Raw genomic sequence first — 46959 nt, forward strand, 5'->3', positions numbered from 1 at the left:
GATAAATTTAGTCACGGATTAAGGTATTATGATTTAAAACATCCTTGATCGTCGAAATGATGAAGTCGACATCTTCGTCTGTGCATGAAAGAGGAGGAGATAAAGTTAAAATATTGTTATAACCGGCGACGGTGTCCCCGTTTTTACCGATGATCAATCCTTTTGCACGGCACTCCGCAATGATCTTTCCGACACGCTCGTTCGTTGCAGGCTCTTTTGTTTCCTTGTCTTCCACCATTTCAATCCCCATTAAAAATCCTTTGATCCGAATATCTCCGACATGAGGATGGTCATTCAAGTCAGCCAGTTCGTTTTGCAGGCGTTTTCCGAGTTCCGCAGAACGGGCCACAAGATTTTCTCTTTCCATAATTTCCAGGTTTTTCAATGCCAAGGCACAAGCTGCGGGATTTCCGCCAAATGTGTTCACATGCCGGAAGTGGCTGTTTTCTTCGCTCTTTTTAAACGTCTCATAAATATCTTTTCTGACAGCCGTCACGGATAGCGGCAAATAGGCACTTGTCAAGCCTTTGGCCATTGAAATGATATCCGGCTTCACCTTATAGTGCATGTGTCCGAACATCTTGCCGGTTCTTCCAAAACCGCAGATGACTTCATCGATGATCAACAGTACACCATACTTATTGCAGATTTCCTGAACTTTCTCCATATACACCGGATGCGGGATGATTACGCCACCGCCAGTGATCAGCGGTTCCATAATGATCCCGGCAATCGTTTCTTTTTGCTCCCAGATGATCTTTTCTTCAAACTCCTGCGCTTTTTGGATGTTGAACTCCTCTACGGACATCCCTTCCGGCCTCCTGTAGCTGTCAGGCGGTGCAACATGTAAAAATCCGGGTACCAACGGCTCGTATTTATATTTCCTTAACGCCTGGCCTGTTGCGGATAATGCACCCATGGAGCTGCCGTGATAGGCGCGGTAACGCGAGATGAATTTAAATCTGGACGGTTCGCCATTTTGCTGGTGATACTGCCTTGCAATCTTAAACGCAACTTCATTGGCATCAGATCCGCTGTTTGAATAGAAAATCATATAATCGTCATCTAAATATTCATTCAACTTTTCCGCCAGATCGATGGCCGGCTGGTGGCTTTGCGTCATCGGGGTATAAGTCATTTTAATCATTTGATCATAAGCGGCTTTGGCCAGTTCTTCCCTTCCGTAGCCGACATTCACACACCATAGCCCGGACATGCCGTCCAGCACCTTATTTCCTTTGTGGTCCGTCATCCAAGCCCCTTTCGCTTCTGTAAAAACAGTCGGAGGGCTCGCTTCATTATAAGGAGAGATGTGATGCCATACATTTTGGCGGTCTCTTTCTACCAATGTATCAGTTTGGATTGTTGACATAATATAACCCCTTTCCTTTTTGGGCCTGGCCTGCCCGCAGTTGTGCGGGCAGGCCAGGCTGTCTATGTCCATACTTTTATAGATGTTCTGAATTATGGGCGGCAGATCCTCTTTCATTAGATAAAGGCTGTCCCCCTTGTATTAATAAGCGTGTCTCTGCGTAACCATTTTCTTGCGAGTGTAAAATTCGATTCCGTCGCGTCCGTTTGCATGCAGATCTCCGTAGAAAGATTTCTTGTAGCCGGAAAATGGGAAGAATGCCATCGGAGCAGGGACTCCCAGGTTAATCCCAAGCATGCCGGCATCAATTTCTTCCCTGAATTTGCGGATGGCTTTTGCACTGTCCGTGAACAGGCAGGCACCGTTCGCAAAATCGGATTTGTTTGTCAATTCGATTGCTTCATCCAAATCTTTTACGCGGATGACTGAAAGAACCGGAGCAAAGATTTCTTCTTTCCAGATTTTCATATCAGTCGTTACGTTTTCAAAGATTGTCGGACCTACGAAGTAGCCGCCCTCTGACAAAGATTTATCCTTACGGCCGTCGCGGACAAGTGTTGCCCCTTCTTCAATGCCCGATTCGATATATCCGAGTGTTTTTTCTTTATGGGCATCGCGGATGACCGGTCCCAAGAAGATACCGTCTTGCAGTCCGTCTCCCATTTTGATGCTGTCGGATTTTTCAACAAGCTTTTTCACAAGCTCGTCTGCGATGGAGTCAACGGCAACAACGACTGAGCATGCCATGCAGCGCTCGCCTGCTGAACCGAAGGCTGCGTTGAAGATGTTGTTTGCAGCAGAATCCAAATCAGCATCCTCAAGGACGATCGTATGGTTTTTGGCCCCTGCCAATGCCTGAACCCGTTTGCCGTTTGCAGTACCGGTCTTGTATACATACTCGGCAACCGGCTGTGATCCAACAAATGAGACGGCTGGAATGTCAGGATGCTCCAAAATTCCGTTTACGATGTCGTGTGCACCGTGTACGATATTGAATACACCTTCAGGAAGGCCTGCCTCAACCAGGAGCTCGGCCAATCGATTCGCCAAAAGCGGTGTTCTTTCGGACGGCTTCAGGATAAATGTGTTTCCGGCTGCAATCGCAAGCGGGAACATCCAGCAAGGAACCATCATCGGAAAGTTGAACGGAGTGATCCCTCCAACTACACCAAGCGGATAACGGTACATACCGGATTCAATATTTGTTGCAATATCAGGAAGCTGATTTCCCATCATCAATGTTGGTGCGCCTGCGGCAAACTCCACACACTCGATCCCTCTTTGGACTTCACCATACGCTTCAGCAAAGTTCTTTCCGTTTTCGATGGTGATCAATTTTGCCAGTTCGTCCCACTCATTAATCAACAATTGATGATACTTAAAGAGGATTCTCGCCCTTTGCGGAACTGCTGTCTTGCTCCATGTCTTATATGCTTTTTTGGCAGCTTTTACCGCATCTTCCAAATCTTCTTTCGTGGAAACCGGAACACGGGCAAGAGTTTCACCAGTGGCCGGATTTGGAACGTCTTCATATTTGTCCGTCTTTGATTTAACCCATTGTCCATTTATAAAATTTGCAAGCGTTTGCGTCTTTTCGGAAACAGTACTCATCTTTTCATCCTCCTAAGCTTAATATATTAATAGTTGACTCATTCTTCCTTTCACTTCATAATCAATTTTACAGACAATTCCCCCTTAAATCATTAGACATTGTGTAAAATCATCATTCTATTTCATTTAACATATTGGAGGCCGTCGCCATGATGAATGAATTCACATTAAAGGTAAAGGATGTTTTTACAAGGGAACATTTCAGGCATGCTAAAGTGCTTGCCGGATCCGGCGGCCTTGACAGGGTAATCCGGTGGGTCCACGTTTTGGAAGTGGAAGACTTCGGCTCCCTTATTCATGGAGGAGAATTGATTTTAACAACCGGCGTCGGACTCCATCTCGATTTCTCGGCGCAGCTAAAATTTGTCCGGCAGCTGATCGCTTCGAATGCAGCCGGCATCTGCATCGAAAAAGGCCCTTATTTCCAAGAGATTCACGAGGATATTTTAGAGCTTGCCGAAAACAATGATTTTCCTATTATCATGTTCGAAGAGACTGTCAAATTCGTAGACATTACGCAGGAGCTTCATAGTCTGATTATCAACAGGCATCATGACCTGCTGCGCTATCTGGACACCTCTTCGAGAAAGTTTATCGAGTTGTCCATGTCTTCAAACGGCATTTTAAAAATCCTCCATGAATTGTATGATTATTTTCACCGGACAGTCATTTTTGTACCTGTACAGGGAAAATCCTTTCACTACCCATCTGACCAAAAACATTATCACGATCTGATACTGGATTACCTTCGAACTGCCGAAAGTGAGGCCATCTCCCAAAGAATGCTGACGATTGGTGATGAATCATTTGTTTTAATGCCGGTTGAGGGACTTGGCCAAATTTGGGGCTACTTATGCCTTCATGCCGCTGATGAAGCACCGGAGGAATTTCATTTTTTAATTTTGGACAGGGCTGCACTCGCCATTGCCCAAATTCTTTTACGGAACAGGACGATCGAAGAAAGAAAGCAGCATTCCGAGGACAAATTCGTAAGGGCCGTTTTGCAAGGCAGGGATTACGAAAACGAGGAACTGATCAGCCATTTGCCGTTTGCGGGCCCCGACATGAGTTACCGGGTATTCGTCATGGAAATTCAGCCGCCTGACCGGATGATCAGCGAAGAGGAATGGGAGGACATAAAGCTGCAAAGATCATTGATGATGCGGGCGACTTTTAAAAGATTCGATTTCTTTCCCGCTGTGTCGGCAACTAAAGAGGAAATCGCCGTTATCGCGGCATTCCCGGCAAACGCTCCGGAAAAGGCGAAAGATATGCTGGCGCGTTTGATCCAGTACCTTCTGAAAACGAAGGACCAAAAGGCATTGCTGGGAAACAGCAGAATTTATGGGGTTGGGCGGGAATATGATCAGATTGGCCAATTATCGAAAAGCTATTTGGAAGCAAAAGAAGTGGCCGCTCTGAACCACTCAACAATCAAAGAGAAGATGGTCACATTTGACGATATCGGAGTATACAGATTGCTTCTCCCACTGAAAAAAAGCGGTGAACTGTCAACGTATGTAAAAGATTATCTTGGGCCCATTCTGGATTACGATTCCAAGACTGACAGCGACCTTTACGAGACATTGAAAGTCTATCTTGCCTGTGGCGGCTCGAAAAAAGAAGCAGCGGAACAGCTCTATATCGTAAGGCAGACACTTTATCACCGGCTTGAAAAGATCGAGCAGCTGCTTGGCAAGGACTATATGGACTCAAACAGAAGAATCGCCATCGAAACGGCGATTAGGGGTTATGAATTAATCAAGAGATCTTGAATAAAGAGGAAAAACCTTGCTTTAGATTGGCAGATGTTTTTCCTCTTTTTATAATCGGAATGATTAAGTAAAAACGGCCATGATAATAAGTACAATACAAAATCCGATAGAGCGTCACACTTTTTTCATCACATATCCAATTTAAAAGGATCCGCCGCTCCAGATTTTTTCACGGAATTCATTCTAAACAACAACACGATGATTCCAATAAACATCCAGGAAAAGCCCACCGTAATTCCGATGGCATCCATTCCGAATAAAATATTCAAGCAGACAAATACTCCCAATGCCGGGAATAACAAGTGCAGCAAAATATATTTCCCTGAACGTTCCTTTCTTTTAATATAGAATTCCAAAAATACGGAGATATTAACGCAAGTAAATCCAATCAATGCTCCAAAAACCATAATCGAAAAAATGAGTGACAATGGAAGTAACAGAGCTCCTAAATACCCGGTTACAGCCAAAATGATGATGCTGGCATAAGGGCTTTTGTGTTTCGGATGAAGTTTAGCAAAGATCGCCGGAAGCACCCTGTCGCGCCCCATGCCAAACAGAATTCGTGATCCAGAGGATTGCCCAGCTAATCCTGTAGCAATACCAGTTAAAGCGATGATGACAGTACAAATAGTAGCTAATCCGCTGCCGCCGACAGCCGTGGCAATCTCAAAAAAGGCTGTATCGGGAGATTGGAAGGAATTAAAATTCGGAGCAACCAAGGTTGCAAAATAAACTTGCATAATATAGAAAAGTGAAGCAAACAACAAAGCAATCACCGCTGCTCTGCCAACTATATTCCCGGATTCCCTTGAATCTTCCGCCATTGTCGTAACCGCATCAAATCCTAGGTACGATAAAACAGCAATGGAGGCACCCGCTATTAAAGCGTCCATTGAAAATGTGCCTGGGTTAAAGATTCCTGCGATTGAAAAGAGACTTCCAAACCCGTCAGTACGCACAAGGCTTGACATCGCAAAGATAATAAAAATAACTAGACTAAATAACATGGCAGCAGTCATGGCCATATTTACACGAGCTGTAATTTTAGTTCCGTAATAATTAAAAAGAGTGATCGGAACAAAAAAAACAAGCAGCATAATCCAATATGGAACATTTGGGAAAAGTTCCAAAGAAAATAATGCACTCAGCTTGGTCAATAAAATAGGCATCATTAAGTAGTCTAGTAAAATGGTCCAGCCTGCAATAAATCCAACAGCTGGGTGGATAGCGCGTGCCGTATAACTATACGTTGAACCTGCGGCCGGAAAAGCGCTTGCCATTTTTCCGTAACTAGCGGCCGTGAAAATCATGGCAACAAGGGCAACAAGATAAGATAACACGGCATGACCTTGTGAGATCAACGATAATTCTCCAAATAATGTCTGCGCTGATACCGGAGCCATAAAGACAAGTCCAAAGACGACCAAATCTCTTGTTTTAAATACTTTCTTCAATTCGTCGGTGCCGGTATTCGTATCAGCGGGTTGTAAAACCGCTTCAGAGGTCCTGCTAGCTTCCATAATAACACTCCTCTCTTAATCTATTTTCTATAAACTTAATTGAAATCGTTTACACTAAATGAATCGGAAAGAAGCAGCATAACTTAGAAAAAGAGCTGCCCCAAAGGTCTTCTCTGAATTTTTCAATTTTGGGACAGCCCTTTAATCAGTAATTAAAGAACTTTTTGCTCGAATTCCTTAATAGCATCTGACAATATTTCAATAATCGTATCAATATCCTGTTCGGTTGCGATTAGCGGAGGAGCGATAGCAACCGCCTCCATACCAAAGGCAAGTGGCCTTAAAATTAAGTTTCTTTCTCTGCACAGTTCCACAACAGCGGTGGCTGCATGCAAATCAAAATCAAAGCCTTCTCTATTGTCCCGATCTTTAAAGAGACTAATTGCTCCCAACAGACCCAGCGCTCTTGCATCTGCTGTAATTTGGTGATTTTCTTCCAGGTACTTTAATCCTTGGAACAGCTTTTCTCCCAATTTTCGAGAGTTTTCGACCAAACCTTCCGTCTCAAGAATTTCAATATTCTTCAATGCTACTGCGCATGCTGTTGGATGCCCGCTATAAGTAAATCCGTGGAACATCGGGCCGTCCGAAAGCTCTGTCATTTCATCTCTCATTTCACTTGAGAGCATAACAGCACCTAACTGTACATAGCCGCTCGTAATCCCTTTCGCCACACACATAAGATCCGGTACCACATTCCAGTTGTCAACTCCGAACATTTTTCCAGTTCTTCCGAATCCCGTAATGATTTCATCAGTGATCATCAAGATATTTTGCTCATCACATAAGTCACGAACAGCTTGTAAATAGCCTTCCGGTGGTATATTAACCCCGCCTACACCTTGAACAGGTTCCATAATAACAGCCGCTATCGTTTCCGAACCTTCCCTCTCAATAATCCCCCTTAAGCTGCGTTCATAATCCGGATGTGATTTATCTCCTTTTTCACACTCAGTCAGATATGGAATTGCATGCAAAAAGCCAGGCGCAACTTCTGTAATCATATCTTTAAATACCGGAACACCAGTAGCACTTGTAGTTCCCATGGCTACTCCGTGATAGCCGTTTTCTAAGGCGATGATTTTACTTTTTTCCGCTTTACCTTTCAGCTTCCAATAATGCCTTACAATTTTAAATGCTGTCTCATTTGATTCAGATCCTCCAGAAGTAAAGAAGCTGACATCCAGCTTTCCTGGAGCGATCTTTGCCAATTTTTCCGCAAGGCGGATAACATTCTCATGAGATTGATTGAAAAATGACGATGCGTACGAGAGATTCATCATTTGTTCCCTTGCAACTTCAGCAAGTTCTTGGCGGCCATAGCCGACATTCACATTCCACAAGGCCGAGACTCCATCAATAAATTCATTTCCTTGTACATCTGTAATGCGTAATCCTTTCGCACTTTTAAAAATAAGTTCAGGTCCCTCAGCCTGCTGCTGCTTTAATGGAGTGATCGGATGCAGATAGTGCTTCTTATCCAGTTCGCGTAATTCTTCTACACTGATATTAGCTGCTAATGATTTAGTCATTGATAAATTCCTCCCCAAAATTTCTTCTATAAAATAATTTTCGCTGGTGAGGTACGGCTTAAGCGCCGTACCAATCGATAGCATCAGGATTTAAGTCAACCCAGACATGCTTTGTTTCCGTGTACATATCCATCGCCTGGATACCCAGTTCACGGCCGAAACCGCTTTGTTTGGTCCCGCCGAATGGAGCGGCACTGTCTAAGAGGCTGTAAGTATTGAGCCAAACGGTTCCGGATTTGAGCCCTCTCGCCATCCGGTGGCCGCGTTTAATATCGTTCGTCCAAACGCCTGCAGCCAATCCGTAAATCGTGTCATTCGCTTTTCTTAAAGCATCCTCTTCATCCTTGAATCGGATCACGGAAGCGACCGGTCCAAAAATTTCTTCCTGTGCAATTCTCATTTCATTTGATACGTTTTCCAAAATGGTCGGCGTATAGAAAAACCCGTCTCTCGAAGCAAGCCTTTCCCCCCCTGTCAGCAAGTTGGCTCCCTCATCCAGTCCTGCTGCCACATAATCTTCAATTCTTTCAAGCTGTGCTTGTGAAATTTGCGGCCCCATTTGTGTGGCCATATCCAATTGGTTGCCGACTTTGATAGATTTTGCCTGCTTGACAAATGCATCCATGAAATCATCATAAATGGAATCCTGGACAAAGATGCGGGAACCCGCCGCACAAACCTGTCCCTGTGCAAAATAAATTCCGAATGCAGCCATCCTCACCGCATTTGCAAGGTTAGCGTCTTCAAAAATAATATTTGGCGACTTTCCGCCGAGCTCAAGTGACAACGGTTTCAAATGTTGGCTTGCAGCCCGCATAATGAACCTTCCTGTAGCGGTAGATCCTGTAAAAGCAATTTTGTCTATGCCAGGATGTGACACCAGAGCGCTTCCTGCTTCCTTTCCAAACCCGGGAACAACGTTGATGACTCCATCCGGAATGCCAGCTTCCTGGAAGATTTCCATTAATTCAAGCAAGCTGGAAGGTGTCTGTTCAGCAGGCTTAAGAACAATCGTATTTCCGGCCGCAAGTGCAGGTGCGATTTTCCACATGGCAAGCATCAAAGGGAAATTCCAAGGTACCACTGCCCCGATGATACCAAGCGGCTCCCGGATCGTATAATTCAGCCGGTCAGGCGGCGAAGCGAGTGTCTCCCCCTGTACTTTGTTCGCAAGACCTGCGTAAAACTCAAGCACATCGATGGTTGCCGGCAACGCGATGAATTGAGTCTCTTTTATCGTCAAACCGCATTCCCTTGACTCTACCTCTGCGAGGTGCTCAATCTTTTCCCTCATCTTAAGGGCTGCCATGAACAGAAGCCTTCCTCTTTCCCCCGGCGGCATGTTTTTCCATTCATTGGATTCAAAAGCGTTTCTTGCCGCCTGGACAGCGCGGTCGACATCTTCCTTTCCGGCTTCCGCGACGACAGCATTCACTTCCCCCGTCCCCGGATTGTAAGTTTCAAATGTTTTGCCTGAAACGGCATCTGTCCACTTACCCTCGATAAATAGTTTGTATTCCTTAGTCATCGTCAATCTCCCTTCAAAGTGATATTGAATATTGTGAGGATTTAACTTACACTAAATGATAGACCAAAAGACTTACTGGAAACTTACAAAATTTCTTACTTTTAATAGATAGATAAGATATACAAACTTGAGCCGGTGGAACCATCATTTAAAAAAGACAGCGGTTACATAACTTACTGTACAGAGCTATGTTTTACAGACTTTAAAATGAGGGGGAGATAATGATGAATATTGAGGAAAATAAGTTACAAATACCTAATTACTCTCCATCTTTGAAAAGAAAGCGGTTATTCTATGAGCTGGATCAACACAAAAATGTTTCATTGCTGCTGGTTACCGGTGACAGCGGCTATGGAAAAACTATGCTTATTTCCAGCTACATCCGTGAGAAAAATATTCCGGCAGTCTGGTATCAGTTGGGAAGCTCGGACCGCTTTGCCCATATCTTTCTCAGTTATGTGAAAACCGGTATATACAGATACATGGGGATTGACCACTCGCCGCAAATCATAGAAGCAGAGGACGTTGATACTGAACTGGCCGCCGTCGTTTCTAAATTGGCGGACAGAAAAGAGCCGCTGCTGCTCGTCTTTGACGACTACCAGCTTGTAGATCCAAGCCCCGAAATAGAGCCGATCATAAATGAACTGACCCACTCATCCCCGGCAGTGACAGTCATCATTATTAGCAGGGGTCTCCCGCGCTTACCAATAGCCAAGTTGAAAGTGGAACGAAAATATAAAGAACTTACAACTTCCGATTTGGCCTTTACCCTTGATGAAACACGCAGCTTTTTCAATGAGATGAATCAATTGAATCTGGAAGATCAGGAGGTGCAGTTCATTTTTGAAAGAACCGAAGGCTGGATAGCAAGCTATCAGCTTATACTTGGTGTGATAGCGAAAATGAACAGAAAGGAGCGATTTTCCCTCTGGTCCACTTTTCCTTATATGCAGGATATTTATGATTATTTATCAGTAGAAGTCTTGCAGGCACAGCCTGAGGAGGTCAAACATTTTTTATATAAAACTAGCATGCTGTCTGAACTTGATCCAGTAGTGATTAACGAATTTCTTGGCATTGATTATTCAGAGAAAATATTAAGCCGCCTTCTGACCCAGCATTTATTTGTATATCGGGACCAACAGGGAATGATCCGCTACCATAGATTGTTCAGGCAGTATTTGTATCAAAACTATAAGGATCATTTAAAAAATGATTATATGAAGGAACATTTGAGGCTGGCCGCCATATATGAAAAGCGTTACCAACTGATCAATGCCTTTGCCCATTACACAATCGGAAAAGATTACTTGAAAGCAGCCGAAATTATGGGATTGATAAGGGATCTATATAATCCGGTGGAATCGATGTTATTTTTGGACGGATGGCTCGAAGAGATATCCGCGGGCGACTCGTTTGCCAATAATACACTCTTTCTGATCCGTTGCGTACCGCTCGCCACTTTAAAAGAATTGACAACACTCTTTGAAGAAAATATATCTCTCTTAAAGAAAAAGAAAAATGAACTATGGCTTTGCAACCTTCAACACCGCCTTGCCACCATCTATTTGATGCGGGGAGATATTGTGAAAGCCAAACAGCTTTTCAGCGACTCATTGAAGGGTTCCGAACAATTTCACGATCATGCCATGAGTGCACTGAATCTAATACTGATGGCTGAAATATACAGATATTTGGGAAAGTATGAAACAGCAATTGAGCACGTACGAAAGGCCGTTTTCATTTCCGACCGTTATAAGATTAAGCATACGCAAATTCATGCCCTTGACACTCTGGCCACCATCTATCTCGATAAAGAGGAAGTGGATAAGGCTGCCCCTTACATTCAATTAGCCCTGAATATCGCCAAGGAGCATGATAAATCAACCTTGATTTTCGTTTATACTACAATGGGCAGATTATACAGTGTAAAAAACGAAGACGCCAAAGCCATTGAATGGGGAGAAAAAGCAGTCAGTCTTGCTGAAAGCTTCAACAATGACTTTGACAATGGATGGTCCAAGCATGAACTCGGGAAAAGCTATTTAAAAAGCGAAAAATTTGAAGAAGCAAAAAAATGTTTTGAACAGGCCTTTCAAGCGTTCGCCCTTTTCACGCATTACCAGTGCATGGTAGCCATATCGATGTATCATTTATATACCGTTATCGGAGATGAAGCCCAAGCAGAAAAAACTTACACAGAAATAAATAACACATGTGATAAATATGACTTTTATTGGCTTTTAGATAGCTTGGAGCCAAAGGGAGCTACGATGGCACCAGGAGAACAAACTAAGCAGCTCTCCATCCAAACGCTCGGAAGCTTTAAGGTATTCTATGAAAACAGGCCTATTACAATCAAGCGCCAATCAAGTCTGCGCCTATTACAATATTTCATTACACATAGAAACAAAAAGATCGAAAAGGACATAATTATTGATACCGTTTTTCCTGATGGTTCGCTGAGTAATATCGAAAACCATTTCAACGTTTCACTGTCCGTCCTTAGGAAAACATTGGAACCCGATTTGAAGTCCGGGGTCCGTTCCCGCTTTATTAAAAGGTTCGGCAACCAATATTTGTTTGATTCGACTGATGTAGATTTGGATGTAGAAGTTTTTACGAATTTGACGAAGGATAACAGCGACCGTGATATAAAGAAATTAGAAAAAGCCGTTATGCTTTTCCAGGGAGACTATTTTGAAGAATATCCGTATGAAACGATGCTTGAGAGTGAGCGTGAGCGAATAAGGCTTTTATTCGTAAATGCAAGCCAAATACTTGCCAAGCATTATTTTCAGCAAAAGAATTACCAACAATGTTTTGAGCATTACGAGAGGATTTTGGACAAGTATCCATATCAGGAAAATATTTATTTTGACTATCTTGAACTGCTTTTAAAGAAAAACCTTGTTACCAAAGCAAATAAAGTAGCAGGTGACATGAAGCAGTTTTTTGATGAGGAGATGGGCATATCCGTAAATGATCAAATAAAGGATGTATTTTCCAAATTCAGCGTGCAAATGCACGGTTAATTTCACAAAAACAGCGCCTGGTTTCCATCTGTGACCCAAGTATTTTTTTGTACGTCCACAAATAAAAGGGCCGCCTCACAACATCTTTGAAGGCGGCCCTCATATAGACTGTCTTTTTTCAGGAAAAACTCATCACCTCCGTCATTCTGCTCAAAAAATGCTTTAGAAAACGAGGGGCATCCACCCCAGTACAGACGCGTATTTTTGGCTCACTGTCTTTGTATCCAACCGTATTCCCCGTTTCTTCCCCTTCCGTAATGACACTGACTTTCATAAACTCCGTCTGGACAAAGCCAGGATCGATCACTACTCCCACTGCAAGCGGGTCATGCAGGGCACAGCCACCGATCCCCGGATAAAAAGATTCATAGGCGCCAATATAATGTTCCGTCATATCCGCAAAAAAGTGCGCAATGTTACTGTCCACATTGCGCCATCTGTCCACTTGGGACAACGGCAATAATGTTTCCATCGTAACGTCAAGGCCGACAAGGGTGACAGATAGCCCGGAAGAAAAAACATAATCGGCAGCTTCGGGATCAGCCACAATATTGGCTTCACCATATGGTGTCACATTACCCGGCACATTCACTGCGCCGCCCATGATGACTACATCTCTGACCAAAGGGATGATTTCCGGAGCTTTATTAATGGCGCGCGCCACATTTGTCAGCGGTCCGACCGCTATGATCGTTATTTCGTTAGGGCGGCTTTTAACCTGTTCAATGATAAAGTCCTCTGCAGAGCTGCTCGCTGCGCGATTAGAAGGGGTCGACTGAAGCACATTGCCGAGACCGTCTTCTCCATGCACTATCCGTGCCCATTCAGGCTTTATTCCACGTTTGAAGGTTTGATCGGCTCCTTCATATACCGGAATTTCTTTTCCAGTCATCTCCAAAACAGCAAGGGTATTGCGGGTCGCTTCCTCAACCGGAACATTTCCAAAGCAGGTCGTAAATCCAAGAAGCTCCAATTCCGGAGAGCTTAAGGCATACGCCATAGCCAAGGCATCATCAATCCCCGTATCTACATCAAAAATGACCGGCTTCACATCCACCACCCCCCATCAGTTATCATTTGGATAAATTATTCAAGGCCTCGATGACCATGTCCCAAAATTTTGTATGATCCAGCTTCACTGCAAAATTGACGTTCGGTTCCCGGCCCGTAACCCCAAGAAGATCTACAGCTGTCATTCCGTACGTAAACTCCCCTTTTGTTTCAACATCCACACGGACCCTTTTCGTTTCAACAACGGTGGGGTCTATGCAATAAGCTACGCTGCAGACATCGTGTACAGGCGGATGTTCAAAGCCAAATACATCGAGATAGGTCTCACGGAAAAATTCCAGCAGTTCGCTTACAAATTTTCCTGCGCGGTTTTCGATTTGGGCAATCCGGGAACAAACCTCCCGAGTAGCCAAAGCCTGGTGAGTCAGATCCAGCCCCATCACCGTAATGGGGACGCCGCTGTCAAAAACAACCTTGGCTGCCTCGGCATCTACAAAAATATTAAATTCGGCAGCTGGGGTCCAATTTCCAAATGTGCCGCCGCCCATCAATACAATTTCCTGGATTTTTGATAAAATCGCCGGTTCCCTTCTCATTGCCATGGCGATATTCGTCAGCGGCCCAACTGGAACCAGCGTAATATCCCCGTCGGATTCCATTAATTTTTGAATGATAAAATCCACTGCATGCCCATGTTCTGCTGTCTTTTTCGGTTCTGGAAGCACGGGCCCGTCCATGCCGGAATCACCGTGGATAGACGGGGCGGTTTCACGCTTTCTGATCATAGGCTGGCCGCTTCCTTTAAACACAGGAACATTGGCGATACCGGCAATTTCACAAACTTGCAAAGCGTTTTTCGTCGTCTTTTCCACTTCCGCATTGCCTGCGACTGTCGTAATCCCCACCAGCTCAACATTCGGGTTTCCGGCAGCAAGTAATATGGCGATCGCATCATCATGCCCCGGGTCACAGTCCAATATAATCTTTCTTTTTGCATTATTTTGCATCACTAAAACCGTCCTTTTTATTTAGGTGCCGCCGCAGAAGCAGGTCCTGTAGAAGCTTCGCTCAGCGAATCGATTTGTCTTCCCTGCTTTCGCACCGCATAAACGACCAGGGCCAAAATGGTTACAACGTAAGGCAGCATCTGAACAAATTGGCTCGGAATCGGACTGTTCGGTATTGTTTGAAGGAGGGTTTCCACCGCTTTCGCAAATCCGAAAATCAATGAACCTATCAATATCCCAAATGGATTACGATTTCCAAGCAGCACAACCGCAAGAGCCAGAAATCCGGTGCCCGCAGTCATATCTTTTACAAACATGCCGGTCATTCCCATTGACATGAACGACCCGGCCATCCCGACAAATACACCGCTCCATGCCAATGCGGAATATTGCAATCTGTGTACCTGTATCCCTAAAGAACTTGCCGCCTGGGGCGATTCTCCGATGGCACGCAAATGAACGCCATAAGGGGTCCTGTACAACATGACAAACACAAAAGCGACACATAGCAGGCCTATCCATACCATTAAACTGTGCCCGCTGAATATTTTGCCGAGGACCGGGATGTCCTGGATGAAAGGGATATTCACAACGGGGATCTTATCCAAACCGGATGGATTGAAGCTTCCGGTTGCATCAAAAAACTTGCTCATCAAGAAGATCGTTACACTGGACCCGAACATATTGACCGCAAATCCTGTTATGATAATGTCCACCTTCATTTTTAAATGAAAAAAACCCATTGCGTATGAAAGCAGGACGCAAACAATGACTCCGGAAACGACCCCAACGGACCAGTAACCTGTCACAGAGCCGACAGCAATGGATGTAAAAGCAGAAACAAGCATCAAGCCTTCCAGCCCGATATTGGTCACTCCTGTCACATCTGATATCAGGCCTCCAAGGGAAGCAAGTAAAATCGGAGTAGTAGAACGAAGCAGGATGACAATGATGCTTAAATCGACAATCTGGCTCCATAAACTAGACCACATCTGCTTTCACCGCCTTGTCGCCGGAAATTTTCCCGTTTTTGTTTTTCATAATCGACCTTTGTTTTAAATAATTGAATACAGCCTGTGCGGAGACAAAAAGTACAAGAAGCACTTGAATAATAACTGCCAGTTCCCTGGATACATCACTTTCCGCCTGCATGACCTGGCCGCCCACCTGCAAATAGGCATAGAATACAGCGGCCAGCAAAACAGCGATTGGGTTATTGCGCGCCAGCAGGGCAATGATGATCCCATCGAAGCCCAGATTGATAGAAAAGCTGTCTTTGTATGTTCCGTGGATTCCCATCAGTTCCACGATACCTCCGAGTCCCGCGAGGGCTCCGCTGATCATGACACTCACAATGATAATCCGGCTCGTCTTTATTCCGCCGTACCGGGCAAACTCTATGTTTTGCCCTACAAGGCGCATCTCATAGCCCAGCCTCGTTTTATAAAGCATCGTATAAACGAAGATGACGGCGGCAATGGCGATGAAAATTCCATAATGGACCGGAAAAGTTCCCGATATTTTTCCCAGCAGAATATCCTTATCGAAAAAGGGCATTCTCGCAAATCCGCCGCTCTCCGGGTCCTTGAAAACATTATTGATCAAATAAGAAGTAGAAATGATAGCCACATAGTTCAGCATCAAAGTTGTAACAACTTCATTTGCATTCCATTTGGCTTTTAGATAGCCGGGGATAAAGCCAAAGACGGCGCCGCCCGCCAAAGCAAAAAGGAAAATGACAAGTATATGGATCATGGCGGGCATACCTTGAATATATGTGGCTGCCAATGCTCCCACAAATCCTCCCACATATAGCTGCCCTTCGGCACCCATGCTGAATATGTTCGTCTGGAACACAACTGCCAAAGCCAGACCCGTAAAAATGAGAGGCGTTGCTTTGTTGACGATCGTACTGATGTTGAACGGGCTTGAAAAAGGACCGAGCACAAAAGATGAAATAGCCGCAGCCGGTTCTTCACTGACAAAGAAAATAATGACGAACCCGCATAGGACAGCAAAGAATACCGCACCTAAAATACCGATTATGTCGAGGAATAAAAATTGCCTTTTATTCATGCGCAGCCACCTCTTCATCCGCTCTTTTAATACCGAGCATGTAATATCCGATTTCCTCTTCCGTCAACTCCTCGGTATTATCCAATAATGCCACCAGTTCCCCGTTATACAACACTCCAATACGGTCGCTTAGACTGGTAATCTCGGACAGTTCCGCCGAAACGAGCAATACCGCAGTGCCTTCATCCCGTTTTTTAATAATTTCTTTGTGTATAAATTCAATCGCCCCGATGTCCACTCCCCTTGTTGGCTGGGCGGCGATGAGCAGCTTCGGATTTTTGGCCATTTCCCTGGCAATAACGACCTTTTGGAGATTTCCCCCGGAAAGCGAGCCGGCCAATGCTTCTTCACTGTCCGTGCGAACGTCGTACATCTTTATATATTTTTTGGCGAATTCCTTCAATTTCTTTTTATTTAAAAAGGGTCCTGTCCGAAATTGGGGGTCATTGTAAATGTCCAGAATCAAATTTTCTTCAATCGTCGTTGTCAGACAAGCACCCGTTGTTTGCCGGTCTTCAGGAATATGCCCTATTCTCATGTTCCGGATCTCCCCGATGCTTTTGCCGAGGATATTTTCATTCAAATAGAGCACCTGCCCGCTGCTGGCTTTGGCAAGTCCGGTGATCACTTCAACCAATTCCCTTTGGCCGTTTCCTTCTACACCCGCGATGCCCAGAATTTCACCGCCCCTGATTTTCATGGACACATTATCGAGCAGCTTTAACCCTTTTTCGTCTGTAACTGAAACATCCCGAAGCTCCAAGATCGTATCTTCCGGCTCTTTCTCCTGCTTTTCAACCCTGAATAATACATCCCTCCCTACCATCAGCCGTGATATTTCTTCCTGATTTGTCTCTTTTGTAACGAGTGTTTCGATCGTATTGCCAGCTTTCAATACAGTAATGCGATCTGAAATTTCCATTACTTCCCTCAGTTTATGAGTGATGAAAATGATCGTGTAGTTTTGGCCGGCAAGCGATTTGATTGATTCAAACAACTCGTCTGTTTCTTGCGGCGTCAGCACAGCGGTCGGCTCATCCAAAATGATGAGCTTCGCTCCCCGGTATAAAACCTTCAGGATTTCCACCCGTTGCTTCTGTCCAACGGATATGGATTCCACTGATTCATCAGGGTTGAGCTTAAAGCCGAAACGGCGAATCAACTCTTGGATTTCTTCCTTCTCTTTTGTCCTGTCACGGAACAAATGAAGAAACCCTTTTCTCGGTTCATCACCCAAAACGATATTTTCTGAAACGGTGAGCGACGGAGCAAGCATAAAGTGCTGATGAACCATTCCAAGACCTTGGCTGATAGCATCTCGCGGCCCATTGAAACGGACCTTTTTACCTTTGAAAATAACTTCGCCTTCTGTGGGAGTTTCCAGCCCGAAAAGAATTTTCATAAGTGTTGATTTTCCTGCTCCATTTTCACCTACAAGAGCGTGGATCTCCCCTTCTTGAACTTCCAGATTCACCCCTCGATTCGCAACAGTTCCATTGGGGTACACTTTATGAATGTTTTTCATTTCCAACAATGCAGCCATGTATGAACCCCCTATTTTAGAAAAGCCGGGACGGTTTTCCCTTGTCCCGGCCCATTCATGCAATGTATTATTTCAGGGTCGATTTTACTTCTATTTCGCCGTCGGCGAGCTTCTTCTGGATATCTTCCATCTGGTCGCGGATCGACTGAGGGACATGCTCATTATAAAGGTCATCCTGTGCAAGCCCGACACCTTCTTCTTTAACACCAAGTTCCTCGTGTGTTCCAAAAGGCAATTCTCCCGCCTGGAACATTTCCAGAGCGCGGAACGTCGAAATGTCCAGGTTTTTCATCATGGACGTCAGGACGCTTCCTGGATGAATATCGTTTTGGTTGCTGTCCACACCGATGGAATAGACGCCTTTTTCATTTGCTGCTTCCAATACACCGAGACCGGCTGCTGCCGCAACCTGATAGACAATATCGGCTTTTTGCGAATTGATTTGTGAAAGGGTCAGCTCCTTCGCTTTGGGAGCGTCTGCAAAGTTACCGATAATAGAAGAAACGACTTTAATATCCTTATCTACATAATGCGCACCTTGTTCATAGCCTGATTTAAAATCATTAATGATGGGGATGTCCATTCCGCCAACAAATCCGATCACCTTTTCAGGATTCGCGCCTTCAAGTTCATCACTCGTTGTCACCAGCCCCGCGAATGCACCGGCAAGAAATGATCCTTCACTCTGGGAGTATGTCATGGAATAAACGCTTGGCTGGTCTACAACATCATCAAAGAATATGAATTTTTGATCCGGATATTTTTGCGCCAATTCGTCCACCATTTCTACTGTTTGGCTTGTCCCGACCAAAATGACATCATACTTGCCGCTTGAGACCATCGATTCAATTCCGGCGTGCCAGTCACCTTGATTCGTTCCGCCTTCAATAGTTTTAACCTTATAGCCCAGTTCTTTTTCCGCCTGATCCACTCCGCGTTTTACTGAGTCAAAGAATGACTTGTCACCGAGTGTAGCGTTTACATAATAACCCACGGAAAGTTCGCCGCCTGAATCTCCGCTGCCGCCTTCTTTGCCGCTGTCTTTTTCACCGGATGATTTATTTCCGCCGCACGCAGCCAGAATGAGCACGATACTGATAAAAATGGCAAAAAGCAATTTGGAATTAGATGTTTTCCTCATATCCGACGCCCCTTTTCATTTTGATTTTTTCAAGAAACTGCAAAGTCTCATCCAAATCAGGCATGGATGCTTGGGCTCCTGCCCGGGTTACAGTTCCATTTGGTCCTCCTGCTCATGATTCTCTTTTGATGAACCTGTGTTCCAGAATCAAGTTTTTTGCTTTGGGCCTCACCCCTTTCTTATTCGGAAGATTATAAATATTTTTAATCATTTACTTAAAATGAATAATACCACATTCATATTTTTTTACACAACCTTTATGAAAAAAAAGCAAATGAAAATAACCCCTGCAAATAAATTTGCAAGGGTAGCAAAAGCCCGCACCATTGGAACAGGCTTGCACTCTTATAAAACCTTTCCCAAGAAAGCTTTCGTCCGTTCATGCTGCGGGTCGGAAAAAAGCTTTGCAGGTTCATTTTCTTCGACGATATAACCATTGTCCATAAAAATGACGCGATCCCCGACTTCCCTGGCAAAACCCATTTCATGTGTGACAACAACCATTGTCATCCCGTCTTTGGCGAGCTGCTTCATGACTTCGAGGACTTCACCGACCATTTCAGGGTCAAGCGCTGATGTCGGTTCGTCAAAAAGCATGACCTTCGGCTCCATTGCCAGCGCCCTGGCAATGGCTACACGCTGCTTCTGGCCACCGGACAAAGAATCAGGGTAGACATCCGCTTTATCGGCCAAACCGACTTTATGAAGGAGGTCCATCGCTATTTTATTTGCTTCCTGTTTTGAAATTCCTTTGACATTGATCGGGGCCATCGTAATGTTCTCCAAAACGGTTTTATGTGGAAACAAGTTGAAATGCTGGAACACCATGCCGACATCTTTGCGGATTTCGTTGATGTCGGTTTTTTTATTAGTAAGATCTTTCCCTGTCACATATACATGGCCGCCCGTTACAGACTCAAGGAGATTCAGGCAGCGGATGAAGGTAGACTTTCCTGATCCTGAAGGGCCGATGACAACGACGACTTCCTGCGGTTTCACTTCCAGTGATATATCTTTGAGCACTTCATTGTCTCCGAAGGACTTTTTCAAATTTTTCACAGAGATCATTCAGTCTTCATCCTCCTTTCAATGAAGTTCATCAAGTAGGTCATTGATAAGGTAAGGATCAAATAAATGATTGCCACTGTAATGTAAGGTTCCCATACACGGATATATTGCCCTTGCGCGGCACGCCCCCAATACATGAGCTCAGGTGCCGCAATGATCGCTGCCAGCGAAGTTTCCTTCAATAATGAGATGAATTCATTTCCGAGCGGCGGGATCATTCGTTTAAAGGCCTGCGGTAAAATAACAAGCTTCATTGCCTGCCTATGGGTCATCCCCAGAGAACGAGCTGCTTCCACTTGCCCTTTATCAATCGATTGAATGCCGGCCCTGAAAATTTCCGCCATATAGGCCGCAGAATTGAGAGCCAGAGCAATAATGGCAGAAACAATCGGGTTGGCAGGGCTCATAAACAAAGGCACAACGCCGAAATGAATAAGAAGGATTTGTACTAAAAATGGAGTTCCCCTAAAGAAGTTGATATACCAAATAAATGGCAGACGGACCCATAGCCTGTCGGCCATTTTTCCAAGCCCGATCAAAAGTCCAATAATCAGCCCAAGTGCTACCCCGGCAACTGTCAGTCCCAGCGTCAACAACGTTCCTTTTATAAATAAAGGCAAATAATCTAATATAATATCATACCGAATGTTCATTGGGTGTCACCTTTCCTTGTTTGCCTGTCCAATGTCAATAGCTAAAAAAACCGGCTATCCGCAGGTGAACACCATTATTGGACAGCCGTATTGATATTCTAAAAATAAGAAAGTGTAAAGTACATTAAGCCTTCTCTCCATAACGAGTGTGTCCAGCTCCAGCGCCTATCCCCGCAAGGATCAAGCCGCTTCCCTGTGGTGGCTGAAAAGCTGCCTCCTCGGGAAGCGTCTTGCTTGCCCGCGCTGAGCAAGGCGCTTGCGCTTTTCTTATTTCTCAGCCGCTTTCTTTAAAGCCTCGACATCCGGCTCTTTATCAAACCATTTTTTATAGATCTCAGCATATTTTCCGTTATCTATTACAGTGTTAAGTGCTGAGTTAAACTCATCTACTAGTCCGCTTCCTTTCGGAAAAACAATTCCGTAATATTCTGACTCGAATTCTTCATCATCCGTGACAGTTTGAATTCCTGCATCAGGGTTGTTTTTTTGATACTCCAATGCAACTGCAATGTCCGTTACGGCAGCTTGGACGTTGTCGCCTTGCAATGCCTGGAACATGAGAGCGGCAGTTTCGTATTTGGAAATGTCAGGAGAATTTTTTCCTGCCACTTTTTCAGCAGCGAATTGGCCGGTAGTACCGTTTTGAACTCCTAATTTTTTCCCTTTCAAGTCTTTCGCCGTTTTTATATCCACTTTACCTTCTTTGAAAGCGATCATTGTTTTTGATTCAAAATATGGGTCTGAGAAATCGTAAGATTCAACTCTCTCATCCGTAATGGTGACGCCTGCCATACCGATATCCAGCTGCTTGCTTTGAAGGCCTGCAAACATGGCATCCCAGCCAGTGTTATCAATTTTCACTTCATATCCGGCTTCTTCAGCTACCGCGTTCAACAAATCTACGTCGAACCCTGTCACTTCGCCCTTTTCCATAAATTCGAAAGGCGCAAATGTTGCTTCTGTACCAACATTCAATACTTTCTTTTCCTCAGTTTTTGCTCCGCCTTTATCTGCTGAATCTTTTTCAGCCCCGCCGCCTCCGCATGCTGATAAAACAAGAGCAGATCCTGCAATAATGGAGAATAATGTTTTCTTCATAGATGTTTTCAACTGTATGCCCCTCTTTCATTTGTGCAATTCGTATAATTGATTGAGATTTCGGTATTTCTTACTATTTAAGAATAGCTTGTAACGAACTTATAATCAATGATTTTTATGCATTTTTATACAAAAACTTTATTTTCATATAATTCCTTATTATCAAAAATAAAAATATGTTTTTTCTGTGAATGCAGCTGTCTTCTCTTTTCCTATTATTTACGGTTCGAAAGAGATATACTCTTCCAAAGATGTTAAAATAAAGAAAAGGAGGCGATTTTTTATGGATTTGTCTTACAAAAATATTCTAGTTGCTGTTGATGGATCAAAACAAGCGGAGTGGGCATTTAAAAAAGCCGTACAGGTTGCCAAAAGAAACAATGATGCAAAGCTGACTCTCATCCATGTTGTCGACACAAGATCATATGGTGCTGTTGAGGCGTACGATGTCACCATGGCTGAAAGGGCAAGAACATACGCTGAGGAGCTTCTGGCAGGATACAAGAAAGAAGCTGAAGCGGAAGGCCTGACGAATGTTGAGACGTTGATTGAACATGGCTCGCCGAAAGTCGTCATCTCCAAGCAGGCAGCCAAAGATTTGAATGCTGACTTGATCGTCTGTGGAGCTACAGGACTGAATGCTGTAGAGCGCCTGCTCATCGGAAGCGTATCCGAAAACATTACTCGTTCTGCCAAATGTGATGTCCTCGTTGTCAGAACGGAAGTTGAAGAGTAATCGCCATAGCGCCAGTCCCTGTTAGAGTTGGACAGGCCAACCCTATGAAAAGAGCGTTATCCCGTAAGGGAAACGCTCTTTTTTTATATAAGCTTTTTCGCTTGTTCCAATTGAATTTTGACCTGGTCAAATCCTGTTCCGCCGTATGAGTTTCTCCTTCTAACCGCTTCTGTCGGTGACAGCACGCCATAAACATCATCGGAGATTTCACCGCAGGCTTCCTTGAATTCTTCCAGAGTCAGATCCAACAAATAGCAGTTCTTGTTGATACAATACAACACAAGCTTCCCGACGATTTCATGCGCTTCACGGAACGGGATTCCTTTTGCCGCCAGATAGTCTGCCAGCTCGGTAGCATTAGAAAAGTCCTGATTGACCGCTTCTTCCATGACATCTGCCTTAACCGTCATCGTTTCAATCATTCCCGCAAAAATTTTCAATGAACCGACCATCGTATGGACTGTATCAAACATGCCCTCTTTGTCTTCTTGCATATCTTTGTTATAGGTCATAGGCAAACCTTTTAAAATCGTCAGCATGCTTAGGAGATTTCCAAAGACCCTTCCGCTTTTTCCACGAATCAGTTCTGCCATATCAGGGTTTTTCTTCTGCGGCATGATGCTGCTTCCGGTCGCATACGTATCGTCGAGTTCGATGAAGCTGAATTCTTTGCTTGACCATAGGATGATCTCTTCAGCCAGTCTCGTCAAATGAGTAATGGCCAAAGCTGAGTTGCTCAAAAATTCCACGATGAAATCTCGGTCGCTCACAGCATCCATGCTGTTTTCATATACACTGGAAAAACCGAGCAGCTCCGCTGAATATTGGCGGTCGATCGGGAAAGTTGTCCCTGCAAGAGCACTTGCACCCAGCGGAGAAATATCGATTCTTTTCAGGCTTTCCTCAAAGCGCTGTTTATCGCGTTCAAGCATCCAGAAATAAGCCAGAAGGTGATGGCCGAATGAAATAGGCTGCGCCCTTTGCAAATGTGTGTAGCCAGGCAGAATGGTTTCCACATGTTTCTCTGCCTGCCCAACAAGGGCAGCTTGCATTTCCTTGATATGAGCAATGATCACTTGCACCTGTTTTTTCAAATATAAATGCATGTCGGTGGCCACCTGGTCATTACGGCTTCTTCCTGTATGAAGCTTGCCGCCTGCCGGGCCGATTTCATCAATCAGCATCTTTTCCAGATTCAAGTGGATATCCTCTTCAGAAACGGAATACTCCAGTTCCCCTGCTTGCGCTTTTTCCTTCAGCTTCAAAAGGCCGGCTTGAATCAGCTCGCTTTCATCCTGTGTTAAAATGCCTGTCTTGCCGAGCATTTTCACATGAGCAAGCGAACCTTCGATATCTTCCAAGACTAACTGCTGGTCAAAGGAGATGGAGGCCCCAAACTCCTCGATCCATTGCTCTGGCGTCTTGGAAAAGCGGCCTCCCCATAATTTTTTCATTGTTTGACTGGATCCTTTTTATTCACAGAGCTGTGGACTTCAGTCGGCAATCCCCAGAGCTTAATGAAACCGACAGATGCAGATTGATCGAACTCGTCTTCTGATGTATATGTCGCAAGTTTTTCGTCATACAGTGAGTTCGGTGATTTTCTTCCTTCTACAATCGCATGGCCTTTAAACAGTTTCACACGGACAGTGCCGTTGACATACTGCTGTGTTTCTTGAAGGAATGCTTCAAGAGCTGGTGTCAGCGGCGAGAACCATAAGCCATCATAAATCATTTCCGTTAATTTTTTGCTGATGACAGGCTTGAAATGACCGATATCTTTTACAAGCGTCAAGTCTTCCAGCTCTTTATGCGCAGTCAGCAAAGTGATTGCTCCAGGGCATTCGTACACTTCACGGGATTTAATGCCGACAAGTCTGTTTTCGACATGGTCGATTCTTCCGACGCCGTGTTTTCCGGCAACGGAATTCAAGTGAAGTATCAGGTCGCTTAAAGTATATTTCTTGCCGTCGATCGCAACTGGAACACCTTTTTCGAATTCGATTTCGACCACATCAGGCTGATCCGGTGTATCTTCAAGGGCTGCTGTAAGATCATAGGCATCTTCCGGAGGAGCTGTCCAAGGATCTTCCAAGATTCCGCATTCGTTGCTTCTTCCCCATAGGTTTTGATCAATGGAGTATGGGCTGTCCAAATCGATTGGAATCGGAACACCTTTCTCTTTCGCATATTCAATTTCTTCTTCGCGTGACCAGCTCCAGTCACGGACAGGTGCCAAAACTTCCAAGTCAGGATTCAATGCTTTGATGGAAACCTCAAAACGCACTTGGTCGTTTCCTTTACCTGTACAGCCGTGGGCTACTGCATCCGCGTTTTCCTTTTCGGCCACTTCGACCAATTTTTTGGCAATCAATGGTCTGGACAAAGCGGAAACAAGCGGATATTTATTTTCATACATCGCATGTGCCTGCAACGCCGGAAGCACAAAGTCCTGGGCGAACTCTTCCTTCGCATCAATCATGTAGCTCTTTGTTGCTCCCATGTCCAAAGCTTTTTCTTTCACGAATTTCAAATCTTTGCCTTCCCCGACATCAAGACAGCATGCAATGACTTCATACCCTTTATCAATAAACCATTTAACTGCAACCGACGTATCCAACCCGCCGGAATAAGCAAGAACAACTTTCTTTTTCACAAAAAACCCTCCGTTTTGGAATGTATTATTATACATAAAAATTAATTTTTAATCATTTGATATATGGATAATAACATACAATTCCATGAGGTTCAATAGATATTCAGTAAAATGTATAAAAGGGGTCAGGCCCCCGTCACGTTAAAGTGGTAATGCATTAACGCAGCGGGGGCCTGACCCCTATTTTTTTAGTTCCCTGATCACATGTCCCAGTTCTTTTAGGATCAATTTTTCCATGGCTGTACGGACAGCGCCGCTTGATCCCGGTGTGACAAAGACAGCTTTGTTCCTGTATGTTCCCGCGGCCGCCCGTGACATAATGGCTGCCGACCCGATGTCCTCCAGGTAGCTGACCATCCGGAACAACTCTCCAAATCCGACAATCTCCTTTTCAAAGAAAGGGGAAATCGTTTCTATGGTAATATCCCGTTTGGCGATCCCTGTCCCGCCGTTGATCAAGACAGCCTGTACATCCGGACTGTCTGCCGCTTCACGGAACGCGGCAGTGATAGAATCTTTGTCATCCTTGACCATGGCATAATATCCGACTTCATGTCCGTTTTCCTGAAGCAGGCTCATCATAAGCTTACCGCTTTTATCTGTCTCTTCCGTCCTCGTGTCGCTCACAGTAATGACCGCACACGTAACCGATGACGGCGCTTCTTTTTTATGTTCACGCACACTCATTAAATTTCACCGCTTTTGATCAGCAAATGTTTATATTGGTAGTATTTTAATGTAAAATCTGTTATTTTTCTCGTAGTTTTATAATTGACGCCTGCACCAATAGCCATGGATGCAAGAGGAAGCCCCGAAACCTTCTTCCTTGACAGCTTTAAAATAAGGCTGGCCTTCAACAGATGCTTCAGGGGCTCGTCAATCCATGAGGAGTCCGTTATCCGCTCATGTTCATGATAATAGAATTGCTCGTCGCCCTTTTGCAGGTCATTGATCAAATCTTCCCAGCCGAACATTTTAAGCCGGTCAGGCATTGTGGCCGTATGGAAAACCTTAAGTGTCTCCAGCAATCCGGCCGGCGACTGGACATTATAGCCGAAAGACATGGCCATCAATTGGACAGCCCGCAGATTAATGACAGCCATTGCGACTAAATCGCTTCCAACCAGTAGCGTTTTACCTGAACCCGTCATGCCTCCCTGCGCGAATGAATAAAGCCTGTGCCTCGCCGCCTGCTGTTCGGCAAGGAATGTCAGTTGATCGATCGATAAGTAGTCCCTCAAATCCTCCAAAGTATTAATGTCACCATTCATGGAACGGGCTGTCCGCAAAATCCGCTCCTTTGCATCAGTTTGCAATTGCGATTCCCTGAGCAGCGAATTCAAATGGAACAGCCATCCGTCGAGCTTCTCAAAAAATTGGATTTGCAATGAATCAGGCAATAATGAAAAAGCTTGTTCCATCCACTTATCGTAGGCGTTCTCAATGTCTGTCGTTTCATATTCAAATAAAGTTTGGCGCCATTCCTGCAAATCTTCCAACATCTGTTCATCTCTTTTTGTCCAATCCATTGCCATCACCCTTCCGCATATTTATTTACTTAGTATAGAGAAGCAGACGGTAAAACACAAAGCAGTCACATCAGGCGAATATGAACCGCATGACATCGCGTGCAATCATGATTTCTTCATTCGTAGGGATCACAAGCACTTTTACAGGTGAATAGGAGTAATTAAGAAAAGCCTCTTTCCCTGTCACTTTATTCAAATCGGGATCCCAATACACTCCCATGAATTGAAGTCCTTTCAAAACTTTTGCCCGGATAAAGCTGCTGTTTTCCCCGATGCCGGCTGTGAAAATGATGGCATCCACTCCGGACATCCGCGCTGCATATGAACCGAGATACTTGTGAATCCGGTCGGCAAATATATCCAAAGCCAGCTCTGCCCGGTGGTTTCCCCGGGAGGCCTCAAGTTCAATATCCCGCAGATCGCTGGAGAAACCGGATACGCCGAGCATTCCGGATTTCTTATTCAAAATGTCCAGTACTTCATCGGCTGTCTTATCTGTTTTTTCCATTAAATAAGGTATGAGCGCCGGATCGATATTTCCCGATCTTGTCCCCATCGTTACGCCCGCAAGGGGCGTAAATCCCATGGACGTATCAATTGACTTTCCTCCCTTGATTGCGGCGATACTGGCGCCGTTTCCCAAATGGCAGGAAATAAGCCGCAGCTGCTCGATCGGGCGTCCAAGAATTTCCGCCGCCCTCTGTGTGACATATTTGTGTGATGTTCCATGGAAACCGTATTTGCGGATGCCGAATTTTTTATAGTAATCATACGGCAGGCTATACAGAAATGAACTTTCAGGCATTGTCTGATGGAATGCCGTATCAAAGACGGCCACCTGGGGAACATCGGGAAGCACCTTTTGAAATTCTTTAATCCCGGCAATATTGGCTGGATTATGAAGCGGCGCCAGCTCGACGAGGTCTTCAATCTCTTCCAAGGCCGTATCCGTAATCAACACCGAGTCATTGAACTTTTCTCCCCCATGGACAACCCTGTGGCCGATCCCGTCTAAATCTCCAAGAGACTGAATGGCGCCATTTGTTACCAGCCGGTCCAAAAGCAGCTTGATCGCCGTTTCGTGATTGGGAATTTCAAGCTTTTCTTTGAACCTTTTTTCATTTACCGACATGGACAATAAAGAACCCGGCAAGCCGATCCGCTCGATCAATCCCTTTGCAACGACTTTTTCATCAGGCATTTGAAAAAGCCGGAATTTAATGGACGAGCTCCCGGCATTGACCGCAATCACTTTTGCCAAACCAATCATCCCTTTTTATTTTCATCAAACCAATTCTCCATTTTTATAAGAATCCGATCCATCGCCTCTTTGTTGGACAGCTTCGGAATAGAAGCCAACAGAACTTCTCCCGGCGGTTTTACCCCCGGCTTTTTCTTCTGAAGGACCAAAATGCTTTTGGCAGCCCGGCCGCTTGCAAACATGGAAAGCGGAAGCTGTAATACTGCCTGAATATAGACCGTCTCTTTCAAGTATTCATGCAGTTTTGGAGCTTCTTCCGATTCAAACAGGCCATTTGGTATTAGGAAAAATAAATAACCGCCGGGTTTGGCATGTTTGATACTTTGTTCAATAAACAGGTGATGCGCGTATGAATGTCCTTCCTCTCTTCTCAGCGAGAAATTTGCCGCGTTGGCATCATCCGGATAGTATCCGACCGGCAAGTCGCAGACAACTACATCAACCGGATCGATAAAAAGAGGTTTCAGGGCGTCCTGGTTGAAAAATTCCACTGACTGCATCTGCAAATTCGCTCCGATATAGCCAAGCTTTAAAAGCAGATCGTCGACATCTACACCGTAAGCTTCCATCCTCACGTCCTGTTCTTTCCTATTTAAAATGGCAAATAACAGATTGCCTGTTCCGACGGCAGGATCAAGAATCGAAATATCTTTTTGGCCATCCGTGAATTTTCCGATTAAATAGCTTATAAAATAACCAAGTGTGTCAGGCGTCATTTGATGATTGGCCTGAACGTTGTCTTTCATTCCTTTTAAAATGGCAAATTGATATGCCCTTCGAATGTCATCGCTTTTGTATGCAGGCAATTGAATTTCCGAATATTTCTTTTCCAGCCTCTTTTTCGTAATTTCACTTACCTCAGGCTGCACAATTTGCTGCTGAAAAATATTCTCTCCCGTCTCTGCGAGAGCTTCCAAATAGGTACACTGCAATTCTTCCTGCAAAATTTCCGCTGTATCATTGAACAGTGAAAATAATTTTTCTACCGGCAATTTCTTCAATGAATTTCCACCCCGCAACAAACTTCTTCCTAATATTTTATCGATGTCCCCCATCATAAACAAGAAAAAAACCCCGGTGATACCGGGGGGAGAATTCTTTATCGGGCTTTTTTCGCTGCTTCAATGGCCGCCTCGTAGTTCGGATGGTTCGTTCCTTCACTTACATATTCCGCATAAGTGACCTGGCCATTGCTGTCGATGACAAATACACTTCGTGCAAGGAGCCTGAATTCCTTCATGATGACACCATATGCTTCACCGAAAGAAAGATCCCTGTGATCGGAAAAAATCTTTGCCTGGGTTAACCCGTTTTCTTCCGCCCAACGCTTTTGAGCGAACGGGAGGTCTACAGATATAGTCAATATTGTTGCATTTTCAAGGGCAGCCTCTTCATTGAACCGCTTTGTTTGCGCAGCACAGACACCGGTATCAACTGACGGAACTACGCTGATTACCCGCACACCGGTGAAATCACTTAGTTTGACTTCTGAAAGCTCTTGGTCCAAGACGGTAAAATCCGGAGCTTTATCCCCCGGTTTTACGGCATTCCCTGCCAACGTGACCGGATTTCCTATAAACGTAACTTCTGGCATACATCATTCCTCCTTGTCCATTTTCTCTTTTATCATCCAGGAATGCCCTTGAAATAGCAAGGAAAAAGCTGCCAGCGGCGAAGTCAAATATCATAGTCGAGCTGTTGCTTCTCTTCCGATTTCCGCTTATTTGATTGTCCAGACTGAGTGTTCTTCAGCATCATCTGGATTTTATCAAAGGCAACCGGCGCCATATCCACCATTTTTTCAAACAAGTGAGTGTTTTGTTCCAGACGCAGCATGTTCACTCCTTGGGAGTTGACGACCAAAAAAGCAATAGGCGTTATAGAAACTCCGCCTCCGCTTCCCCCTCCAAAAGGAAGTCCCGCCGATTCATCATCTGAAGAATCCATTGAGTAGGAGTCTCCTCCTGCTGAAAATTCACTGCCGCCCGTCGCAAAACCGAAGCCGACCTTGGATACTGTCAGGATCACTCCGCCGTCCGGAGTTTCAACCGGATCTCCAACGATCGTATTCACGTCGATCATTTCTTTCAAATTTTCCATCGCTGTCGTCATTAAACCCTTGATTGGATGTTCCATTATTTTCGATCCTCCTGTTATTCAGCTTCTTCCATTTCTTATATAGTCCAAGTATCGTCAATATAGCTTTTCCCGTCCGAATCGATACCATACAGGAAAGTTGGGATTCAAATCCAACAGCCTGGAAGAAAGGGGAAAAAGAAAGCTCGGGAGTTTTTTTCATCGGGATATACCGCTTCAGACATGCCTCAATGACCCCCTTTACGGACCAAGCAGCGCCTGCCAGCCTCCCCGTCACGGCTGCATCCCCGGTTCCCGCTCCGGTTCTCCATATAAAATAATGGATTGTCCATTTTTTAAGGGCTTCTAAAATGGGATCCTTTAAATGCTTAATCAAATCTTCATTCGTTTTACCTTCAAGCTTTCTTTGCCATTTATCAACGGCTTCCGCTGATTTTTCTTCATCATTAACCAGATTGTCAATCTGCTTTTTAATGTCCAGGGATCTTTTGATCCGGACAAGGCCATAGGCTGCTGACAAATGTATGGCCAGCGTACATTCGGATAAATTTTGCATCCTGAAAAAAACTTTCACTTTAATTCTGGATATGAATACGGCTGCCATGATCAATATTAAAATAGCCGAAGCAATTGCAAAAACGTTCCAAATCATTTCACGCCTCCGGTTACCAGTTTCACCGAAGCGATAAAAAAATAAACCCGCTTAAGAATAAGCGGGTTCAGCCGTCTGTGTGCGTTCATGAATAACGGCAGTGTCGGCAAACATATCATGCAATGCCTGTTTCTTTGGAGTAAATGCAGCGATGACATATAAAATCCAGATGGTGGCGGAAATATAGCGTCCGATCCACTCTCTGAAAATCACTGTACTCCAGCTCAGCCTTTCATCATTCAACGGAATGACCTTTAAGCCGAAGACCATTTTTCCAAGTGTCTGTCCGAAAAACTTTGTCATCAGGACAAAGTACAGGTAAAAAACCAGCGCACTGGCAATGTTGACATGCGTGAAAATTCCGCTGGCGGAAAGCTGAAGATCCAATGCCCGGAACAGCGGCTTTACAATAATTCCGCCCACTGCTGCTATGACAGCCAGGTCAAGCAGATAAGCCCAGAATCTCATCCAAAAACCGCCGTATTGGAAAGCAGGCTGCGGAACCGTTCTGCGGATTTCGGTCGTTTGCATTTCATCCATTAGTTGACACCTCCATCATTGGGCATATAAATACATTGCCCTAGGTGAATTCGGCTGTGATAACATGTTCACCAGCTCGCCCATTTCAGAGCCTCCGGAGAATTTTTGCGCGGTCATGGAAAAGAGCGATCCCAGACCGGGAGTTGAGGAATATTTGAACACTTCGGCATCCTTCAACTTGTAATCTTTTTTCATTGCCTCAATGACATCTTCCGTATAGCCGAAGTCATCAATCAAATTCAGTTCCTTTGCCTGGCGCCCGTCATAAACCCGTCCGTCAGCAATTTTGCGGACCTGATCTTCCTTCATATCGCGGCCTTCAGCAATAATCCTGACAAATTCGTTATAGGAATTTGTCAGCATGCTTTCCAGTATTTTCACTTCGTCCGCCGTCATCTTCCGGTGTCCGCTCATGATATCTTTATACTTTCCGCTTTTGATTGTCATAAAATCAATTCCGATTTTATCTGTTAAATCACTGTAGTTCACACCTTGCATAATGACGCCCAGTGATCCTGTCAGGGTTTCGGTGCTCGCAAAAATTTTATCTGCAGGGGCGGATATGTAATAACCGCCGGAAGCTGCCATCGACCCCATAGATACATATACCGGTTTTTTCGTTTCTTTTTGTATTTCTACGAGTTTATGGCGGATTTCAGCCGATTCATTCGTACCGCCTCCCGGTGAATTGACACGCAAAACAATTCCTTTGATGCTACTGTCCTCTTTCACTTGATTCAGCTGTTTCATGAAATCCCTGTGGGAATAACCGGGTGATGAAAGATAAGACCGTGCATCCCCCGTATCTTGAATCACTCCGTCCACCTCAAGGACAGCAATTCGTTTTAGCGTATTTCCTGAATCGATCACTTCTTCACTAAAAGCCTGGCCGGGCATCATATTTTCTTTGAACATTTTTGAGAAATCCCCAAAAATGAACGCACTCGCCATATTGACGATAATTGAAAAGAAAAATACACCTGCAGCTATGCCAAGTGCTGCCCATCTCTTTCCATTCACTAAAAACTCCTCCCTTCCTTTTTTCATACGGATGACATTTCAAAGAGTTTCATATTCATGTTAAACTTAAAAAACATAGTCAACATTGTAACAAAAAATAGAAGGCTAAGAAAGCATGACCGTTTTTATTGCGAGGAGCGTGACAAAATGAGCGACTTCAGAAAAAATATTTACTTTTTCTATAAACACATCTTTTATCAAAATGACAAAAAATTGGCAGAGAAAGTGACGTCTTTGCATGAAGCCGCCAAAAGTTACGGTTTTACAATTGTTGAGCAGCCGGAGAATGCAAATATCATTGCGAGCATCGGAGGGGATGGAACGTTCCTTCAGGCAGTCCGCAGGACAGGGTTTCGTCAGGATGTTGTCTATTTGGGGATTGACGATGATCAATTCCGCGGATTATATTGCGATTTTCAAATCGACAATTTGCCGGAAATGATCGAGGCCATGAAAATGGAGCAAGTGGAAGTAAGAAAATACCCGGTCATTCAAGTCGACATTGACCATGATGCTTCCTTTTATTGCCTGAACGAATTTACGATCCGCTCCGCCATCATCAAAACATTGGTCCTTGACGTATTCATTGACGGCCTCCATTTTGAAACATTTCGGGGAGACGGCATGGTCATTGCCACGCCGACAGGCAGTACAGCTTATAACAAATCGGTCCGGGGTGCGGTGGTCGATCCGCTGCTTCCGTGCCTCCAGGTAAATGAAATGGCCTCTTTGAACAGCAACCGCTACCGGACTCTCGGATCCCCGTTTTTATTAAGCAAAGAACGGACACTTACACTGAAAGTTGCCCAGGAAGGAAATGTTTTCCCCACAATGGGAATGGACAATGAAGCGATGAGCATCCAGCATGTAAAAGAAGTGAATATTCGACTGAGCGATAAAGTCATCAAAACCGTCAAGCTAAAAAATAATTCCTTTTGGGAAAAAGTGAAAAGAACGTTTTTATAAAGAAAAGCGCAAGCGCCCGTTTAGCGACGTACAAACTGGAGCACTCCGCAATGAGATAAAGGAAACACGGCGACGAAGGAGCCGATGTTGACTTATCGTAGTGGAGGAGTGCGAAGTTTGCTAGTCGCTGGGCGCTGGAGTTGGACAGAGAAAGGCTTCTTTCGAAAAAATTTTTCATATCAAGTTATACATTCTTTACTTTTGAAATAGAAAACCGGGTCAAACGCCCGGTTTTCTTATGCAATCTTATTCCGCTGTTTGGAATGCATGCCGGACCATTTGACGGTGGAAAGCGAAACGATCAACAAGGCAGCCCAAATAAAGGCGAAGGCAATGAGCCTGGCGGTCCCAAACGGCTCGTGGTATAAAAATACGCCGAGAAACAGCATGATGGTCGGTGCGATATATTGCAGGAAACCCATTAAATAGAGCGGGACCTTCCGGACCCCTTTGGCAAATAATAACAATGGCAAGGCGGTTGCAGCTCCGGAAGCAATCATGAAAATATCGGTTTTCAAGTCTCCCGAAAAAGAAACATGGGTGCCCTTTATCGTCATCAAAATAATATATATGAGGGCGATTGGCGTGACAACCATTGTCTCCAAAGTTAATCCGATGGAAGAATCAAACGGGAGCACTTTTTTGATCAGCCCGTACAAGCCGAATGTCAAAGCAAGTGCAAATGAAATCCACGGAAATTGCCCATAGGAAACCGTAAGAAAAAGCACACCGGCCAAAGCAAGAAAAAAGGCGACGATATGGGTGCGCACCAGTTTTTCTTTCAAAACAAACACACCCAGGACGATGCTGATAAGAGGATTAATATAATAGCCAAGACTTGTCTCAACTATTTTTCCTGCATGGACTGACCAGATAAAAATAAGCCAATTGATACTGATCAGGATGGAGACTGCAATAAGGGCAAATCTAGCTCTTGGGCTTTTTCCCATTTGCCTGAAGCTTTCCTTGAAGGAGGATGTCTTTTTGCCGATTATTATAAGGGCCAGCATAAACCAGAATGACCAGAATATCCGGTGTGCCAATACTTCACCAGGCGATACATGATCCAAGGCTTTCCAATAAATCGGCAGGAACCCCCACAGCAAATAAGCGGCAGCGCCATTCATGATCCCTTCATATCTATTTTTCATGCGACTGTCCTCCTGCTATTTAGATTCCCGAAATAATTCCATTATATAAAAAATGAATGAAAGTTACTACACATAATGAGCGAAAATCGTAATGAGATATAAAAACTTCCCTAAAATTAAATTTTCAGGGAAGTTTTCAGCGATTATTTATTTAGCCCTGACATTCTTTCCTGCTCCATTTTCCTCAGTTCCACGCGGCGAATTTTACCCGAAGCCGTTTTTGGCAATTCAGATACAAATTCGATTTCCCGCGGATATTTGTATGGAGCGGTCATTTGTTTGACGTGCTCCTGCAGTTCTTTCTTCAAGGATTCCCCATCATCCGGTTCGCTTTCCTTCAAAACAACAAAAGCCTTAACAATATTCCCCCTAATTTCATCGGGGGCGGCGACAACTGCGCATTCCTGTACGGAAGGATGCTTTACTAGGGCGTCTTCGACCTCGAAAGGACCAATGGTATATCCTGAACTGATGATAATGTCGTCGCGGCGTCCTTCAAACCAGAAATAACCGTCTTCATCCTTTTTTGCTTTGTCTCCTGTAATATAATAGTCTCCCCTGAATTGCATGGAAGTCCTTTCCGGATCTTTGTAATACTTTTTAAAAAGGGAAGGCGTGTCCTTATGGACAGCAATATCGCCAACCTCCCCGGCAGCGCAGACTTCCCCTTGTTCGTTAATAATTTCAACCGTATTTCCGGGAGTTGGTTTTCCCATGGAGCCTGGCCTCAATTCCATTTCCTTCGTAATACCGACAAGCAATGTGTTTTCTGTCTGGCCGTATCCATCCCGTACGTTTATCCCGAAATATTGTCTGAAAACATCGATGACTTCCCTGTTTAGCGGTTCGCCGGCTGAAACGGCGCTGTGCAGGTGATCGAGTTTAAAATGATCGAGATTATTGACTTTTGCCATCAGCCGGTATTCTGTAGGTGTGCAGCAAAGTACGTTCACCTTGTGTTTATCCATTAATGACAGGTACTTTTGGGCATCGAACTTTCCGTTGTATACAAAGCCTGTGGCTCCCATGCCAAGTACGGAAAGAAACGGGCTCCAGATCCATTTTTGCCAGCCTGGCCCCGCTGTCGCCCAAACAATATCGTTCTCTTCGATGCATAACCATTTTGCAGCTGCCGTCCTAAGATGGGCGTAACCCCAGCCATGTGTATGAACGACACCTTTCGGATTGCCTGTTGTTCCGGATGTATACGATAAAAACGCTGTATCCGTGCTTTTCGTTTCAGCTGTTTTCAACGAATCGGAGGCATCTTCCATCAATTTCTCCAAATGGCCCCAGCCCTCAGCTTCTCCGCCAACGGAGAACTTGATCAAACCTTCTGCATTTTGGGCCATGTCAACCTGTTTCACGTAAGGATGATAGGTGACGACTGCCTTGACATCGCCATGGCTGATCCGGTATTCCAAATCTTTTGTCTTGAGCATTTCGGAACTTGGGATGACAATAATTCCTGCTTTGAGAGCGGCGATATAAACTTCATAGGCTTCAATCAGCCTCGGAATCATGATTAGAATGGTATCCCCTTTTTCCAGGCCAAAATCATGGAATACATTTCCGATTTTATTTGCCTGCTTTAATAATCCCTCATATGTAATCTCTTTCGTTTCCCCGTTTTCGCCTTCCCAAATGATTGCCGGCCGGTCTGAATGGACAGTATACCTTTCAAACTCGTCGATGATATTATAATCATCCGGTGCAATTAAGTCTTCCCGTTTCATTTTTTTCATCCTCCCCTTGTGAAACTGTAGTACAAACTATTATACAAAATTATAAGAAAACTTAATATGTATAGATGGTAAAATTTTTTTATATTGTAAAATCGAAGAAGCGGGGACCAGTTCCCCGCTTTAAAGCCATTCATATTAAATTTGTTATCTTGCGTGTCCGCCCATTTGTTGTTGAGCCATTGCTACAAGGCGTTTGGTGATTTCACCACCTACAGATCCGTTAGCGCGTGAAGTAGTGTCTGCTCCAAGGTTAACTCCAAACTCTTGTGCAATTTCAACTTTCATTTGGTCGATCGCTTGCTCTGCTCCAGGAACAAGGATTTGGTTGCTGTTGTTGTTTGCCATGTGTTTTCACCTCCTTGTAAGCCTATATTGTGCGAAAACACATGGCATCATTCAATAAAATGTTGGTAATTCTTCCTAGCTTTTGGCAGCTGTTTATTTCATTTTAAAAAAGGTTGAGATGATTGTCATTTGCCTGCTCGTTTCCTTCACTTCTAATGACGAGTGTTTCGGTTTCTTCCACAGCTTTTTCCAATAGTGGGGCCCAATCAAACTTGCTTTCAAAAGCAACAATTTTATCCGTTTTTGGCCGGGTTTTTGGAGCCGGCGGTGTAAAAATAGTACAGCAGTCTTCATAGGGCCTGTTGGAAATCTCCAATGTATCTATTTCGGTTGCAATCTTAATGATTTCCACTTTATCCATGGCAATCAACGGGCGTAAGATAGGAGTGTTTGTAACTTCATTGATGGCAAGCATACTTTCCATCGTTTGGCTCGCCACCTGTCCAAGGCTTTCGCCGTTAAAAATGGCAAGCGCATCATTTTTCTTTCTTATTTCATCCGCAATCCGGAGCATCATTCTGCGGGTGGATGTCATCGTATAGCCTTCAGGTATTTTCTCGTGGATCTTTTCTTGGATCTCTGTAAACGGGACAATGTGGACTTTGATCCGGCCGGAAAATTCAGCAAGCTTTGAGGCAATATCGAGCACCTTTTGTTTCGCTCTTTCACTAGTATATGGCGGGCTGTGAAAATGCACGGCCTCAATGTCCACTCCCCGTTTCATCGCCAGGTACCCTGCAACAGGGCTGTCAATCCCGCCGGACAGCATCAACGTCCCTTTACCTGATGACCTTGCAGGAAAACCGCCCTGGCCCTGGACAACTTCCCCCGAAACAAACGCTCCTTCGCCTCTTATTTCTACAATCACATTGATATCAGGTTTTTTTACATCAACTGTAATATCCTCTACATTGATTAAAATATGCGAACCAATTTCGTAATTCAGTTGCTGGGTATCGTATTCAAATGATTTATCCGACCGGCGCGCTGATATTTTAAAAGTTCCCCCGGGAATATGGGCTTGTTTCACAATATGAAGGGCTGCGGCTTTGATCTGATCAAGATCTTTTTCTGTCCTGATTGCCGGGCTGAATGATTGAATACCAAACACTTTGGCAAGTCTTTCCTTCACCTGGTCATACGGCTCTCCATTCAACAGAACATACATCCTGTCATGCAATGTTTCAATTTGTGTCTGCGGGAACCTTCGAAGCATCATCCGAATGTTGGTTTTAAGCTTTCTGACAAAAAACTTCCGGTTCCTCCCCTTTAATGTCAGCTCTCCATATCTGATTAAAATTCTGTCATATTTCATTTATTTCGCCTCATTACTTTATTTAATCTGTCTATAACCTGTTTAAGCGCATGGACCATCTTTTCGGCTTCTTCCGGCGTGTTGTCATAGGAAAGACTGATTCTGACCGCCCCTGCTGCCTCTTCTTCTGACACTCCCATCGCTTTTAAAGTGCCGCTCGGGGTTTTGTCTTTTGATGAACAAGCGCTTGTTGTTGATATAAAAATTCCTTGCTCCTCAAGTGCATGGACAATGACTTCACCTTTTAAACCAACTGCTGAAACATTCACAATATGCGGTGCGGCATTGTCCCTGGGCGTATGGATAACAAGGCCCGGCACTTCTTCCAGCTGATTCATGATATAGTTGCGGAGTTCCAACAGATTTTCTGACAAGGATCTCCTTTTATCCTCCGCCATACGAAAAGCTTTCGCCATTGCAACGATACCGCCTGTGTTTTCTGTCCCGCTTCTTAAATTCTTCTCCTGATTCCCTCCTGAAATCAAAGGAAAGATTTTCACGCCTTTTTTTACAAAAAGAAAACCGCTGCCTTTCAATCCGTGAAATTTATGTGCGGAAAAGGTGCAAAAGTCAATATTGGATCTATAAATATCAAGAGGGACCTTGCATGCACCCTGAACATTGTCGACATGAAAAAGCACCTTTGGAAAATCTTTTAAACGCCGGCCGACTTCTTCGACAGGCTGGATTGTTCCGACTTCGTTATTGACATGGATCATCGAGACAAGAATCGTTTTGTCCGTTATTGCCCGGATCACATCATCGGCTGAGACATGGCCGTTTTGATCAACGTCGATATAAGTGATCTCAAACCCGAGCATGCGAAGCTGTTCACACGCTTCCTGAACAGACGGATGCTCGACACTTGTCGTGATAATATGGTTCCCCCTGCCGCGATGCATGAGTGCTGTCCCCTTTATCGCCAAGTTATTGCTTTCCGAACCGCCTGATGTAAAATAAATTTCATTTGCGTGAACTCTGGCCAATTGGGCAATCTGCTCCCGTGCAGTTTTAAGCAATTGTTCGGCCCTTCCCCCAAGGGCATGAAGCGATGAAGGATTTCCGAAAAAATCCCGATTCACCTGCGCAAATGCCTGGAGAACTTCTTCATATGGCTTCGTTGTCGCACTATTGTCAAAATATATCATTTAAGGCCACCTACTAACCTGATTCATTATTATAATCAATCATACATAATAACACATGAACGCTGTAAATTAAATATTAACTCATCGGGGACAGGCCCCCACTGCGTTAATTCGTTACCACTTTAATGTGGTGGGGTCCTGTCCCCAAAAAAAGAGCACTTCATCCGAAGCACTCTTTTCCCTAAGCTATCATTTTCACACATGGATTTCTTCGTTAAACATCTCTTCGATTTTTTTCAAAGCTCCGGGTTCCACTTTTTCAACCGCAGCAGCAGCCTGCTCAAGTGATGAGCGGTATTCATAATTGCGGAATGCCTTTTCAGCTTTGTCAAGGTCAGCCCTGAGTTGGGGATGCTGGCCCCTGTACCTGTTTCCGTATTGGATGACCTGTTCAGCGAGACGGGCGTTTTCAATATGTTCCTCCGTCCGGCTGTACAAATGGTCGACTGTGTCAGTTGCCTCGAATAAATGGCTTTGGACGGACTTCATATTCAGCGGTTTTTCCTGGAGGCTTCTGAAAACATCCTCAATTTGCTCGGAAGCTTGCTCATACAATGATTCGACATCGTTTGGAAGTCCGGGCATTCTGCTTTTTTGGACAATCCTGACGATATCGCTGACTTTCTTTTTTAAAAGGGCGATTTTTTCCCTGGCCTCCATTTCATCCTTGCGCAAGCTTTGCAGACGTTCCGCAAACAATTGCTGTTTTGTTTCCAATTTTTCCAGCCCGCTTTCGATTTCATTTAATTCCTCGCTTAACGAAGTAAAAGCTGATTGGTCTTCCTTGATCTTCCCTTCAAGCAGCTCATACCGTCTCGTAAGCTGACCCAAGCTTTTTTCAAGATCATGCGGTATATTCAGGTCGTTATCAAACAATTGATAACTTTCCTGAACCAGTTCTGTTTCAGATTTAAGCTGCTCGTTTGCTTCTTTCAATTTGTTTAAATATGCTTCGGTCTCTTCGTTCTTCTGAAGGACATAATGTCTTGCATAAACTTCCTTTTCCAGGAGATCATACAGGAGTTCAATCTGCTCCTTTAATTCTTCCAGTCCCTCAGCCACTTCATCGACTTCTGTCTGGATCAGGAACTCCCTGTACGCCTTCAGCTGCTTTTCCATTTTTTCCATAATGGCTTCCATTTGAATATGGTCCAGGACGTATCCCTGCTCCTGCATTTCTTTAAACCCTTGAAAAAGTTCGTCTTTTTGCGAAGGGATGATTGTTTGGCAGTCCGTAAGCAAATCAGGGATTTTTTCCATTCTGTAAATCAGGCTTTCAAGCTCCCCGGAAAGCGAAACAACTTCCTTGCGGGCTTCAATATAATCGCCTTCTTCAGTTAATGTCTCATAATTCGAGATTTTTTCGGCCGCTGACTTTAACTGATCTTCCAGTTTCTTCGCAGCTTCCCCAAACGTATGAGACTCAGTAAGCAGACGTTTTTTTGCCAAACCATATTTTTCTTTCAGGCTCCCAATATCCGTTCTGTTCCTTTCTTCGCTGTCTATCAACTCTTTTAATTCAGCAAGGATTTTTTGTATTTGTTCATTGATCTTGGCCAGTTCACTTTCAATCTGGATACGGGTATCTTTCACTTTCTTGAAATTGAACTTATCCGTGTACTCCTCGGCTTCGAAAAGGAGTTCATCGATGTGGGGAAGCTGAACGGTGATAATATCGTCCCATGCTTGGCGCCACTGTTCGAACATCTCTTCTGTTTTCCCCGTCATGTTCAATTTTTTTACTTTAGCCAGTTCCTCAACAACAGGCTGGTTCATCGTTTCCATTTTCCTTGCTTCCAGCTGGTCAATTTCTTTATAATATTTTTTCCTGATCATATATCCAATAATGAATATGATTATGATAAGAATGATTGCACTGATGACGAGTTCAACACCGTATTTCATTATCTGTCCCCTGCTCCTTCCATCATTCAGCAAAAACTATGTATATCAAGCGATTTTATTAGTTCAGTTATGTCCTTCTATGATACCACGACAGCGACAATTTTTGACGCATAAATGCAATTTTTCTATCGTTTTTTTCTTTTATTCTTAAGAAAAGCGCAAGGCGCCCGTTTATCGGCGACAAGCATAAGACGAGCGCTGAAGAAGGCGTAGTTTGCCTTCATCAGCGATTGGCTTATGACCTCGAGCCGATGGCGCCTGAAGCTGGACATTACGTTAATCTTGTTTGAAGAGAAAATTCGGTAAAATTTTATGCTTTCTTTAGCTTTCCAGAATAAAACAGGTTCTGCCCTAAAATTAGAAAAAGCCGCCCCAAAATTTGGTTGGCAGCATTTTTTTACACAGTCTTTACAACCGGGGAAGGGCGACGGGCCACATATAAAGCGCTCTTTTGAACGTTCACAGCCGCTTGAATCCAGTCTATGACCGATTCATAATATTTCTCTATAAAATAAGGGTCTTTCGGATGCATTCCCCAAACCTCGCTGACATACTGGCTGTTTAAAAAAGGAGTGGAAAGCATTCCCTTTAATTGGATGATCATCATGCTGACAGGGAGCGCAGAATGATTTTCGCCCAGCGCCGAGGATGTCAATGCTTTCAGGTAATACCTCTCTTTCATCAGATAGGAAGAAATGATCTCCCTTGACACTTGCGAATCAATCGTGATTTCCCTCCATACAAGCCGGGTCAGCAAATGATTGTCACTTTGGAAAACAAGGACTTTTCTTATGGCCCTGTGAAGGCAAACTTGCGGATCCTCCCAGTCGACTTTCTTTTTCTCTTCTTCCAACAGCGTTAAATAAGGTTCGAAAAAACTGACAAGGCACGCCTCCAGCAGCCCTTGTTTTCCCTGAAAATAATAGGAAATGTTCGCCGGATTCAATTTTGCCCTGGCTGCGATATCGCGGATTGTCGTCCCCTTAAACCCTTTGGTTGTAAACAATTCAATGGCCGCTTCGATAATGGCCTCCTTTGTTTTTCCTCCTTGGCCGGACATTGTGGACCCTCCCTTTTTAAAGCATTCTCTATAAACCATAAATCGTCTCATGATACGAAATAGGCGACTTGTACCTGGGCTTAAGTATAAATTCGGCTTCAATTTATATATATCCTCTGAAAATAACTCGACAGATTTTTGCGAAAACCGATAAAACCACTTCCAAGTCCTGCGGTAATCATTCACATTTCTTACTTAATGCTTTAAACTCGTTTAAAAGGATACAATTTGGAGGGCACAGAATGATTTTTCAATTTAAAGTAACGCTAATGCACATGAGCCCGCCTGTATGGAGAAGACTGCAGGTAGATAGCAGCATGACATTTTATCAAATGCATGAAATCATTCAAGCTGCTTTTGACTGGGATGATTATCACTTGCATGCCTTTATGATGAAAAAGTCCAGCGGAAGGAATATACACCAGATAGAAATAGGGTCGGATGATAACGATCCGTGGGGCTTTAATATGCATGATATTTATGATGAAAAAGAGGAAAAATTATCGGACTGGTTCTTAGTGGAAAAGGATAAAGCCGTTTATACTTATGATTTTGGCGATGATTGGAAACATGAAATTCTTTTGGAAAAAATCATTTCCCCAAAGGAAGGGGTATTGTACCCGCATTGTGTGAAAGCAGTCCAGTATGCTCCCGAAGAAGATAGCAGGGGTGAACTTTTGGAAGAGCTGTACGAAGTAGAAGAAGTGGACTCCAAAAAATTAACGGCAGCAGTAAATAAGGCATTATCCCCATTTGCCAAGCCTGTTGAAACAAATTCCGATCAGATGGATATCAACATGAAGGAATTATTCATAAAGGCAAAGGAATTTAACGCCCTGAAGCCATGGGATTTGTTTGATAACGATGAAATTTTTGTTGTCAAAGATCCTCTGACAAGCGAATATTTATTTTGCAGCATTTTGGGAGCGATGGGAGAAGAGTTTGGCATGGCGGTATATATCGGTCCCGATGGCTATCAGAATTTGTTAAAAACAATGAAAGAAGACATTGATACTTTTGAACTAATAACAGAACAGCGAAGCATACTTTTATCGTTTGTTAATCGGGATGAACTCGAAAACGAAGATTATCAGTTGATCAAGGATAACGGAATGGCCTTTAGAGGAAAGAAGCAATGGCAGCAATTCAGAAGCTTTAAACCTGGTTTTGTCCCATGGGTCATTGAGGCGGATGAGGCTCGTTTATTAACAATCGCAGTTGAGCAGGCGATTGAAGTGATAAAAGAAGTAGAGAATGGACTGGAAATTCCATACTTTACGGGAGATAACCCGGTTATAGGCAGAGTTCCGAAAACGCAAGGAGACAAAACGCAATGGAACACCACGCTGCTTTCGCCCGATAGATGGAAGTCACAGCAGCCCTCCCCCGAAGAACAGCAGCTGTTAGTGCCGGAAATGGATATTAGACGTTCACTGAAATATAAAAAATACGATACACCAATTGAAATTGATTTTTTCAGAGTTGATACACCGGTACAGGAAAAACCCGGAGAAAGACCATATTTCCCGTTAATGGCAGTAGCAATCGATCAACGAAGCGGCCAGGTTATATTTCAAGATTTGGCAGAAGGTCAGCCTGAAGTGGGCTATTACCAAAACTCATTTTTAATGATGATGAATCAGCTTGAAAGAAATCCGAGGGAGGTATGGCTGAAAAGCCAAACATTTCATATGCTTGAGCCGCTCCTGTATGAACTTGGGACAACAGTGATAGAAGCGGAACGCTTGCCGCTGACGGATGAGCTTAAGCAATATTTGGCGCAAATGATGTAAAAATACTAGAAATGCCATTAATCTGGAGCGAAGAAGCGAAAACCGGCATCTTGACTTTTCTTTCAGCGGGCCCTATAATGTTCTTTGTGTGTAAAATAATTGCAGCCTTGATGAATATTCTGTTGACCGTATTTTGTTCCTCGCGTTTTGAGGTGTATCGCGTAACCCGCTGCTGCTAGGGCGAAGGTACATGAAAACAAAATACCCAGCATTGTATTCTCGCAACGGTTTTTATTTTACAACAAAATAAAACCTAAGGAGGAGTCTTCTATGGCTCGTTATACCGGTCCAAGCTGGAAAATTTCCCGCCGTCTCGGAATCTCACTGAGCGGAACTGGAAAAGAATTAGAAAAGCGCCCTTATGCGCCAGGACAACATGGTCCAAACCAACGTAAAAAGCATTCTGAATATGGTCTTCAGTTGCAGGAAAAGCAAAAACTCCGTCATATGTACGGTGTTACTGAGCGCCAATTCAAAAACACATTCGTCAAAGCCGGCAAAATGCAAGGTAAACACGGTGTTAACTTCATGATTCTTCTTGAACAACGCCTTGACAACATCGTTTACCGCCTTGGCTTGGCACGCACCCGCCGTCAGGCACGCCAGCTTGTCAACCACGGGCATATCCTTGTTGATGGACGCCGCGTAGACATTCCATCTTACAAAGTAAACCCTGGCCAAGTTGTGAGCGTACGTGAAAAATCAAAAAACCTTGCGATCATCAAAGAATCAGTAGAAGCGACAAACTTCGTCCCTGACTATGTTTCTTTCGATGCAGACAAGCTTGAAGGATCTTTGACACGTCTTCCTGAGCGTTCAGAACTTCCACCAGAAATTAACGAATCGTTTATCGTTGAGTTCTACTCACGTTAATAGAATTGCTTTGTAGAACACAGTATTTAGAAAGCCCCAAACCCTTGGTATACAAAGGTTTTGGGGCTTTTTGTTTTATTTTAGGGTTGTAAACTAACGTAAAATAATGTATTGTTTTGGGGCACTTTTTGGGGCAAGTGGGGCAACTTTTGGGGCAAGTTTTTAATAAAAATTAGCGGACAATGCTGAAATTATATATTTTTTTTGATACCAAATTTACATAGTGAAACCACTAAAGATCTTGATAAAGGATTGGTTAACAATTCTTATCGAGATTTTTTTCAAGCCGGACTTAATCACAATTACCTTTTCCAGCCAGCCCAATAGTTTTTTTGCTGGTAAACTTCATCATTGAATCGTGCACTTATTTATCGCACTCACCTAGTTTGTATTCCGGCCCAATTGCTAATTTGTTGATAAAAGTCCTCTTCCAAACAGGATTGGGAATAGAAGGAACGGTTATGAAGGGTTATGTAACATTGAATGAATTTCCAAGTTATGGACGGGGTTATAGATGTTTGATTTTTGATATAAAATACTTAACATATAACAATAAAGTCGTTTAAATCTAAGGGTTTATACAACAATCGCGCCCGATTGTTGTATATGCAAAAATGGCCAGATATTAACACAAGCATCTATTGCTTAAGTTCATCATTTAGCTTATTTGAGGTTAACCTTAAATAATAACCATCCGGGTCTATAATTCGGAAATCCTTCATTCCCCAAGATTGTAGTTTAAGTTCAGATTCCATAGGATAGTTTTTTTCTAATACATGTTGGTATAATCCCTCAATATCATCAGAAACTAGGACAAGCTCCATACCTTTACCTTTCGGATTAAGACCTCCCTTTTTTAAATAATGATTTTCATTAAGAATAGCGTCATGAGTTAATAATAATGCAAAGTCCACATGTTTAATCATTGCACCAGTCTCATGTTTTTTATAGAATGTAAGGCCAAGGATTTCTTCATAAAACCTAATAGATTTTTGCAAATCTTTTACAAATAGTTCCAAGCGAAAATTCATTTTCATTCTCCTTATTGTAGTTTTATTAGTTTCAGCTTGTTTAATTTCTTTACTTCGTTAATTGAATTGTTTAGAGCTTCAACAACACTGGCATTTTCAAATTGACGTATAAATGTTACCGAATAAAATACATCATCTTTTTCAAATGACTTTAATATTGGGGTATTTTTAAGAAATCCTTTTGGCTCGACATTTTTTGACCGTGCCTTGACAGTATGGGAATCACCTTTGTTGTCATCCGGTTTACAATAGTCCATCGTCAATGATTAACTTTTTCACTAACGTCTTACACCTGCCCACTTTTAATAATATTAGGGTTCTCTCGACTCGTATGGAGAATGTACAATTCTCGAGTGGGATTTTCACGATGAAGTTCTTGATACACTCTTATTGCCTCAGGAGAATTTGAAAACTTTTTTAAAGGAGTAATTTCTTCTAAAATACGTTCGCTTTCATCGTTTGTGTATGCTTGTGCAACCTCTATCAATACCCATTGCTTTGGAAATGCTTGGCGTACATCTTCCCATTTCATTAATGACACCTCCAAATACTTTATCTCGGGTTCACAAAAATATTCCGTTTGCCGCGGCCTGCCATTCTTTAAAATTAGACAAATACCCATTTCATCCAAAAAAGGTTTCATGTTTTTTCTTGGGTCATATGGTGTATAGACCAATTTAAAAGAAGGTGATCAAATGCATCCTCATTTACATGGATATCATGCTTACCCTATGCACCATCATGTTTATCCAATGCACCATCACTTGCATCATCACGGATATGGACTGGATCAGCTCCAACTTCAGCATCAAGGAATCCACCCGTATTCAATGCATCATGTCCATCCTCACCACCACATGTATTATGGATACTGATGCGTAAAAGGAAGCTGAATATTATTTACGAGAGCGCTTTAACCAAGCGCTTTTCCTCTTTTTAACTTTTTATCTTGCTCTGATGCCATAGCTGATATTTTGCTTGGAAATGTATATCACCTTGAGATCCCCTTGCAACAAATTATCAACAAGGCTCATAGATAAGCTTTACAGCCTGCTCTGGAATAGTTAAATTCAGTTTATACGGGCCGCACTGTAATTTCATTGACATTCACATAATCAGGCTGAGTGACCGCATATACTACAGATTTTGCGATATCCTGCGCT

General features: G+C 43.8%; 40 protein-coding genes and 1 pseudogene. 6 read left to right on the top strand and 35 right to left on the bottom strand.

Annotation, left to right across the window (positions count from 1 at the left end; all coding sequences use genetic code 11):
- Positions 1–7 precede the first annotated feature (7 nt).
- Positions 8–1372, bottom strand: a complete 1365-nt coding sequence (locus tag D4N35_RS12540) for an aspartate aminotransferase family protein (protein ID WP_120074218.1) — start codon at positions 1370–1372, stop codon at positions 8–10.
- Positions 1373–1513: 141 nt separating this feature from the next.
- The gene (locus D4N35_RS12545; RefSeq protein WP_120074138.1) at positions 1514–2983 is read right to left on the bottom strand and encodes a CoA-acylating methylmalonate-semialdehyde dehydrogenase; all 1470 of its coding nucleotides are present in this window, start codon (positions 2981–2983) and stop codon (positions 1514–1516) included.
- 149 nt (positions 2984–3132) lie between these two features.
- Here D4N35_RS12545 and D4N35_RS12550 point away from each other — a divergent pair, with 149 nt between their 5' ends.
- Positions 3133–4758 carry a PucR family transcriptional regulator gene (locus D4N35_RS12550; RefSeq protein WP_120074140.1) on the top strand — a complete coding sequence of 542 codons (1626 nt, stop codon included), beginning with the start codon at positions 3133–3135 and terminating at the stop codon, positions 4756–4758.
- 128 nt (positions 4759–4886) lie between these two features.
- On the opposite strand, the gene D4N35_RS12555 is transcribed toward D4N35_RS12550, so the two are convergent.
- The 3 genes from D4N35_RS12555 to D4N35_RS12565 form a co-directional block, all read right to left on the bottom strand.
- On the bottom strand, positions 4887–6278 hold the full coding sequence (locus D4N35_RS12555) for an APC family permease (RefSeq protein ID WP_120074142.1): 1392 nt from the start codon (positions 6276–6278) through the stop codon (positions 4887–4889).
- 152 nt (positions 6279–6430) lie between these two features.
- Positions 6431–7810, bottom strand: a complete 1380-nt coding sequence (locus tag D4N35_RS12560; protein WP_120074144.1) for an aminotransferase family protein — start codon at positions 7808–7810, stop codon at positions 6431–6433.
- A gap of 58 nt (positions 7811–7868) precedes the next feature.
- Positions 7869–9338 (bottom strand): aldehyde dehydrogenase family protein, encoded by a 1470-nt coding sequence (locus tag D4N35_RS12565; protein ID WP_120074146.1) that lies wholly within the window; start codon positions 9336–9338, stop codon positions 7869–7871.
- Between the two features lie 221 nt (positions 9339–9559).
- Here D4N35_RS12565 and D4N35_RS12570 point away from each other — a divergent pair, with 221 nt between their 5' ends.
- Positions 9560–12376 (top strand): AfsR/SARP family transcriptional regulator, encoded by a 2817-nt coding sequence (locus tag D4N35_RS12570; RefSeq protein ID WP_120074149.1) that lies wholly within the window; start codon positions 9560–9562, stop codon positions 12374–12376.
- 118 nt (positions 12377–12494) lie between these two features.
- Here the strand turns inward: D4N35_RS12570 and D4N35_RS12575 are convergent, their stop codons facing one another.
- The 9 genes from D4N35_RS12575 to D4N35_RS12615 all read right to left on the bottom strand — a co-directional run bounded on the left by D4N35_RS12575 (position 12495) and on the right by D4N35_RS12615 (position 21985).
- Positions 12495–13427: a nucleoside hydrolase gene (locus D4N35_RS12575; RefSeq protein ID WP_120074151.1), complete on the bottom strand. Its 933-nt coding sequence runs from the start codon at positions 13425–13427 to the stop codon at positions 12495–12497.
- Positions 13428–13449: 22 nt separating this feature from the next.
- Positions 13450–14394 carry a nucleoside hydrolase gene (locus tag D4N35_RS12580; protein WP_120074153.1) on the bottom strand — a complete coding sequence of 315 codons (945 nt, stop codon included), beginning with the start codon at positions 14392–14394 and terminating at the stop codon, positions 13450–13452.
- Between the two features lie 17 nt (positions 14395–14411).
- The gene (locus tag D4N35_RS12585; protein ID WP_120074155.1) at positions 14412–15386 is read right to left on the bottom strand and encodes an ABC transporter permease; all 975 of its coding nucleotides are present in this window, start codon (positions 15384–15386) and stop codon (positions 14412–14414) included.
- Positions 15376–16470, bottom strand: coding sequence for an ABC transporter permease (locus D4N35_RS12590; RefSeq protein ID WP_120074157.1), 1095 nt, complete (start codon positions 16468–16470; stop codon positions 15376–15378). The genes D4N35_RS12585 and D4N35_RS12590 overlap by 11 nt, the downstream gene beginning before the upstream one ends.
- Positions 16463–18013 (bottom strand): ABC transporter ATP-binding protein, encoded by a 1551-nt coding sequence (locus tag D4N35_RS12595; RefSeq protein WP_120074159.1) that lies wholly within the window; start codon positions 18011–18013, stop codon positions 16463–16465. Before D4N35_RS12595 ends, D4N35_RS12590 begins: the two co-directional genes overlap by 8 nt.
- A 67-nt stretch (positions 18014–18080) precedes the next feature.
- Entirely contained in the window at positions 18081–19154 is a 1074-nt protein-coding gene (locus tag D4N35_RS12600; protein WP_120074161.1) for a BMP family ABC transporter substrate-binding protein, read from the bottom strand.
- Between the two features lie 345 nt (positions 19155–19499).
- Positions 19500–20222, bottom strand: coding sequence for an amino acid ABC transporter ATP-binding protein (locus tag D4N35_RS12605; protein WP_120074164.1), 723 nt, complete (start codon positions 20220–20222; stop codon positions 19500–19502).
- The gene (locus D4N35_RS12610) at positions 20219–20875 is read right to left on the bottom strand and encodes an amino acid ABC transporter permease (protein ID WP_120074166.1); all 657 of its coding nucleotides are present in this window, start codon (positions 20873–20875) and stop codon (positions 20219–20221) included. The genes D4N35_RS12605 and D4N35_RS12610 overlap by 4 nt, the downstream gene beginning before the upstream one ends.
- Before the next feature lie 267 nt (positions 20876–21142).
- Positions 21143–21985, bottom strand: coding sequence for a basic amino acid ABC transporter substrate-binding protein (locus D4N35_RS12615; protein WP_120074168.1), 843 nt, complete (start codon positions 21983–21985; stop codon positions 21143–21145).
- Positions 21986–22256: 271 nt separating this feature from the next.
- On the opposite strand from D4N35_RS12615, the gene D4N35_RS12620 reads away from it, so the two are divergent.
- A complete protein-coding gene (locus D4N35_RS12620; RefSeq protein WP_120074170.1) occupies positions 22257–22709 on the top strand; it encodes a universal stress protein in 453 nt (150 codons plus the stop codon).
- An 83-nt stretch (positions 22710–22792) separates the two neighbouring features.
- Here the strand turns inward: D4N35_RS12620 and argH are convergent, their stop codons facing one another.
- The 11 genes from argH to sppA form a co-directional block, all read right to left on the bottom strand.
- Positions 22793–24163: an argininosuccinate lyase gene (argH, locus tag D4N35_RS12625; protein WP_120074172.1), complete on the bottom strand. Its 1371-nt coding sequence runs from the start codon at positions 24161–24163 to the stop codon at positions 22793–22795.
- The gene (locus tag D4N35_RS12630; protein WP_120074175.1) at positions 24160–25401 is read right to left on the bottom strand and encodes an argininosuccinate synthase; all 1242 of its coding nucleotides are present in this window, start codon (positions 25399–25401) and stop codon (positions 24160–24162) included. Before D4N35_RS12630 ends, argH begins: the two co-directional genes overlap by 4 nt.
- 144 nt (positions 25402–25545) lie before the next feature.
- Positions 25546–26052: a MogA/MoaB family molybdenum cofactor biosynthesis protein gene (locus D4N35_RS12635; RefSeq protein WP_120074177.1), complete on the bottom strand. Its 507-nt coding sequence runs from the start codon at positions 26050–26052 to the stop codon at positions 25546–25548.
- Entirely contained in the window at positions 26052–26894 is an 843-nt protein-coding gene (locus D4N35_RS12640; RefSeq protein ID WP_120074179.1) for an EcsC family protein, read from the bottom strand. Before D4N35_RS12640 ends, D4N35_RS12635 begins: the two co-directional genes overlap by 1 nt.
- A 70-nt stretch (positions 26895–26964) precedes the next feature.
- Positions 26965–28155: an acetate kinase gene (locus D4N35_RS12645; protein WP_120074220.1), complete on the bottom strand. Its 1191-nt coding sequence runs from the start codon at positions 28153–28155 to the stop codon at positions 26965–26967.
- 5 nt (positions 28156–28160) lie between these two features.
- On the bottom strand, positions 28161–29156 hold the full coding sequence (locus tag D4N35_RS12650; RefSeq protein WP_120074222.1) for a class I SAM-dependent methyltransferase: 996 nt from the start codon (positions 29154–29156) through the stop codon (positions 28161–28163).
- 98 nt (positions 29157–29254) lie between these two features.
- Positions 29255–29749, bottom strand: a complete 495-nt coding sequence (tpx, locus tag D4N35_RS12655; protein ID WP_120074182.1) for a thiol peroxidase — start codon at positions 29747–29749, stop codon at positions 29255–29257.
- Positions 29750–29832: 83 nt separating this feature from the next.
- Positions 29833–30294, bottom strand: coding sequence for a GerW family sporulation protein (ytfJ, locus tag D4N35_RS12660; protein WP_120074184.1), 462 nt, complete (start codon positions 30292–30294; stop codon positions 29833–29835).
- Positions 30200–30904, bottom strand: coding sequence for a DUF2953 domain-containing protein (locus D4N35_RS12665; protein WP_120074186.1), 705 nt, complete (start codon positions 30902–30904; stop codon positions 30200–30202). Before D4N35_RS12665 ends, ytfJ begins: the two co-directional genes overlap by 95 nt.
- A gap of 51 nt (positions 30905–30955) precedes the next feature.
- A complete protein-coding gene (locus tag D4N35_RS12670) occupies positions 30956–31444 on the bottom strand; it encodes an RDD family protein (RefSeq protein WP_120074188.1) in 489 nt (162 codons plus the stop codon).
- A gap of 15 nt (positions 31445–31459) precedes the next feature.
- Positions 31460–32464 (bottom strand): signal peptide peptidase SppA, encoded by a 1005-nt coding sequence (sppA, locus tag D4N35_RS12675; RefSeq protein ID WP_120074190.1) that lies wholly within the window; start codon positions 32462–32464, stop codon positions 31460–31462.
- Between the two features lie 147 nt (positions 32465–32611).
- Between sppA and D4N35_RS12680 the strand changes: the two genes are divergently transcribed.
- Entirely contained in the window at positions 32612–33430 is an 819-nt protein-coding gene (locus tag D4N35_RS12680; protein WP_120074224.1) for an NAD kinase, read from the top strand.
- 236 nt (positions 33431–33666) lie between these two features.
- Here the strand turns inward: D4N35_RS12680 and rarD are convergent, their stop codons facing one another.
- The 7 genes from rarD to refZ form a co-directional block, all read right to left on the bottom strand.
- Positions 33667–34581, bottom strand: coding sequence for an EamA family transporter RarD (gene rarD / locus D4N35_RS12685; protein WP_120074193.1), 915 nt, complete (start codon positions 34579–34581; stop codon positions 33667–33669).
- A 143-nt stretch (positions 34582–34724) separates the two neighbouring features.
- Complete coding sequence (gene mbcS, locus D4N35_RS12690; RefSeq protein ID WP_120074195.1) at positions 34725–36317, bottom strand: acyl-CoA synthetase MbcS; 1593 nt, start codon at positions 36315–36317, stop codon at positions 34725–34727.
- A gap of 153 nt (positions 36318–36470) precedes the next feature.
- Positions 36471–36671, bottom strand: coding sequence for an alpha/beta-type small acid-soluble spore protein (locus D4N35_RS12695; protein WP_120074197.1), 201 nt, complete (start codon positions 36669–36671; stop codon positions 36471–36473).
- Positions 36672–36774: 103 nt separating this feature from the next.
- Entirely contained in the window at positions 36775–37986 is a 1212-nt protein-coding gene (thiI, locus tag D4N35_RS12700) for a tRNA uracil 4-sulfurtransferase ThiI (protein WP_120074199.1), read from the bottom strand.
- Positions 37983–39134 (bottom strand): cysteine desulfurase family protein, encoded by a 1152-nt coding sequence (locus tag D4N35_RS12705; RefSeq protein ID WP_120074201.1) that lies wholly within the window; start codon positions 39132–39134, stop codon positions 37983–37985. The genes thiI and D4N35_RS12705 overlap by 4 nt, the downstream gene beginning before the upstream one ends.
- A gap of 195 nt (positions 39135–39329) precedes the next feature.
- Positions 39330–41039 carry a septation ring formation regulator EzrA gene (gene ezrA, locus D4N35_RS12710; RefSeq protein ID WP_120074203.1) on the bottom strand — a complete coding sequence of 570 codons (1710 nt, stop codon included), beginning with the start codon at positions 41037–41039 and terminating at the stop codon, positions 39330–39332.
- Between the two features lie 397 nt (positions 41040–41436).
- Positions 41437–42099 carry a forespore capture DNA-binding protein RefZ gene (gene refZ / locus D4N35_RS12715; RefSeq protein WP_120074206.1) on the bottom strand — a complete coding sequence of 221 codons (663 nt, stop codon included), beginning with the start codon at positions 42097–42099 and terminating at the stop codon, positions 41437–41439.
- Between the two features lie 242 nt (positions 42100–42341).
- On the opposite strand from refZ, the gene D4N35_RS12720 reads away from it, so the two are divergent.
- Both D4N35_RS12720 and rpsD read left to right on the top strand, forming a co-directional pair.
- Complete coding sequence (locus D4N35_RS12720) at positions 42342–43892, top strand: plasmid pRiA4b ORF-3 family protein (RefSeq protein WP_120074208.1); 1551 nt, start codon at positions 42342–42344, stop codon at positions 43890–43892.
- A gap of 270 nt (positions 43893–44162) precedes the next feature.
- Positions 44163–44765 (top strand): 30S ribosomal protein S4, encoded by a 603-nt coding sequence (rpsD, locus tag D4N35_RS12725; RefSeq protein ID WP_120074210.1) that lies wholly within the window; start codon positions 44163–44165, stop codon positions 44763–44765.
- Between the two features lie 638 nt (positions 44766–45403).
- On the opposite strand, the gene D4N35_RS12730 is transcribed toward rpsD, so the two are convergent.
- The 3 genes and pseudogenes from D4N35_RS12730 to D4N35_RS12745 form a co-directional block, all read right to left on the bottom strand.
- Positions 45404–45796: a VOC family protein gene (locus tag D4N35_RS12730; protein ID WP_120074212.1), complete on the bottom strand. Its 393-nt coding sequence runs from the start codon at positions 45794–45796 to the stop codon at positions 45404–45406.
- A 286-nt stretch (positions 45797–46082) separates the two neighbouring features.
- Entirely contained in the window at positions 46083–46328 is a 246-nt protein-coding gene (locus D4N35_RS12740) for a hypothetical protein (protein ID WP_120074216.1), read from the bottom strand.
- A 543-nt stretch (positions 46329–46871) separates the two neighbouring features.
- A pseudogene (locus D4N35_RS12745) lies at positions 46872–46959 on the bottom strand (oxidoreductase); the annotation flags it as partial.

This window comes from Siminovitchia fortis (genome assembly GCF_003605365.2).
Taxonomy (GTDB): Bacteria; Bacillota; Bacilli; order Bacillales; family Bacillaceae_C; genus Siminovitchia; species Siminovitchia fortis.

Coding starts and splice junctions, on each gene's coding strand:
- D4N35_RS12540 (WP_120074218.1), bottom strand. CDS start 1,372: ATGTCAACAATCCAAACTGATACATTGGTAGAAAGAGACCGCCAAAAT.
- D4N35_RS12635 (WP_120074177.1), bottom strand. CDS start 26,052: ATGAGTGTGCGTGAACATAAAAAAGAAGCGCCGTCATCGGTTACGTGT.
- D4N35_RS12555 (WP_120074142.1), bottom strand. CDS start 6,278: ATGGAAGCTAGCAGGACCTCTGAAGCGGTTTTACAACCCGCTGATACG.
- D4N35_RS12595 (WP_120074159.1), bottom strand. CDS start 18,013: ATGGCTGCATTGTTGGAAATGAAAAACATTCATAAAGTGTACCCCAAT.
- D4N35_RS12560 (WP_120074144.1), bottom strand. CDS start 7,810: ATGACTAAATCATTAGCAGCTAATATCAGTGTAGAAGAATTACGCGAA.
- D4N35_RS12670 (WP_120074188.1), bottom strand. CDS start 31,444: ATGGATGAAATGCAAACGACCGAAATCCGCAGAACGGTTCCGCAGCCT.
- D4N35_RS12610 (WP_120074166.1), bottom strand. CDS start 20,875: ATGAACATTCGGTATGATATTATATTAGATTATTTGCCTTTATTTATA.
- tpx (WP_120074182.1), bottom strand. CDS start 29,749: ATGCCAGAAGTTACGTTTATAGGAAATCCGGTCACGTTGGCAGGGAAT.
- D4N35_RS12565 (WP_120074146.1), bottom strand. CDS start 9,338: ATGACTAAGGAATACAAACTATTTATCGAGGGTAAGTGGACAGATGCC.
- D4N35_RS12640 (WP_120074179.1), bottom strand. CDS start 26,894: ATGGATTGGACAAAAAGAGATGAACAGATGTTGGAAGATTTGCAGGAA.
- D4N35_RS12550 (WP_120074140.1), top strand. CDS start 3,133: ATGATGAATGAATTCACATTAAAGGTAAAGGATGTTTTTACAAGGGAA.
- argH (WP_120074172.1), bottom strand. CDS start 24,163: ATGAAAAAATTATGGGGAGGCCGCTTTTCCAAGACGCCAGAGCAATGG.
- ezrA (WP_120074203.1), bottom strand. CDS start 41,039: ATGAAATACGGTGTTGAACTCGTCATCAGTGCAATCATTCTTATCATA.
- D4N35_RS12545 (WP_120074138.1), bottom strand. CDS start 2,983: ATGAGTACTGTTTCCGAAAAGACGCAAACGCTTGCAAATTTTATAAAT.
- D4N35_RS12630 (WP_120074175.1), bottom strand. CDS start 25,401: ATGTATAATAATACATTCCAAAACGGAGGGTTTTTTGTGAAAAAGAAA.
- refZ (WP_120074206.1), bottom strand. CDS start 42,099: ATGTCCGGCCAAGGAGGAAAAACAAAGGAGGCCATTATCGAAGCGGCC.
- rpsD (WP_120074210.1), top strand. CDS start 44,163: ATGGCTCGTTATACCGGTCCAAGCTGGAAAATTTCCCGCCGTCTCGGA.
- D4N35_RS12695 (WP_120074197.1), bottom strand. CDS start 36,671: ATGGCAAACAACAACAGCAACCAAATCCTTGTTCCTGGAGCAGAGCAA.
- D4N35_RS12730 (WP_120074212.1), bottom strand. CDS start 45,796: ATGAATTTTCGCTTGGAACTATTTGTAAAAGATTTGCAAAAATCTATT.
- D4N35_RS12600 (WP_120074161.1), bottom strand. CDS start 19,154: ATGAGGAAAACATCTAATTCCAAATTGCTTTTTGCCATTTTTATCAGT.
- D4N35_RS12620 (WP_120074170.1), top strand. CDS start 22,257: ATGGATTTGTCTTACAAAAATATTCTAGTTGCTGTTGATGGATCAAAA.
- D4N35_RS12665 (WP_120074186.1), bottom strand. CDS start 30,904: ATGATTTGGAACGTTTTTGCAATTGCTTCGGCTATTTTAATATTGATC.
- D4N35_RS12580 (WP_120074153.1), bottom strand. CDS start 14,394: ATGCAAAATAATGCAAAAAGAAAGATTATATTGGACTGTGACCCGGGG.
- D4N35_RS12680 (WP_120074224.1), top strand. CDS start 32,612: ATGAGCGACTTCAGAAAAAATATTTACTTTTTCTATAAACACATCTTT.
- thiI (WP_120074199.1), bottom strand. CDS start 37,986: ATGAAATATGACAGAATTTTAATCAGATATGGAGAGCTGACATTAAAG.
- D4N35_RS12585 (WP_120074155.1), bottom strand. CDS start 15,386: ATGTGGTCTAGTTTATGGAGCCAGATTGTCGATTTAAGCATCATTGTC.
- D4N35_RS12720 (WP_120074208.1), top strand. CDS start 42,342: ATGATTTTTCAATTTAAAGTAACGCTAATGCACATGAGCCCGCCTGTA.
- mbcS (WP_120074195.1), bottom strand. CDS start 36,317: ATGAAACGGGAAGACTTAATTGCACCGGATGATTATAATATCATCGAC.
- D4N35_RS12605 (WP_120074164.1), bottom strand. CDS start 20,222: ATGATCTCTGTGAAAAATTTGAAAAAGTCCTTCGGAGACAATGAAGTG.
- D4N35_RS12705 (WP_120074201.1), bottom strand. CDS start 39,134: ATGATATATTTTGACAATAGTGCGACAACGAAGCCATATGAAGAAGTT.
- D4N35_RS12590 (WP_120074157.1), bottom strand. CDS start 16,470: ATGAATAAAAGGCAATTTTTATTCCTCGACATAATCGGTATTTTAGGT.
- rarD (WP_120074193.1), bottom strand. CDS start 34,581: ATGAAAAATAGATATGAAGGGATCATGAATGGCGCTGCCGCTTATTTG.
- D4N35_RS12570 (WP_120074149.1), top strand. CDS start 9,560: ATGATGAATATTGAGGAAAATAAGTTACAAATACCTAATTACTCTCCA.
- D4N35_RS12740 (WP_120074216.1), bottom strand. CDS start 46,328: ATGAAATGGGAAGATGTACGCCAAGCATTTCCAAAGCAATGGGTATTG.